A 56977-nucleotide genomic window follows, 5' to 3' on the forward strand; every position below is an offset into this window, starting at 1 on the left:
GGGCCGGGCTGCCGCTGCGGGCCCGCAAGGCGCTGCTCAACGGCCACAAGACGCAGATCGAGGTGCGCTACCGCAACCGCTACGGACGCGAGCGCGCCTACACCACGGCCTTCGAGGGCGCGGTGCCGTTCGTCAAGCGGCGCCACTCCGAGGCCGAGAGCGACTCCAGCCGTGAGCGCTTCGAGGGCTATATGCGCGAGGTGCACTGCCCGACCTGCGAGGGCACCCGGCTCAAGCCGATCGTGCTCGCGGTCACCGTGCAGGAGCGGTCCATCGCCGATGTCGCCGCGATGTCGATCAGCGAGTGCGCCGACTTCCTGCGGGACATGAAGCTCACCGGCCGCGAGAAGAAGATCGCCGAGCGGGTCCTCAAGGAGGTCAACGAGCGGCTGAAGTTCCTCGTCGACGTCGGCCTGGACTATCTCTCGCTCAACCGCGCCGCCGGCACCCTCTCCGGCGGCGAGGCCCAGCGCATCCGCCTCGCCACCCAGATCGGCTCCGGCCTCGTCGGCGTGCTCTACGTCCTGGACGAGCCGTCCATCGGCCTCCACCAGCGCGACAACCACCGTCTCATCGAGACGCTGGTCCGCCTGCGCGACATGGGCAACACCCTGATCGTCGTCGAGCACGACGAGGACACCATCAAGGTCGCCGACTGGGTCGTGGACATCGGCCCCGGCGCCGGCGAGCACGGCGGCAAGGTCGTGCACAGCGGACCCCTCAAGGAGCTGCTGACCAACAAGGAGTCGATGACCGGGCAGTATCTGGTCGGCAAGAAGTCCATCGCCACACCGGACGTACGCCGGCCCGTGGACCTCGACCGTCAGCTGACGGTCCGCGGCGCCCGGGAGAACAACCTCCAGGACATCGACGTCTCCTTCCCGCTCGGCGTGCTCACGGCCGTCACCGGCGTGTCCGGCTCGGGCAAGTCGACGCTGGTCAACGACATCCTCTACACCCACCTCGCCCGCGAGATCAACGGCGCGCGGACCGTCCCCGGGCGGCACACGCGCGTGGACGGCGACGACCTCGTCGACAAGGTCGTCCACGTCGACCAGTCGCCCATCGGCCGTACGCCGCGCTCCAACCCGGCGACGTACACCGGCGTCTTCGACCACGTCCGCAAGCTCTTCGCGGAGACCATGGAGGCGAAGGTCCGCGGCTATCTGCCCGGCCGCTTCTCCTTCAACGTCAAGGGCGGCCGCTGCGAGAACTGCTCCGGCGACGGCACCATCAAGATCGAGATGAACTTCCTGCCGGACGTGTACGTGCCGTGCGAGGTCTGCCACGGCGCGCGCTACAACCGGGAGACCCTGGAGGTGCACTACAAGGGCAAGTCCATCGCCGAGGTGCTGGACATGCCCATCGAGGAGGCGCTCGACTTCTTCGAGGCGGTGCCGACCATCGCCCGGCACCTGCGCACGCTGCACGAGGTCGGCCTCGGCTACGTCCGTCTCGGGCAGTCCGCGCCGACGCTCTCCGGCGGCGAGGCCCAGCGGGTCAAGCTCGCCAGCGAGCTCCAGAAGCGCTCCACGGGCCGCACGGTGTACGTCCTGGACGAGCCGACCACGGGTCTGCACTTCGAGGACATCAGCAAGCTGATCTCGGTGCTGTCCGGCCTGGTCGACAAGGGCAACACGGTGATCGTCATCGAGCACAACCTCGATGTGATCAAGACGGCCGACTGGGTCGTCGACATGGGCCCCGAGGGCGGCAACGGCGGCGGCCTGGTCGTCGCGGAGGGCACGCCCGAGGAGGTGGCGTCCGTCCCGGCCAGCCACACGGGCAAGTTCCTGCGGGAGCTGCTGGGCGACCGGGTGAGCGATTCGCCTCCGGCGCGGAAGGTCGCGAAGAAGGCGTCAGCGGCGAAGAAGGCACCTGCCAGGAAGGCGGCCGCTCCGAAGAAGGCGGCGTCGCGGGCCAAGCGCGCCTGAGTGGTCGGTGCCGGTGTCCTCAATCGCCGGACGGGCTTTGTTGAGCCCGTCCGGCGATGTCACCCACCCAGCTCCGCCGCGTACGGCGGTTCCGCGCCCGCTCGGGAGCAGGTGAGGGCCGCGGCGCGGGCGGCGTAGGTCAGGATGTCGTGCCAGGCCGCCTCGCCGAGCTCCGCCGGCGCGGTGGGTGACAGGGCCGCGTGTGACGCGAGGCGGTGCAGCAGGGCCGCGTGCACGGTGTCGCCGGCGCCGATCGTGTCCACCACCGCGACCCGCTCCGCGGGCGCCTCGTACGTACGCCCCGCCCGGGTGTGGACGCTCAGGCCCTCCCCGCCGCGGGTGAGCACCACCGCGGCCGGGCCCGCCGCCAGCCACTCCTCCGGCGAGCCGCCCAGCCACCGGGCGTCCTCCGCCGACAGCTTCAGCAGCGTCACGTGCGGCAGCCAGGAGCGGAACCGGGCTCGGTAGGCGTCCGCGTCCGGGATCAGACCGGGGCGGATGTTCGGGTCGAGCACGGTGAACAGCCCGCGCTCCGCCTCGCGCCGCAGCAGCGCCTCGTACGCGCTCGCGCCCGGCTCCAGCACCAGCGAACAGGTCCCCAGGCTCAGCGCCACGGCCGCCTCCGGCAGCGGGCCCGGCAGCTCGAAGAGGCGGTCCGCGGTGCCCTGCGCGTAGAAGCCGTAGCCCGCCGACCCGTCCGCCGCGATGTCGGCCACCGCCAGCGTCGTGGGCTCGGGCCCGCGCCGTACCAGCGAGACGTCCACCCCGGCCGTGCGCAGGCCCTCCAGCAGCGCCTCGCCGAAGCCGTCCCGCGACACCCGTGAGCAGAAGGCGGCCGGTGATCCCAACCGGCCCAGGGCGACCGCGGTGTTGTACGGGCCGCCGCCGCGCCGGGGCAGCAGCGCCGGCAGGGCGCCCGGGCGCACGGCGCCGTCGGGCACGAGGTCGATCAGGGCCTCTCCGGCGACGACGATCACTGAGACAGTCCTTTCTCCGGCCGCGGTCGCCGCGGCGCTCTCGCGGACTCAGCCTGTCACGCCGTCGCGAGCACCGGAGGGGATCCGGGCGGAATATCGGCTGCCGGTAGGGTCGGGGCGTTGTATCCGCAGTTCGCAGCTCATGTTGGAGCCCCCATGACAAGCCCCTCCGGCCCCCTCTCGTCCCGCCGTACCGTGCTGTGCGGAGCGGTGCTGGCCGGCGCCGCCGGGCTCGGTGCCACGGCCTGCTCGGGCGGCGGCTCCGGCACCCCCAAGGGCCCCGCGACACCCACCGCTCCGGTGGACCTCGGGGCCCCGGCCGACATCCCGGTCGGCGGCGCGCGGCTCTACCGCGAGCAGCGGCTGGTGGTGTCGCAGCCCGTCAAGGGGGAGTACAAGGCGTTCAGCGCGGTGTGCACGCACGCGGGCTGCGTCGTCGACAAGGTCGAGGACGGGAAGGTCAGCTGCCCGTGTCACGGCAGCGAGTTCGACGCGACCAGCGGCAAGGTCCTCCGGGGCCCGGCGAGCGTGCCCCTGCCGGCCGTCCCCGTCAAGACGTCCGGCGGCAAGCTGATCGCGGGCCCGGACGCGTGAGTCCGCAGGGCGGACGCTGAGTCCGCACGGCGGACGCCTGAGACCCACAATGATGGACGCCTGGGAACACCCGATGAGTGCCTGAGACCACACGACGGACCCGCCTGGGACCGCACGGCGGATGCCTGGGGGCACCTCCATTGGAAGCCGGGAGCACCTGATGGGCCCCTGAGATCCACGGCGGACCCCTGGGACCGCACGGCGGACGCCCGGGACCACCCCCATCGGACCCCCGGGGCCCCCGACAACCGCCTGAGAGCCACCCGGCGAGCGCCCCTCAGCACCAGTCCCAGGCGATCCCCAGGATCCCCGGGCGTACCCCCGGCTCCACCAGGTGCACGCCGCGGTGGCGTCCCGCCAGCGTCAGCTCCTGCTGTCCGGTGCGCGGCGCGCCCGCCGAGCTCCGAGCGAAGCGGCGGCAGCGCACCGGCAGCGCGGTGGAGTCGAAGCGGACCTGGAGGACGTACTGCCCGCCCGCGAAGCTGAACCCGCGGACGTACTCGCTGCTCGGACCGCCCGTGCCGTCGTCGAAGCCGTAGCCGAAGACATACGTCTCCCCGGCGCGCAGGCGGTTGTCGAAGAGCAGCTCGGCGACGAGGACGCCCGACGCGGAGTGCCAGCGCACGCGCCCGAGCCGGCAGTTCTCCGTCGCCCTGACGGTCACGCGGCCGGGGTCGCACCCGGTGTCGCCGTGGTGGATGGCCACGTAGCGGTCCACGCCGTCCCGGTGCGCGCGCACCACGTGCTGGGAGTCCCGGCCGCGGAGCTCCCGGCCGGTGCCGATGAACACCCGCTCCAGGTGGCAGACGGTGTGCAGGCCGCCGTCGGCGGGCGATTCCAGTTCCGCGAGCAGCCGTTCGAGGGCCCGGGACTCCTCCACCAGCGCGCGGTACGAGCGCGTCGCGGGCCGCTCGCTCTCCGCCCGGGCGCCCACCGGCTCCAGCAGCCGGGTCAGGGCGTTCGCGGGCAGGTCCAGGACGTCCTCCAGCATCCGCACCGCTCGGAGCGACTCGGGCCGCTGCGGTCGCCGCGCGCCCTGCTGCCAGTAGCTGAGGCTCGTCACCCCCACCTGTACGCCGCGCTGCGCGAGCCGGTGCTGCACCCGGTGCAGGGCGAGGCCGCGGGTGCTCAGCGCGGTCCGCAGCGCCAGGTGGAAGGGGCCCGTGCGCAGCGCCCGGGCCAGCTCGGCCTCGGCTTCGGCCGCCTCTGCGCCGGTCCGTCCCATCCGTATCGCCCCTCTGTGAATATTCACAAGTGGTGAACGCGGCTCGGCCTGTTGAGCCGCCGTGATCCTCTTCGGCGGGCACCGGACGTTCACATCCGATACCCGCTGTTCACACCCGCGACCCACCCAGCATTGAAACCTGTTGACCGCTCACTGACAACACCCTGATGCTCCTCACCAGCGTCCGGACGCGCCTCCACCACCACCCCCCGCCTCGGGAGGAACGTCCATGTCCCGTGCATCGGCACAACTGAACAAGCCGGGAAGGCCCGGCATACGTGGCAGACGGCTGTCCGTCGCCGCCCTCGTCGCCGCAGCGCTGCTCGCCGTCCCCACCACGGCGAGCGCCGCGACCGTCGACCGGTCGACCCCCTTCTCGTCGAACTTCTCGTCGAACTTCGCGTCGAAGCAGCTCAACATCACCATGCAGGCCCAGCAGAAGAGCAACTGGTGCTGGGCGGCCTCGGGCAACACCATTGCCACCTGGTTCGGCCGCAAGTACAGCCAGAACCAGTTCTGCAACGCCGCCTTCAACCGGCAGCAGGGCACGGAGTGCCCCAACAACCAGGCCACCCTGGGCAATGTGCAGACCGCCTTCCGGTGGGCCGGCATCAACCCCGGCTCGTACGTGACCGGATGGCTGCGCTACCCGACCGTGCAGGGCGAGCTCAACGCCAACCGGCCCATCGAGACCCGTATCCAGTGGTCCTCCGGCGGAGGCCATATGCACGTCCTCTACGGGTACGACGACGCCAACTCCCTCGTCTACTGGGGCGACCCCTGGGGCTCCAACGACCGCTACAACTGGGGGTCGCACAGCTGGTACGTCGACAACGACCAGTTCTCCTGGACCCACTCGCTCTACAAGATCGGAGCGTGAGGTCATGACCACGCACAACAGGAAGCACGCGGCCCGTGCGGCGGCCGCCGGAGCCCTGACCGCCGCCTTCCTCGGGCTCGCGCCCCTCGCGCACGCCGCACCCGCCCCGCCGGCTCCCTCCGGCGCCGGGGTCTCCGCCGCCCACGAGGCGGCGGCAGCCCCCGCGACCCTCGCCACGCTCTCCCGCTTCTTCGCCCACGACGGCTCGATCGCCGAGGCGAAGGCGCGGCCGAGGATCGACGGCGCGACCGTGCCGGTCTACACGCTCGCCCCGGAGTTCGTGGCGGGCAAGGCGGGCGCACCCGTCGCCACGCTGGAGTTCCTGGCCAGCGAGGCGGTCGCCGCCGACGGCCGCAAGGCGTCGGTGTGGACCGCGCGGACCGGGGACAGCTGGAAGGTCGTCAACATCGCCACCGGCGACGACGAGACCCGCTACGCCGCCGAGGGCGCCCGCAGGCTCAGCGGGGGCACCGTCTTCCGCGAGCCGCAGATCGACGCCTGGTATGTACAGGGCGGCGACCGGGTGCTGCCGCTGGACGAGGACGCCACCCGGGCGATCGGCTCCGGCGGCACCACCGTCGCGGGCTACCAGGCCCGCGTCCACAAGGCCTACGGCGACAAGCTGCCCGGTTCCGCGTACGCCCGGAAGGGCCTCGCCGGCGGTTACGCGGGGCAGGGCGGCACGGCCCGGCAGGAGAACGCCGGGGACACCGCCGTGGCCGCCGCCCGGACCGATGACGGAGGCGGCGCGCTGATGCCCGCCGCCACCGCCACGGGGGCCGCGCTGGCCCTCGGGGCCTCCGCCGCGGTGGTCCGCCGGCTGCGTCGCCGCTGATCCGCGGCCCGCGAGCCGGGCCGTGAACAGGGGACGGCCCCACACCGTCCCGCCACCCCCCCGGTCCGGCCCCGGCGCCCCTGCGCCGGGGCCGGATGGCGCGCCGGGAGCGGCCCCTTCCGGGGGCGCGGGGCGCACCCCCGGCCCCGGCTCGGAGATGGAGTTGTCACTGCCCGCAAGTAGGGTGTGTGACATGGCCGACCCCAGCAGCTACCGACCCAAGCCGGGACAGATCCCCGACTCGCCGGGGGTCTACAAATTCCGCGACGAGCACGGCCGCGTGATCTACGTCGGGAAGGCGAAGAGCCTGCGCCAGCGGCTCTCCTCCTACTTCCAGGACCTCGCCGGCCTGCACCCGCGCACCCGCACCATGGTCACCACGGCCGCCTCCGTCGAGTGGACCGTGGTCTCCACCGAGGTCGAGGCGCTCCAGCTCGAATACTCCTGGATCAAGGAGTACGACCCGCGGTTCAACGTCAAATACCGCGACGACAAGAGCTATCCCTCCCTCGCGGTCACCCTGGGCGAGGAGTTCCCCCGGGTCCAGGTCATGCGCGGCCCCAAGAAGAAGGGCGTGCGCTATTTCGGCCCGTACGCCCACGCCTGGGCGATCCGCGAGACCGTCGACCTGATGCTGCGCGTCTTTCCCGTTCGGACCTGCTCGGCCGGGGTGTTCAAGCGCTCCGCCCAGATCGGCCGCCCCTGCCTGCTGGGCTACATCGGCAAGTGCTCCGCGCCCTGCGTCGGCCGGGTCTCCCCCGAGGAGCACCGCGAACTGGCCGAGGAGTTCTGCGATTTCATGGCCGGTCGCACCGGCGCGTATCTGCGCCGCCTGGAGGAGCGGATGCGCGAGGCCGCGGAGGAGATGGAGTACGAACGCGCCGCCCGGCTGCGGGACGACATAGAGGCGCTCCGGCGCGCCATGGAGAAGAACGCCGTCGTCCTCGCCGACGCCACCGACGCCGACCTGATCGCGGTCGCCGAGGACGAGTTGGAGGCCGCGGTCCAGATCTTCCACGTGCGCGGCGGGCGCGTGCGCGGCCAGCGCGGCTGGGTGACCGACAAGGTCGAGGCCGTCGACACCGCCGGCCTCGTCGAGCACGCCCTCCAGCAGCTCTACGGCGAGGAGAAGGGCGACGCGGTCCCCAAGGAGGTCCTCGTCCCCGCCCTGCCCGACCCCCTGGAGCCCGTCGCCCAGTGGCTCGGCGAGCGGCGCGGCGCCCGCGTCGACCTGCGCATCCCGCAGCGCGGCGACAAGAAGGACCTGATGGCCACGGTCCAGCGCAACGCCCAGCAGGCCCTCGTCCTGCACAAGACCAGGCGCGCCTCGGACCTGACCACCCGCTCCCGCGCCCTGGAGGAGATCGCCGAGGCCCTCGGCCTGGAGTCCGCGCCGCTGCGCATCGAGTGCTTCGACATCTCCCACCTCCAGGGGCAGGACGTGGTGGCGTCCATGGTCGTCTTCGAGGACGGCCTCGCCCGCAAGAGCGAGTACCGCCGCTTCCAGATCAAGGGCTTCGAGGGGCAGGACGACGTCCGCTCCATGCACGAGGTCATCGGCCGCCGCTTCCGCCGCTATCTCCAGGAGCAGCAGAAAGCGGGGGAGTGGTCCGAGGAGAACGCCGTCGAGGAGGACGGGACGGACCGCCCCGCGGAGGACCGGCCCAAGCGCTTCGCCTACCCGCCGCAGCTCGTGGTGGTCGACGGCGGACAGCCGCAGGTGGCGGCCGCCCGCCGGGCGCTGGACGAGCTCGGCGTCAGCGATGTGGCCGTCTGCGGCCTCGCCAAGCGGCTGGAGGAGGTCTGGCTGCCCGGCGACGACGATCCCGTCGTCCTGCCGCGCACCAGCGAGGGCCTCTACCTCCTGCAGCGGGTCCGTGACGAGGCTCACCGCTTCGCCATCTCCTACCAGCGCAGCAAACGGTCCAAGGCGCTGCGGTCCGGGCCGCTGGACGCCGTCGCCGGACTGGGCGACACGCGCAAGAAGGCGCTGCTCAAGCACTTCGGATCGGTCAAGCGGCTGCGGGCCGCGACAATCGAGCAGATCTGCGAAACACCCGGCATCGGCCGCAAGACGGCGGAGACGATCGCCGCGGCGCTCGCCGCCTCGGCCCCGCCCGCCCCGGCCGTCAACACCGCGACTGGCGAGATCATGGACGATGCGGAGGAATGATGGACGTGGACGGCGGCACCGCCGGCCGCCCGCGGAGCGCGGGCGCCCGGGGGCGGGCGCGCGGGTCATGGACACCGGAAGACCGCAGTATGGAGGACGGGGCCGCAGCCGCGGCGCCGTCGGCAGAACGGGGGTAGCAGCATGACCGGGACCGATCGAGACGGAGCACAGGTGAGTACGGGCACGACGGCGGACGCGGCCGGCGAGGCGACGGGCATCCCCGAACTGGTGATCATCTCCGGCATGTCGGGGGCGGGCCGCAGCACCGCCGCCAAGTGTCTGGAGGACCTCGGCTGGTTCGTCGTGGACAACCTGCCGCCCGCCCTGATCCCCACCATGGTGGACCTCGGCGCCCGCTCGCAGGGCAATGTGGCCCGTATCGCCGTGGTCGTGGACGTCCGCGGCCGGCGCTTCTTCGACAACCTCCGGGAGTCCCTCGCGGACCTGGCCGCCAAGAAGGTCAAGCGCCGCGTGATCTTCCTGGAGGCGTCCGACGACGCCCTGGTGCGCCGCTTCGAGTCCGTCCGCCGCCCGCACCCGCTCCAGGGCTCCGGGCGCATCGTGGACGGCATCGCCGCGGAGCGCGACCTGCTGCGCGAGCTGAGAGGCGACGCCGACCTGGTGATCGACACCTCCAGCCTCAACGTCCACGAGCTGCGCGCCAAGATGGACGCCCAGTTCGCCGGCGAGGAGGAGCCGGAGCTGCGCGCCACGGTGATGTCCTTCGGCTACAAGTACGGTCTGCCCGTCGACGCCGACCTGGTGGTGGACTGCCGCTTCCTGCCCAACCCGCACTGGGTCCCGGAGCTGCGCCCCTTCACCGGCCTCAACGAGGAGGTCTCGGGCTACGTCTTCAACCAGCCCGGCGCCAAGGAGTTCCTCGACCGCTACACCGAGCTCCTCCAGCTCATCGCCGCGGGCTACCGCCGCGAGGGCAAGCGCTATGTGACCATCGCGGTCGGCTGCACCGGCGGCAAGCACCGCTCCGTCGCGATGTCCGAGAAGCTCGCCCACCGTCTGGTCTCGGAGGGTGTCGAGACCGTCGTCGTCCACAGGGACATGGGGCGCGAGTGACCGGCCGTTCGTTCCGGCTGCGCCGGGTCCGCCGTCTCGACCCCGCCCGCGGCGGCGGCCGGGGTAACGGGCGTGCGGGCCGCGGGGCGCAGCCCAAGGTCGTCGCCCTCGGCGGCGGCCACGGCCTGTCGGCGTCGCTCACCGCGCTGCGCCGGATCACCGGGGACCTCACGGCCGTCGTCACCGTCGCCGACGACGGCGGCTCCAGCGGCCGCCTCCGCGACGAGCTGGGCGTGCTGCCCCCCGGGGACCTCCGCAAGGCCCTCGCCGCGCTGTGCGGCGACGACGACTGGGGCCAGACCTGGGCCCGGGTGATCAAGCACCGCTTCGCCAGCGAGGGCGACCTGCACGGCCACGCCGTCGGCAATCTGCTGATCGTCGCCCTGTGGGAACAGCTCGGCGACCACGTCCAGGCCCTGGACCTGGTCGGCAAGCTGCTCGGCGCGCACGGCCGGGTGCTGCCCATGTCGGCGGTGCCGCTGGAGCTCCAGGCGCTCGTACGGGGCCACGACCCGGCCGCCCCGGAGGCGATCAGCACCGTCCGCGGCCAGGCCACCGTGGCGCTCACCCCCGGCGAGGTGCAGTCCGTGCACGTCGTGCCGGAGGACCCGCCGGCGGTGCCGGAGGCCGTCGAGGCGGTGCTGGACGCGGACTGGGTGGTGCTCGGTCCGGGGTCCTGGTTCTCCTCCGTCATCCCCCATCTGCTGGTGCCCGAGCTCCTCGACGCGCTGCGGCACACCAAGGCCCGGCGTGTCCTCTCGCTGAACCTCGCGCCGCAGCCCGGTGAAACAGATGGCTTCTCCCCGCAGCGTCATTTGGAGGTTTTGGCCCGACACGCCCCTAAACTCGCCCTGGACGTGGTGCTGGCCGACGAGGCCGCCGTGCCCGACCGCGAGAGCCTCACCGACGCCGCCAAGCGACTCGGGGCCGCGGTCGAGCTGGCGCCGGTCGCCGCTCCCGACGGCTCCCCGACGCACGACCCGGAGCTGTTGGCCGCCGCGTACGACCGTATTTTTCGGATGCATGGAAGGATCGGCCCATGGCGATGACGGCAGCGGTGAAGGATGAAATCTCCCGGCTCCCCGTCACCCGGACCTGCTGCCGGAAAGCGGAGGTCTCGGCGATCCTGCGGTTCGCGGGCGGTCTGCATCTGGTCAGCGGGCGGATCGTGATCGAGGCGGAGCTGGACACCGGGATCGCCGCCCGGCGGCTCCGCAAGGACATCCTGGAGATCTTCGGACACGCCTCCGACCTGGTGGTGATGGCCCCCGGCGGGTTGCGCCGCGGCAGCCGGTACGTGGTGCGGGTGGTGGCGGGCGGTGACCAGCTCGCCCGCCAGACCGGTCTGGTCGACGGCCGCGGCCGGCCGATCCGTGGGCTGCCCCCGCAGGTGGTCTCCGGCGCCACGTGCGACGCCGAGGCGGCCTGGCGGGGCGCGTTCCTGGCCCACGGCTCGCTCACCGAGCCCGGCCGCTCCTCCTCCCTGGAGGTCACCTGCCCGGGCCCGGAGGCGGCCCTCGCCCTGGTCGGCGCGGCCCGCCGGCTGCAGATCGCGGCCAAGGCGCGCGAGGTCCGCGGTGTGGACCGGGTCGTCGTCCGGGACGGTGACGCCATCGGCGCGCTGTTGACGCGGCTGGGCGCGCACGAGTCCGTGCTCGCCTGGGAGGAGCGCCGGATGCGCCGCGAGGTGCGGGCCACGGCCAACCGCCTCGCCAACTTCGACGACGCCAACCTGCGCCGCTCGGCGCGGGCCGCCGTGGCGGCCGGTGCCCGTGTGCAGCGGGCCCTGGAGATCCTCGGCGAGGAGGTGCCCGAGCACCTCGCGGCCGCCGGCCGGCTGCGCATGGAGCACAAGCAGGCCTCCCTGGAGGAGCTGGGCGCCCTCGCCGACCCGCCGCTGACCAAGGACGCCGTCGCCGGGCGGATCCGGCGGCTGCTGGCCATGGCCGACAAGCGCGCCCAGGACCTCGGCATCCCGGGCACCGAGTCCAACCTCTCCGACCTCTCGGACCTGTCCGAGGAGATGGCCGAGGGCATGGTCGGCTGACCTGCTCCGATGGCCCCACCGCCCCCCGCGGCCGATGCCGCCGGGGGCGGTCGTCCGCCCGGCCCGACGGGCTTCGCCCCCTGAGGCGGCATTGACATGATCATGCTGTCTCGCCAGCCTTGGCGTCCGTGTATCGACGTGGCACACAACAGCAAGGGGGGCTCATGAGACGCAGAACGAGACCGCTCGTGGGACTGGGGGCAGCGGCTTCGCTGTTACTCGGCGGACTGGCCGCGGCGCCCTTCGCACAGGCACAGCCCAAACCCACCGCGGACGCCGAGGGGATCTCCGCGTGGACCGCCGAGGTCACCGCCGCGCAGGTCCCGCTCCTGATCGAGGCGGGCGCCGACGGGCACGAGCTGGGGGAGAAGATCCCCGCCGGCCGCACCGCCCCGGTCGAGCTCCACCTCACCGGTCAGCAGGCCGAGGCGCTGCGCCGGAAGGGCGTGGACCTCACCGAGAAGCGCCTGGCCCGCGCGACCCAGGAGAAGCTCAAGGCCGCGGGCGACGGCGTCTTCCGCCCGTACAGCGGAGAGCGCGGCCTCAAGCGCGAGATCACCGACACCGCCGCGGCCCACCCCGGTCTCACCAAGGTCGTCAGCATCGGCAAGACCGTGCGCGGTCAGGACATCCTCGCCCTGAAGCTGACCAAGAACGCCCGCGCGACCCGCGACGGCGACAAGCCCGCCGTGCTCTACATGTCCAATCAGCACGCCCGCGAGTGGATCACGCCGGAGATGACCCGGCGGCTGATGCACCACTACCTCGACCATTACGGCAAGGACCAGCGGATCACCCAACTGGTCGACCGGACCGAGCTGTGGTTCCTGCTCTCCGCCAACCCCGACGGCTACGACTACACCTTCGAGTCCCCCGCCACCCGGCTGTGGCGCAAGAACCTGCGCGACAACAACGGCGACGGCAAGATCGCCCCCGGCGACGGCGTCGACCTCAACCGCAACTTCTCCTATAAGTGGGGCTACGACAACGAGGGTTCCTCCCCGCGCCCGGCCTCCGAGACCTACCGCGGCCCGGCGGCCGCCTCCGAGCCGGAGACCAAGGCCGTCGACGCCTTCCAGAAGCGGGTCCGCTTCCGCTACGCCATCAACTACCACTCGGCCGCCGAACTCCTGCTCTACGGCGTCGGCTGGCAGGTGGCCACCCCCACCCCGGACGACGTCCTCTACCGGGCGCTGGCCGGCACCCCGGAGAAGTCCGCGATCCCCGGCTACCACCCCCAGCTCTCCTCCGAGCTCTACACCACCAACGGCGAGGCCGACGGCCACGCGGCCAACGTCAACGGGACGATGATGTTCACCCCCGAGATGTCGACCTGCCAGACGGCCTCCAAGGTGGACCCCGACGACCCCTGGAAGCCCGCCGACTGCCGCTCGGGCTTCACCTTCCCCGACGACGAGAAGCTGATCCAGCAGGAGTTCGCGAAGAACATCCCCTTCGCCCTCTCCGTCGCCGAGACCGCCGCCCACCCCGACCGCCCCGCCTCCTCGGCCGTCCTGGCCGCCCCCGACTTCACTCCCCACGCCTTCACCACCTCCTACACCCGCGACGAGCGGCAGCCGGTCGCCGTCACCGCCCGCAAGAGCCTGCGCGACAAGCGCCTCAACTACCGCGTCGACGGCGGCCGTACGCACACCGAGCCGCTGAAGGCGTGGGAGGGCGGCGACCGCTACGGCGGCGAGGACAACCTCCGCTTCGACCAGTACCGCGCCACGGTCGAGGACGCCGAACCCGGCTCGACCGTGCGGGTCTGGTTCACCGGACGTACGCCCGAGGGCAAGACGACCGCCAGTGAGCCGTTCACCTTCACGGTCGCCGAGCGGCCGCGCGCCGACACCCTGGTCCTCGCCGACGAGGGCGGCACCGCCCCCTCCGGGAACGTCGCCGCCTACACCAAGGCCCTCGCCGACAACGGCCGCAAGGCCGCCGTCTGGGACGTTGCCAAGCAGGGCACGCCGAACGCGCTCGGTGTGCTCGGCCACTTCACGAGCGTCGTCTGGTACTCCGGCGCCAACCAGCCCGGCGGCGACACGCTGCTCGCCGTGCGCGACTTCTTGAACGAGGGCGGCAAGCTCGTCACCGCGGGCCCCCAAGCGGGCGGCGAGGCACGGGTCGGCAAGGCCGACACCAATGACTTCAGCCAGTACTACCTGGGCGCGGGCGGCCGGATCGCGCACTCGGCGCCGCCGCGCTTCACCGGCGCGGGCAGACTCGCGGGCACCTCGGCCGTCCTGGCCGGCCCCACCGGCGGCCCGCCGGCGACCGCGGGCGCCTACAGCTCCATCTCCGACGAGCTGCCGCCCGCGACCTTCCCGCGGTTCCGCAGCGAGTCCGCCGGTGACTACGCCGGCGTACGGTCCCCCTTCCAGCCCTACGAAGGCGCCTGGATGGCCGCCGCCCCCCACCAGGACAACTCCTGGATGCGGCTGTCGCGCACCATCGACCTGACCGGAGCGGGCGCCGCGGACAAGCCGAGCCTGGGCCTTCGCCTCAGCCTCGACACCGAGCGGGGCTACGACAACGCCGTCGTGGAAGCCCGTACGGCCGGCCAGGACGACTGGACCACGCTGCCCGACGCGAACGGCGGTACCGGGCGGACCACGCCCACCGACTGCGCCGCCGCCGTCCACCTCCACCCCTTCCTCGGCCACTACCTCACCGTCGGTGACGACACGTGCGAGGCCAAGGGCACCACGGGCGCCTGGCACAGCTTCAGCGGGCCGACCACCGGGTGGCGGCAAGTCTCCTTCGACCTGAGCGCGTACGCCGGCAAGAAGACGGAGGTGGCCCTCTCCTACATCACCGACGGCGGCGACGGCGGCCGCGGCGTCTTCGCGGACAACGCCACCGTCACCATCGGTGGCACCGAGCGCGCCGAGGGCTTCGAGACCTCGCTGGGGGACTGGGCGACGCCCGGCGCACCGGCCGGCAGTCCCGGCAATACCGGAGACTGGGCGCGCTCGCAAGAGCTCATCCGCTTCTCCGCGGGCATCACCACCCGCGACACGGTGCTGCTGGGCTTCGGTCTGGAGCACGTCCAAGACACCCGGGAGCGCGCCAAGCTCCTCGGCGCCGCCCTGCGCGCCATCGACGGCTGACACCCCACAGCGCCGCGCGACTCGGGCCCCGGTCCGAGGGCGCGCAATTGTGCCTGAGGCCGCCCACTTGTGCAAGACCCTTCAATGTCACATACCTCTCTACTTAGAGGTAGGGTCGTTGGTGGTCGGGGACTTCCCATACAGCCGCCGGCGGACAGACCGGCAAACCAACGAGGAGATCGGTTCGTGACGATCCGCGTAGGCATCAACGGCTTTGGCCGTATCGGTCGTAACTACTTCCGCGCGCTGCTCGAGCAGGGTGCGGACATCGAGATCGTCGGTGTCAACGACCTGACCGACAACGCCACCCTGGTCCACCTGCTCAAGTACGACACCATCCTGGGTCGTCTGAAGCAGGAGGTCAGCCACACCGACGACTCCATCACCGTCGGCTCCCAGACCTTCAAGACGATGGCCGAGCGCGACCCGGCGAACCTGCCGTGGGCCGAGCTCGGCGCCGACATCGTCATCGAGTCCACCGGCATCTTCACCAAGAAGGCCGACGCCGCGAAGCACATCGCGGCCGGCGCCAAGAAGGTCCTGATCTCCGCGCCCGCCAAGGACGAGGACATCACGATCGTCATGGGCGTCAACCACGACAAGTACGACGCGGCCAACCACCACGTCATCTCCAACGCCTCCTGCACCACCAACTGCGTGGCGCCCATGGCGAAGGTCCTCGACGAGAGCTTCGGCATCGTCAAGGGCATGATGACCACGGTCCACGCGTACACCAACGACCAGCGGATCCTGGACTTCCCGCACTCCGACCTGCGCCGCGCCCGCGCCGCCGCGGAGAACATCATCCCGACCTCGACGGGTGCCGCCAAGGCCACCGCCCTGGTCCTCCCGCAGCTCAAGGGCAAGCTGGACGGCATCGCCATGCGCGTCCCGGTCCCGACCGGCTCGGTCACCGACCTGGTTCTCGAGCTCGACCGCGAGACCACCAAGGAAGAGATCAACGCCGCCTTCCAGAAGGCCGCCGAGGGTCAGCTCAAGGGCATCCTCGAGTACACCGAGGACGCGATCGTCTCCTCCGACATCGTGAACTGGCCGGCCTCCTGCACCTTCGACTCCTCCCTGACCATGGTCCAGGGCAGCCAGGTCAAGGTCGTCGGCTGGTACGACAACGAGTGGGGCTACTCCAACCGTCTGGTCGACCTGACCGTCTTCGTCGGCGGTCAGCTCTGATCTGTGGCCTGCTGTACGGTCACAGGCACTGAGATGTAGGGGACGGGGCTCGTGCGACGCGATGGAGCGTCGTACGGGCCCCGTGCCATGACCAGCCGCTACGTCACCGGAGTCACTGCATGAAGACGATCGACGAACTCCTCCAGGACGGCGTCGAGGGCAAGCGGATCTTCGTCCGCGCCGACCTCAATGTGCCGCTGGACGGCACCACCATCACCGACGACGGCCGGATCCGCGCCGTCGCGCCGACGATCGCCAAGCTCGCCGCCGCGGGCGCCAAGGTGATCGTCGCCTCCCACCTGGGCCGTCCCAAGGGCGCCCCGGACCCCCAGTACTCCCTCGCCCCGGCCGCGGCGCGGCTCGGCGAGATCCTGGGCAAGAGCGTCTCGTTCGCCACCGACACGGTGGGCGACAGCGCGAAGGCCACCGTCGCCGCACTGGCGAACGGCGAGGTCACGCTGCTGGAGAACCTCCGCTTCAACGCGGGCGAGACGAGCAAGGACGACGCCGAGCGCGGCGCGTTCGCCGACGAGCTGGCGGCCCTGGCCGACCTGTACGTGGGTGACGGCTTCGGTGCCGTGCACCGCAAGCACGCCTCGGTCTTCGACCTCCCGGCGCGCCTGCCGCACGCCGCCGGTGACCTGATCGCCACCGAGGTCGGCGTCCTGAAGAAGCTCACCGAGGACGTCGCGCGGCCCTACGTCGTCGTCCTCGGCGGCGCCAAGGTCTCCGACAAGCTGGGTGTCATCGACAACCTGCTGGAGAAGGCCGACCGCATCCTCATCGGCGGCGGCATGTCCTACACCTTCCTCAAGGCCAAGGGCCACGAGGTGGGCATCTCGCTGCTGCAGGAGGACCAGGTCCCGGTCTGCCTGGAGTACCTGGCGCGGGCCGAGAAGCGCGGCGTGGAGTTCGTCCTCCCCGTCGACGTCCTGGTCTCGGCCGACTTCCCGGACCTGAAGACCAAGGCCCCGGCCAACCCCGACCTCGTCGCCGCGGACGCCATCCCGGCCGACAAGGAGGGCCTGGACATCGGCCCGAAGACCCGTGAGCTCTACGCCTCGAAGCTCGCCGACGCGGGCACGGTCTTCTGGAACGGCCCCATGGGTGTCTTCGAGCACCCCGACTACGCCAACGGCACCAAGGCCGTGGCGCAGGGTCTCCTCGACAGCTCCGCCTTCACCGTCGTCGGCGGTGGCGACTCGGCCGCGGCCGTGCGCACCCTGGGCTTCGACGAGACCGCTTTCGGCCACATTTCGACCGGTGGCGGCGCCAGCCTCGAGTACCTCGAGGGCAAGACGCTCCCCGGCCTCGCCGCACTGGAGGACTGAACCACCGTGAGTGATCGCACCCCGCTGATGGCGGGCAACTGGAAGATGAACCTCAACCACCTCGAGGCCATCGCGCACGTCCAGAAGCTCTCCTTCGCGCTCGCCGACAAGGACTACGACGCCACCGAGGTCGCCGTCCTGCCGCCCTTCACCGACCTGCGCTCGGTCCAGACGCTGGTCGACGGCGACAAGCTCAAGATCAAGTACGGCGCCCAGGACCTCTCGGCGTACGACTCCGGTGCGTACACCGGTGAGATCTCCGGCGCGATGCTGTCCAAGCTCAAGTGCACCTACGTGGCGATCGGGCACTCCGAGCGCCGCCAGTACCACGCCGAGACGGACGAGATCTGCAACGCCAAGGTCAAGGCCGCCTACCGGCACGGGCTCACCCCGATCCTGTGCGTCGGCGAGGGCCTGGACGTCCGCAAGGCCGGCAACCAGGTCCAGCACACGCTGGCCCAGGTCGACGGCGCCCTGAAGGACATCCCGGCCGAGCACGCCGAGACCATCGTCGTCGCCTACGAGCCCGTCTGGGCCATCGGCACCGGCGAGGTCGCCACCCCCGAGGACGCGCAGGAGGTCTGCGGCGCCATCCGCGGCCGCCTCGCCGAGCTCTACGGCCGTGAGGTCGCGGACAAGATCCGCATCCAGTACGGCGGCTCCGTCAAGTCCGGCAACATCGCCGCGATCATGGCGCAGCCGGACGTCGACGGCGCCCTGATCGGCGGCGCCGCCCTGGACGCGGACGAGTTCGTCAAGATCGTCCGTTTCCGGGACCAGTAGGCAGCGCTATGACGACGGGGGTCCCCCGTCGTACCCTGTCGGGGCCGGGACCGGTGCATCCGCACCGCCCGGCCCCACTCCGTTCAGAGATCCGAGAGAGTTGGTCAAGCCGTGGTCATGGGGTTCTCGATCGCCCTCATCGTCTTCAGCCTGCTGATGATGATGCTGGTGCTCATGCACAAGGGGAAGGGCGGCGGCCTCTCCGACATGTTCGGTGGCGGCATGCAGTCCTCCGTCGGCGGCTCCTCGGTCGCCGAGCGCAACCTCGACCGCATCACCGTGGTCGTCGGTCTGCTGTGGTTCGCGTGCATTGTCGCACTCGGCCTGCTGATGAAGCTCGATAGCTGACGTACCGTCGTGGACGCGGCCTATCATTGGGGTCGCGTCCTCGCGGCTGGGCTGTAACTCCTGCCACTGGACGCGCGTTGGGCCTTACGTAGACTGGAGCGCCCGCAGCGGAGCCGTTCACGACCCCGCGGCGCAGCCGGTATTCGGCACAGTGCAGCACCATTACGCAGGGAGTTACGACCGTGGCAAGTGGCAACGCGATCCGAGGAAGTCGGGTCGGAGCGGGGCCGATGGGGGAGGCCGAGCGGGGCGAGTCCGCGCCGCGCCTCCGCATCTCCTTCTGGTGCTCCAACGGGCACGAGACGCAGCCGAGCTTCGCCAGTGACGCACAGGTGCCGGACACCTGGGACTGCCCGCGCTGCGGCTTCCCGGCCGGCCAGGACCGGGACAGTCCGCCCGACCCGCCGCGCACCGAGCCGTACAAGACCCACCTCGCCTATGTGCGCGAGCGGCGCAGCGACGCGGACGGCGAGGCCATCCTCGCCGAGGCGTTGGCCAAGCTCCGCGGAGAGATCTGAGCGGCACCACACATCGACACCATTCGAGCGGCCCGGCCGCGCACCTGCCCAGGGCGCGCGCCGGGCCGCTCGACGTCTCATAACGTGCCCTGATCAATTAGGTTGGACGGTGGCGGGGCAGCTACGAGAGAAGTGGGCTGATGTCCGAGATGAACCCAGAAGGCCGCAGCAGGCTCGACCGCACGCCTGAGTGGAACGCGCTGGCCAAGCACCGGGAAGAGCTGGGGGAGGTGCACCTTCGACAGCTGTTCGCGGACGACCCGCGACGGGCCGAGCGCTATGCGCTCACCGTCGGCGACCTGCACCTCGACTACTCCAAGCACCTGGTCACCGACGAGACGCTGCGGCTGCTGCGGGAGCTGGCGGCGGCCACCGGGGTCACGGAGCTGCGCGACGCGATGTTCCGCGGCGAGAAGATCAACACCACCGAGGGCCGCGCCGTGCTGCACACCGCGCTGCGCGCCCCGGAGTCGGCCGTCATCAAGACCGGCGGTGAGAATGTCGTACCGGCCGTCCACGCCGTTCTGCGCAAGATGCAGGTCTTCACCGACCGGGTGCGCGGCGGCGACTGGAAGGGCCACACCGGCAAGCCCATCAAGAACGTCGTCAACATCGGTATCGGCGGATCCGACCTCGGTCCGGCGATGGCGTTCGAGGCCCTGCGGGCCTACACCGCACGTGACATGACGTTCCGTTTCGTGTCGAACGTCGACGGCGCGGACCTGCACGAGGCGGTGCGCGATCTGGACGCCGCCGAGACGCTGTTCATCGTCGCGTCGAAGACCTTCACCACCATCGAGACCATCACCAACGCGACCTCCGCGCGCAACTGGCTGCTGACCGAGCTGGGCGCAGGCGAGGACGCGGTGGCGAAGCACTTCGTGGCGCTGTCGACGAACGAGGAGAAGGTCTCCGAGTTCGGCATCGACACCACGAACATGTTCGAGTTCTGGGACTGGGTCGGCGGCCGCTATTCGTACGACTCCGCCATCGGGCTCTCCCTGATGCTCGCCATCGGCCCGGACCACTTCCGCGAGATGCTGGCCGGCTTCCACCTGGTCGACGAGCACTTCCGCTGCGCCCCGCCCGAGGAGAACGTCCCGCTGCTGCTGGGTCTGCTCGGCGTCTGGTACGGCAATTTCCATGGCGCGCAGTCCCACGCGGTGCTGCCCTACAGCCACTATCTGTCGAAGTTCGCGGCCTATCTCCAGCAGCTCGACATGGAGTCCAACGGCAAGTCCACAGACCGCGACGGACAGCCCGTCAACTGGCAGACGGGCCCGGTCGTGTGGGGCACGCCCGGCACGAACGGGCAGCACGCGTATTACCAGTTGATCCACCAGGGTACGAAGCTGATCCCCGCGGACCTCATCGGCTTCGCCAAGCCGGTCGACGACCTGCCGTCGGGGCTGGTGGCCCAGCACGACCTGCTGATGGCGAACCTCTTCGCCCAGGGACAGGCGCTCGCCTTCGGCAAGACGCCGGAAGAGGTCGCGGCGGAGGGCGTCCCGGCGGAGCTCGTCCCGCACAAGACGTTCCGGGGCAACCACCCGACGACGACGATCCTCGCGGGGGAGCTGACGCCGTCGGTGCTGGGGCAGTTGATCGCTCTGTATGAACACAAGGTGTTCGTCCAGGGGGCGATCTGGAACATCGACTCCTTCGACCAGTGGGGTGTCGAGCTGGGGAAGGTGCTGGCGAAGCGGGTTGAGCCCGCGCTTACGGCCGGCGCCGAGCCGGAAGGCTTGGACGCGTCCACGGCGGCGCTGGTCGCGCGGTATCGCGAGCTGCGGGGTCGCTGACGCGGTCGGGGCCCCGGTCCCGCCGTTTCCCGGGGCTCCGCCCCGGACCCCGGTCCTCAAACGCCGGACGGGCTGATTTCAGCCCGGGTACCCCTCCCAAGCGACGATGGCCCGCCCCCCTCACACGAGGGGGGCGGGCCATCGTCGTATGTACGATCAGCCGCTCACGGCGAAGCCGGCGGGTACAACCCCCGCGGCAACCGCGCCGCCGCGGCCTGGTCCAGCAGCCACAGCGTGCGGCCGCGCCCGTAGGCCCCCGCCGCCGGGGCCTGGATCTCGCCCGCGCCGCTCAGGGCGAGGGCCACCGCCCCCGCCTTGTCCTCGCCCGCCGCGAGGAGCCAGACCTCGCGGGCCGCGCGGATCGCCGGGAGGGTCAGGGAGACCCTCGTCGGCGGCGGCTTCGGGGCGCCGTGGACGCCGATGACCGTGCGCTCGGTCTCCCGTACACCCGGCAGCTCGGGGAAGAGCGACGCCACGTGCGTGTCGGGGCCGACGCCCAGCAGGAGGACGTCGAAGGACGGCACCGGACCGTGGTCCTCCGGCCGGGCCGCCGCGGCGAGCTCCGCCGCGTACGCCTCGGCCGCCGCGTCCGCGTCGTTGCCGTACGGGCCGCCCGCCGGCGGCATCGCGTGCACCCGGGCCGGGTCCAGCGGCACCGAGTCCAGGAGCGCTTGACGCGCCTGCGTCACATTGCGCTCCGGGTCGCCCTCCGGCAGGAACCGCTCGTCGCCCCACCACAGGTCGAGCCGCGACCAGTCCACCGCGTCCCGCGCGGGCGCCGCGGCGAGGGCCGCGAGCAGCCCGTTGCCGTTGCGCCCGCCCGTGAGGACGACGGAGGCCGAGCCGCGCGCGGCCTGGGCGTCCACGATCTTCGTGATCAGCCGGGCCGCCGCGGCCTGGGCCATCAGCTCCTTGTCCCGGTGGACGACGATCTGAGGGGTGCTCACTTGCCGGCCGCCTTCTTGCCTGAGGCGGCCTTCTTCGTGGGAGCGGGCTTCTCGGCGGCGTCGGTCGCGTCCGAAGCGTCCGAAGTTTGCGCCGCCGCCTTGGCCGGCTTCGCCTCCTCGGCCGGCTCGGCCTCGCCGAGCCGCTCCACGCCGTACTTCAGCGCCGACTCGTACGTGTCGTCCGGGTCGAGCCGCCGCAGCTCCTCCGCGAGGAGCTCCGCGGTGTCGCGCCGGTTGAGCGCGACCGCGCGGTCCGGCTGGCCGGGCATGGAGAGCGTGGCCAGCGAGCCGTCGGGGCGGTCCAGGACGATCGGGCCGTTGCGGGACTCCAGTCGTACGGCCGTGAGGCCGGGGCCCTCCGAGACGGACCGCCGCACCGGTACGCCGAGGCGGTCCGCGAGCCACATCGCGAGCAGTTCGCAGCTCGGGTTGTAGCTCTCGCCCTCGACCACGGCGGAGAGGATGTCGACCTGCTGCTGGTCCAGCGCCGCCGCGAGCATCGAACGCCACGGCGTGATCCGGGTCCAGGCCAGGTCGGTGTCGCCGGGCGTGTAGTGCGCGGCGCGGGCCGACACCTCCGCGAGGGGGTCCTCGGCGGCGTAGGTGTCGGTGACCCGGCGCTGCGCCAGGGCGCCCAGCGGGTCCTTCTCCGGGTTGACCGGGGAGCCGACCGGCCACCAGACGACCACGGGGGCGTCGGGCAGCAGCAGCGGCAGCACGACCGACTGGGCGTGGTCGATGACGTCGCCGTGCAGGCGCAGCACGACCGTCTCGCCGGTGCCGGCGGAGGTGCCGACCCGGACCTCGGCGTCGAGGCGGGCCTTGGCGCGGTCGCGCGGCGAGCGGCTGACCCGCTTGATGACCACGAGCTTGCGCGAGGGGTGCTCGCGGGACGCCTCGTTGGCCGCCTTCAGCGCGTCGTAGGCGTGCTCCTCGTCGGTGACGATGACCAGGGTGAGCACCATGCCGATGGCGGGCGTGCCGATGGCGCGGCGGCCCTGGACCAGAGCGTTGTTGATCTTGCTGGACGTGGTGTCCGTGAGGTCCATCTTCATGGCCGGCGCCAGCTCCGTCCGTCTCGTGCGAGCATCTCGTCCGCCTCGTCCGGGCCCCAGGTGCCGGCCGGGTACGACGCGGGCTTGCCGTGGGTGTCCCAGTACCGCTCGATGGGGTCGAGGATCTGCCAGGACAGCTCGACCTCCTTCAGGCGGGGGAAGAGGTTCGCGTCGCCGAGGAGCACATCGAGGATGAGTCGCTCGTACGCCTCGGGGCTGGACTCGGTGAAGGACTCGCCGTAGGCGAAGTCCATCGAGACGTCCCGGACCTCCATCGAGGTGCCCGGCACCTTGGAGCCGAACCGCAGGGTGACGCCCTCGTCCGGCTGCACCCGGATGACCAGGGCGTTCTGCCCCAGCTCCTCGGTGGCGGTGTGGTCGAAGGGCGAGTGCGGCGCGCGCTGGAAGACGACCGCGATCTCGGTGACGCGGCGGCCGAGGCGCTTGCCGGTGCGGAGGTAGAAGGGGACGCCCGCCCAGCGGCGGTTGTCGATCTCCAGCTTGACCGCCGCGTAGGTGTCGGTCTTCGACTGGGGGTCGATGCCGTCCTCTTCGAGGTAGCCGGCGACCTCCTCGCCGCCCTGCCAGCCGTGCGCGTACTGGCCGCGCACGGTGTGCCTGCCGAGGTCCTTGGGCAGCCGCACGGCGCCGAGCACCTTGGTCTTCTCCGCGACCAGAGCGTCCGCCTCGAAGGAGGCGGGCTCCTCCATGGCGGTCAGGGCCAGCAGCTGGAGCAGGTGGTTCTGGATGACGTCGCGCGCGGCGCCGATGCCGTCGTAGTAACCGGCCCGGCCGCCGATGCCGATGTCCTCGGCCATGGTGATCTGCACGTGGTCGACGTAGGACCGGTTCCAGATCGGCTCGAAGAGGGTGTTGGCGAACCGCAGGGCGAGGATGTTCTGAACGGTCTCCTTGCCCAGGTAGTGGTCGATCCGGAAGACCTCTTCGGCCGGGAAGACCTCGTGGACGATCCGGTTGAGCTCCTGGGCGCTGGCCAGGTCGTGCCCGAAGGGCTTCTCGATGACGGCGCGCCGCCAGGAGCCCTCCTTCTGGTCGGCCAGGCCGTGCTTCTTCAGCTGCTGGACGACCGTGGGGAAGAACTTCGGCGGTACGGACAGGTAGAAGGCGAAGTTGCCGCCCGTGCCCTGTGCCTTGTCGAGCTCCTGGATGGTGTCCTTGAGGGTCTCGAACGCCTCGTCGTCGTCGAAGTCGCCCTGGACGAACCGGCAGCCCTGCACGAGCTGCTGCCAGACCTCCTCGCGGAACGGCGTACGGGCGTGCTCCTTGACCGCGTCGTGGACGATCTGGGCGAAGTCCTCGGTCTCCCAGTCGCGGCGCGCGAAGCCGATGAGGGAGAAGCCCGGCGGCAGCAGCCCCCGGTTGGCGAGGTCGTACACCGCCGGCATCAGCTTTTTCCTGGACAAATCGCCCGTGACGCCAAAGATGACCAGGCCCGACGGCCCCGCGATACGCGGGAGCCGTCGGTCCTGAGCGTCACGCAGCGGATTGCTGCTTGTGCTCAATTCACGCCTCCGGAGCGAGGCGCTTGAGCTCCGCCTCAGTGGACTTCAGCAGGTCGTTCCACGACGCCTCGAACTTCTCGACGCCCTCGTCCTCCAGGAGCTGCACGACGTCGTCGTACGAGATCCCGATCTTCGCCAGCGCGTCGAGCTCGGCCTTTGCCTGCTCGTAGGTGCCGCGGACGGTGTCGCCGCTGATCTGACCGTGGTCGGCGGTGGCCTCCAGGGTGGCCTCCGGCATGGTGTTGACCGTGTTCGGGGCGACCAGGTCGTCCACGTACAGGGTGTCCTTGTAGGCCGGGTCCTTGACGCCGGTCGAGGCCCACAGGGCGCGCTGCTTGTTGGCGCCGGCCTTCTCCAGGTCGGCCCAGCGGTCGGAGGAGAAGACCTCCTCGTACGCCTGGTAGGCCAGGCGGGCGTTGGCCAGGGCGGCCTTGCCGCGCAGCGCCTTGGCCTCGTCGGTGCCCAGGGCGTCCAGGCGCTTGTCGATCTCGGTGTCCACGCGGGAGACGAAGAAGGACGCGACCGAGTGGATCAGGGACAGGTCCAGGCCCGCGGCCTTCGCCTTCTCCAGACCGGTCAGGTAGGCGTCCATGACCGCGCGGTAGCGCTCCAGGGAGAAGATCAGCGTGACGTTGACGCTGATGCCCCGGCCGATGGTCTCGGCGATCGCCGGCAGGCCGGCCTTGGTCGCCGGGATCTTGATCAGCGTGTTGGGGCGGTCCACCAGCCAGGCCAGCTGCTTGGCCTCGGCGACGGTGGCCTTGGTGTTGTGCGCCAGGCGCGGGTCGACCTCGATGGACACCCGGCCGTCCTGGCCATCGGTCGCGTCGAAGACCGGGCGCAGGATGTCGGCGGCGTCGCGGACGTCCGCCGTGGTGATCATGCGGATCGCCTCTTCGACGGTGACCTCACGGGCGGCGAGGTCGGAGAGCTGCTGCTCGTAGCCGTCGCCGCCGGAGATCGCCTTCTGGAAGATCGACGGGTTGGTCGTGACGCCCACCACGTGGCTCTGGTCGATGAGTTCGGCCAGGTTGCCCGACGTGATGCGCTTGCGGGACAGGTCGTCCAGCCAGATCGCGACGCCTTCGTCGGAGAGGCGCTTGAGTGCGTCTGTCATGGGAATTGCATCTCCTACTGAGAAAGGTGGGGCGTCAGCGGCGGTTGGCGTCGGCGTGCTCGATGGACTCGCGCGCGGCGGCGACGACGGCCTCGGACGTCAGGCCGAACTCGCGGTAGAGCACCTTGTAGTCGGCGGAGGCGCCGAAGTGCTCCAGCGAGACGATGCGGCCGGCGTCACCGACGTAGCGGTGCCAGGTCAGGCCGATGCCCGCCTCGACCGCGACGCGGGCCTTGACGTCGGGCAGCAGCACGCCGTCGCGGTACGCCTGGTCCTGCTCCTCGAACCACTCCACGGACGGCATCGAGACCACGCGGGTCGGGATGCCCTCGGCCTGGAGCGCCTCGCGGGCCTCGACGGCCAGCTGGACCTCGGAGCCGGTGCCGATCAGGATCACCTGCGGACGGCCGCCCTCGGCCTCGAACAGGACGTAGCCGCCCTTGGCCGCGCCCTCGTTGGCCTCGTACGTCGGCACGTTCTGCCGGGTGAGGGCCAGGCCGTGCGGCGCCGGGTGGGTGGTGTGGCGCTTGGTGATCTCGCGCCAGGCGATGGCCGTCTCGTTGGCGTCGGCCGGACGGACCATGTTCAGGCCCGGGATGGCGCGCAGCGCGGCCATGTGCTCGACCGGCTGGTGGGTCGGGCCGTCCTCGCCGAGACCGATGGAGTCGTGCGTCCACACGTAGGTGACCGGCAGCTTCATCAGCGCGGCCAGGCGCACGGCCGGACGCATGTAGTCGGAGAACACCAGGAAGGTGCCGCCGTAGACGCGGGTGTTGCCGTGCAGCGCGATGCCGTTCATGGTCGAACCCATGGCGTGCTCGCGGATGCCGAAGTGGATCGTGCGGCCGTACGGGTTCGCCTCCGGGAGCGGGTTGCCCTCGGGGAGGAACGACGACGACGCGTCGATCGTGGTGTTGTTCGAGCCGGCGAGGTCGGCGGAGCCGCCCCACAGCTCGGGGATCACGCCGCCCAGCGCCTTGAGGACCTCGCCGGACGCCTTGCGGGTCGCGACGTCCTTGCCGGCCGGGAAGACCGGAACGGCCTTCTCCCAGGCGTCGGGCAGCTCGCCCGCGGCGATGCGGTCGAACTCCGCGGCGCGCTCCGGGTTGGCCTGGCGCCACTCCTGGAGGCGCTTGTCCCACGTGGCGTGGGCCTCGCGGCCGCGGTCGACGACCTTGCGGACGTGGCTGAAGACGTCGTCGTCGACCTGGAAGTCCTGCTCGGGGTCGAAGCCCATGACGCGCTTGGTCGCGGCGACCTCCTCGGCGCCCAGCGCCGAGCCGTGCGAGGCCTCGGTGTTCTGGGCGTTCGGGGCCGGCCAGGCGATGATCGTGCGCGCCGCGATGATCGACGGGCGCTCGGTCTCCTCCTGCGCCGCCTTCATGGCCGAGTGCAGCGCCTGGATGTCGAAGTCGCCGTTGGCGCCCTGCTCGATGCGCTGGACGTGCCAGCCGTACGCCTCGTACCGCTTGAGGACGTCCTCGGAGAAGGCGGTCTCGGTGTCGCCCTCGATCGAGATGTGGTTGTCGTCGTAGAGCGCGACGATGTTGCCGAGCTTCTGGTGACCGGCCAGCGAGGACGCCTCGGCGGAGATGCCCTCCTCCAGGTCGCCGTCGGAGACGATCGCCCAGATGGTGTGGTCGAACGGGGAGGTGCCCTGCGGCGCCTCCGGGTCGAACAGGCCGCGCTCGTAGCGGGCGGCCATGGCCATGCCCACCGCGTTGGCGATGCCCTGGCCCAGCGGGCCGGTGGTGGTCTCCACACCGCGCGTGTGACCGTGCTCCGGGTGGCCCGGGGTCTTGCTGTCCCAGGTGCGGAACGACTTCAGGTCCGAGAGCTCCAGGCCGTAGCCGGCCATGAAGAGCTGGACGTAGAGGGTCAGGCTGGTGTGGCCGGGGGAGAGGACGAACCGGTCGCGGCCGGCCCAGTCGGCGTCGCTGGGGTCGTGCCGCATCAGCTTCTGGAACAGCAGATAAGCGGCCGGCGCCAGGCTCATGGCCGTGCCCGGATGGCCGTTGCCGACCTTCTGCACGGAGTCCATGGCCAGGACGCGGGCGGTATCGACGGCCCGCTGGTCCAGTTCGGTCCACTCGAGGTCTGTTGTGGTCGGCTTGTTGCTCACCCTCGGTCAGGGCTCCTCTCCACATGTTCTTTTTAGCCGGGGGCGGTCTTCCGCCACGACGCGGCGCTGTCGAGCCTACCCCGCAGGGCAGGGCGCCTTTTCGACGCTCAGTCGGCTGCTCGGGCGCTCATTCGGGGCTTCGTCCGACTGCCCGGCCCGACGTCCCGGGCAACCGGAAACGGATAGGAAAGATTCCCGCCACGGCTGCGACGGTCACGGGTACAGCCTGCCGGGAGGTCCCCCTGCCCGCCTCCCGAACGCTTCCGTTCTGTCATGTTCCCAGGGCGGCCGATCCGATGCGGAGCCGTTGCGGATCCGGTACGGATCGGGTCCGCTACGGCCCCAACACGACCCGACCCCGGCGAAGGCCGAGGTATCCCCTACGTCTAGAGTGGCGTGGTACGCGCAAGCCTTTACCGGGGTTTCATCCACCCGGCCGTGCTTGCTGGCCTTATCTCTGTCAGGGGTGTGCGTGACGGCCGTCGAATCCCGTCCTGCGGGGGTTCTCGCGGAGAGCGAGAGCCTCGGTCACCGGCCGTTCGGGGCCCGTGTCAAGGCGTTCGTGGCGTTGACCAAGCCGCGGGTCATCGAGCTGCTGCTGATGACGACCGTGCCGGTGATGTTCCTCGCCGCCGAGGGCGTGCCCGACCTGTGGCTGGTCCTCGCCACCTGCATCGGCGGTTACCTCTCCGCCGGTGGCGCGGGTGCCTACAACATGTACATCGACCGCGACATCGACGCGCTGATGGACCGCACCTCGCAGCGCCCGCTGGTGACCGGCATGGTCTCCCCGCGCGAGTGCCTGGTCTTCGCGACCGCCCTGACCGTCGGCTCGACCGCCTGGTTCTGGTTCCTGGTCAACCCGCTCTCGGCGATGCTCTCCCTCGGCGCCAACGTCTTCTACGTCGTCGTGTACACGATGATCCTCAAGCGGCGCACCGCCCAGAACATCGTCTGGGGCGGCATCGCGGGCTGCATGCCGGTCTTCATCGGCTGGTCCGCGGTCGCGAACTCCGTCTCCTGGGCCTCCCTCGTCCTCTTCCTCGTCATCTTCTTCTGGACGCCGCCGCACTACTGGCCGCTGTCGATGAAGGTCAAGGACGACTACGAGCGGGTGGGCGTGCCCATGCTGCCGGTCATCGCCGGCAACAAGGCGGTCGCCCGCCAGATCGTCCTCTACAGCTGGGTGATGGTCGCCGTCTCCCTCTCGCTCCAGCCGCTCGGCTACACCAGCTGGTTCTACACGGTGGTGGCCGCGGCGCTCGGCCTCTTCTGGCTGAAGGAGGCGCACGGCCTCCAGGCCCGCGCCAAGGCCGGTGTCACCGGCGCGAAGCTGAAGGAGATGCGGCTGTTCCACTGGTCCATCACCTACGTCTCGCTGCTCTTCGCCGCTGTCGCCGTGGACCCCTTCCTGCACTGAGGTTCCCTCCGCCACCCCGGAGATCCCTTCCCTCATTAATTACCGGCCGGTAGCATCCTGTCCATGGCAGAGGACACCACCGCGCAGGCCGAAGAGACCGCACCCGACGCCCGGACCGGCCGCAAGGCCGCCCGGCTCGCCCGGCAGATCGGCGCGTTCGCCAAGAGCCACGGCGGCACCGCCGAGGGCCAGCTGGCGCACATCGCCCGCGGCACCACCCGGATCGCCCTCGTCGGCGCCAACGGCGAATGGGGCAACCTCGTCGCCCCCTCCGCGGAGATCGCCCGCGCGGCCGCCGAGCAGGCCGGGATCACCCTCCACGACGACTTCGACGGTGAGTTCGCCGCCAAGGTGCGCACCGGCCCGTACGAGTGGTCGCGCATGGCCGGCATCCAGATCGGCGGCCCGAGCAATCCCGCCGATAACTGACGGGCCCCTGAGCCGTTAGACCCGCCGGGGAGCGGCCGCACGCGCGCCGCTCGGGGTGGGGCTCGGCACAAGGGGGGCGGATGGACGGCATGCCGCCGCTCATCGATCAGCACAGCCACGGCGCCGTCCACGGCGAACTGGGACTCGGCGGCTTCGAGACCCACCTCGCCGCGGCCGCCGGAGCCACCGGCCCGGCCCCGCCCGGCACCACCTTCTTCGACACCCGGGCCGGCCTGGCCATCCGCCGCTGGTGCCCGCCCCTGCTGGGCCTGGAGCCCTACTGCGCGCCGGTCCGCTATCTGGCCCGCCGCCGCGAGCTGGGCGCCTACCGCGCCGGACAGCTGCTGCTGCGCGGCGCCGGCATCGGGACGTTCCTGCTGGAGTCCGGGTTCCCCGGCGGCCTCACCTCCCCCGCCGAGCTCGCCCGCGCCGCCGAGGGCCGCGCCCACGAGGTCGTACGGCTCGAAGCGCTCGCCGGGCGGATCATCGACGCCTCGGGAAGCCCGGCCGACTTCATCGCCCGCACGGCGGAGGCGCTGCACGCGGCCGCCGGGAGCGCCACCGCCTTCTCCTGCGCCGTCCACTCCTGCGAGGAGACGCCGCCCGGCCCGCCGGAGGTCCGCCGGGCCGCCGCCCGCGGGCTGCGTACGCGCCGCACGGACGCCCCGCCGGACGAGCCCGTCATCGTCCGTCATCTGCTGTGGAGCGCCGTCACCACCGGCCTGCCCGTCCAGCTGCACTGCGCCGACCCACGGCGCCTGACCCGCTTCCTGCGGGCCACCGCGGGCCTGGGCACCGATCTCGTCCTGCTGCCCGACCGCCGCCACCACCGGCACGCGGCGCAGCTCGCCGCGGCCTTCCCGCACGTCTACGCCGACGTGGGCGCCCGCCCGGCCGAGAGCCTGGCCGAGGCGCCGTTCGGCAAGCTGCTGTTCTCCACGGGTGCGCGGGCGCTGGCGGAGCTGTACGTGGTCGGCGCCCGGTCGTTCGTCCAGGCCATGGGCGCCCTGATGGACGACTGGGTCGCCGAGGGCTGGTGCCGGAGGGCCGAGGCGCGGCGGATCGCCGCGCTCGTCGCGGCCGGCACCGCGCGCCGGGTCTACCGGCTGGAGGCGGCGGTCGCCTGAAGCGCGTCGTGCTCGCCGGAGGGGGCGGGCACGGCGACGAGGAGCTCGCCGCGGTCGCGCAGCGCCAGCACGACCCGGAGCGCGGCGATCCACACCAGGCAGGAGCCGAACATGTGGATGCCGACGAGGACCTCGGGCGAGTCGTTGAAGTACTGCGCGAAGCCGATGACGCCCTGGAACATCAGGACGGCGAACATCTCGACCACCCTGCGGACCGCCCCCGCGGGCGCCTTCACGGCCCGCAGCGCGAACCACAGGGCCACGGTGAGGCCGAGCACGATGAAGACGAAGTCCACGTGCAGCTGGGTGACCTCACGGAAGTCCAGCGGAATCCGGTGGACGTCCTTCGAGGCGTCGCCCGCGTGCTGTCCCGAACCGGTGACGACGGTGCCCAGCACGATCAGCACGGCACTCGCCAGGAGCAGCACCCAGCCGAGCTGCCGCACCGGACGGGCCACCACGTCACGCGGCTGCTCGTCGCCCTCGCAGGCGCGGCGCCACATCACCACCGCGACCGTCAGCAGCGCGGTCGCCGCCAGGAAGTGCGCGGCGACGATGTACGGGTTGAGGCCCGTCAGCACCGTGATGCCGCCGATCACACCATTGCTCGCCACGAGCCAGAACTGCGCCCAGCCCAGCCGCGTCAGGGAGCGGCGGCGCGGGGCACGCGCGCGTGCCGCCACGATCGCCAGGCCGACGAACGCGCACAGCACGTAGGTGAGCATGCGGTTGGTGAACTCGATGACGCCGTTGATGCCCATCGCGGGCGTCGGCGTCAGGCTGTCCTCGGTGCAGGTCGGCCACGTCGGGCAGCCGAGCCCGGACTGGGTGAGCCGCACCGCGCCGCCCGTCACGACGATGACCACGGCCATCACCACACAGGCGAGCGCCGCCAGCCGGACGAAGCGCGCGGACGGCTGCCAGCGGTCGGCGATGGCCTGGAGGGGATTCAGCGATTTGGGCACGGAGTCATCGTAAAGGCCCGCTTGTGCACGGATTCACGAGGGGGCCGTGCGGCGCCGGTTCCGGCTCACTCCCAGCGGAAGAGGCGGGCCGCCGCGCCCAGGCCGAGCACGGACCAGGCGGCCAGGATGCCCAGGTCGCCCCAGGGCATCGCCGCGCCGTCCCGCAGCACGTCGCGCAGCCCGTCGGAGAGCGCCGAGATCGGCAGCAGCCCCAGCACGGTCCGCACCGCGTCCGGGAACTTCTCCAGCGGCACGATCACGCCGCCGCCGACCAGCAGCAGCAGGAAGACGAGGTTGGCCGCGGCCAGCGTCACCTCGGCCTTGAGCGTGCCCGCCATCAGCAGCCCGAGGCCGGAGAACGCCGCCGTGCCGAGGACGAGCAGCAGCAGGACGGCGAAGGGGTTGCCGTGCGGCGACCACCCCAGCGCGAAGGCGATCACCGTCAGGAGCACGATCTGCAACACCTCGGTGACCAGCACCGAGCACGTCTTCGCCACCATCAGCGCCCAGCGCGGCAGCGGCGACGCGCCGAGCCGCTTCAGCACGCCGTAGCGGCGCTCGAAACCGGTCGCGATGGCCTGCCCGGTGAACGCCGTGGAGAGCACGGCGAGCGCCAGGACGCCGGGCGCCAGGAAGTCCACGGCCTTCCCCTCGCCCGTGTCGACGATGTCGACGGAGCTGAAGAGGACCAGCAGGAGGGTGGGGATGACCACGGTCAGCAGCAGCTGTTCGCCGTTGCGCAGCAGCATCCGGGTCTCCAGCGCGGCCTGCGCCCGGATCATCCGGGGGAGCGGGGCGGCGCCGGGCTTCGGGGAGAACGTTCCGGCGTCGGTCATGCGCGCAGCTCCTTACCGGTCAGCTCCAAGAAGACATCCTCCAGCGTGTGCCGTTCGACGGCGATGCGGTCCGGCATGACGCCGTGCTGGGCGCACCAGCTGGTGACGGTCGCCAGCAGCTGCGGGTCGATCTTGCCGGTGACCCGGTACGTGCCCGGGGTCGGCTCCACCGCGGCGGAGTCGGCCGGCAGGGCCTTGAGCAGCGAGACGAGGTCCAGGCCGGGGCGGCCGCCGAAGCGGAGCGTGTTCTCGGCGCCGCCGCGGCACAGCTCCTCGGGGCTGCCCTGGGCGATGACCTTGCCGCTGTCGACGATGGCGACGTCGTCAGCCAGCGCCTCGGCCTCGTCCATGTAGTGCGTGGTCAGTACCACCGTGACGCCGTCGGCCCGCAGCGCGCGGACCAGGTCCCAGGTGGCGCGCCGAGCCTGCGGGTCGAGGCCCGCGGTCGGCTCGTCGAGGAAGACCAGCTCGGGGCGGCCGACGACGGCCATGGCGAGGGCCAGGCGCTGCTGCTGGCCGCCGGACAGCCGCCGGTAGGCGGTGCGGCCGCAGCCGCCGAGCCCGAGGCGCTCGATCAGGTCGTCGACGTCCAGGGGGTGCGCGTGCAGGGTCGCGGTGTGCCGCAGCATCTCCTCCGCGCGCGCCCCGGGGTAGACGCCGCCGCTCTGCAGCATCACGCCGATCCGCGGCCGCAGCGCGGCGGAGTCCTTGACGGGGTCGAGCCCGAGCACCCGGACCGTGCCGGCGTCGGGGCGGCGGTAGCCCTCGCAGGTCTCGATGGTGGTGGTCTTGCCGGCCCCGTTGGGGCCGAGGACGGCGGTCAGGGAGCCGCGGGCGACGGACAGGTCGAGCCCGTCCACCGCGGTTTTCGGCCCGTACCGCTTCACCAGGCCGTGGACCTCGACCGCGGGCTCTCGGCCGGGGGTGCGGGGGGCTTCCCCCGGGGAGACGCTGCGCATGGCGGGAAGTCTACGAACCTCCGGCGGCCCCGGGCCCCGCCGGGGTGCGGACCGGGAGCATTCGGTGATCTTGACCGTGGCGGTTAGGTGACCCTTAGTGATCGAGGACACCGTCGGGTGATCCCGACGAGGCTTGTCGCCTTCCCGGGATTTACGCAACAATGGTGTTGTGAAATACGCGAGCGAGGCTTCGCAGGACCCCGCGGCCCAGGCGGCCGACGGGGCCGCGGTGCTTGCGCGGGGGCCCGTCCGCGAGGAGGAGCGCGCCCACGACGAGCAGCGCGGCACCCGCAATCGCGTCGCCAGGTCCATCCTCGATCACGGTCCGTCGACCGCGGCCGAGCTGGCCCAGCGCCTGGAGCTGACCCAGGCCGCCGTCCGGCGCCACCTCGACATCCTCCTCGCCGAGGGCGTCGTCGAGCCCCGCGAGAAGCGCGTCTACGGCGCTCGTACGCGCGGCCGCCCCGCGAAGGTCTTCGCGCTCACCGACTGCGGCCGGGACGCCTTCGACCAGGCGTACGACAAGCTCGCCGAGGACGCCCTGCGCTGGATCGCCCAGGCGGCCGGCGGCGGCGAGATGGGCGAGGCCGCCGTCGCCGCCTTCGCCCGCGCTCGAATGGCCGCACAGGCCGAGGGATACCGCAAGGCCCTGGAGGCGCTGCCCGACGGGGCCCCGGAATCCCGCGCGGAGGCCCTTGCCAGGGCATTGACCGAGGACGGGTACGCTGCTACGGCGCGTAGCGCGCCGGTCGGCGAACAGCTTTGCCAGCACCACTGCCCGGTCGCCCATGTCGCCGAGCAGTTCCCGCAGCTGTGTGAGGCGGAGACCGAGGTCTTCTCCCGCCTGCTAGGGACCCATGTGCAGCGTCTTGCCACCATCGCCCACGGCGACGGGGTGTGCACGACGTTCATTCCGCGCAGCAGCGAACGCGGCACGGAGCAGCACACCACCGAGACCACCACAGCATCCGCCAGCACGGCCGGGAGGAACCCCGCATGACTCTCCCCACGGAGACTGCCCACCCTGAGCTCGAAGGCCTGGGCACGTACGAATACGGCTGGGCCGACTCCGACGTGGCCGGTGCCGCAGCCAAGCGCGGCCTCTCCGAGGAGGTCGTCCGCGACATCTCGGCCAAGAAGTCCGAGCCGGAGTGGATGCTCAAGCTGCGTCTGAAGGGCCTCAAGCTCTTCGAGAAGAAGCCCATGCCGACCTGGGGCTCCGACCTCACGGGCATCGACTTCGACAACATCAAGTACTTCGTGCGCTCCACCGAGAAGCAGGCCGCTTCCTGGGAGGAGCTGCCCGAGGACATCAAGAACACCTACGACAAGCTGGGCATCCCCGAGGCCGAGAAGCAGCGCCTCGTCGCCGGTGTCGCCGCCCAGTACGAGTCCGAGGTCGTCTACCACCAGATCCGCGAGGACCTGGAGGAGCAGGGTGTCCTCTTCCTGGACACCGACACCGCGCTCAAGGAGCACCCGGAGATCTTCCAGGAGTACTTCGGCACGGTCATCCCCGTCGGCGACAACAAGTTCGCCTCGCTGAACACCGCCGTGTGGTCCGGTGGCTCCTTCATCTACGTCCCGCCGGGCGTCCACGTCGACATCCCGCTCCAGGCCTACTTCCGTATCAACACGGAGAACATGGGCCAGTTCGAGCGGACGCTGATCATCGTCGACGAGAACGCCTACGTGCACTACGTCGAGGGCTGCACCGCCCCGATCTACTCCTCCGACTCGCTGCACAGCGCCGTCGTGGAGATCATCGTCAAGAAGGGCGGCCGCTGCCGCTACACGACCATCCAGAACTGGTCGAACAACGTCTACAACCTGGTCACCAAGCGCGCCGTGGCGTACGAGGGCGCGACCATGGAGTGGGTCGACGGCAACATCGGCTCCAAGGTGACGATGAAGTACCCGGCCGTCTACCTGATGGGCGAGCACGCCAAGGGCGAGACCCTCTCCATCGCCTTCTCCGGCGAGGGCCAGCACCAGGACGCCGGCGCCAAGATGGTCCACATGGCGCCGAACACCTCCTCCAACATCGTCTCCAAGTCGGTGGCGCGAGGCGGTGGCCGCACCTCCTACCGCGGCCTGATCGAGATCGGCGAGGGTGCCCACGGCTCCAAGTCGAACGTGCTCTGCGACGCCCTGCTGGTGGACACCATCTCCCGGTCGGACACCTACCCCTACGTCGACGTCCGCGAGGACGACGTCTCCATGGGCCACGAGGCGACCGTATCCAAGGTCAGCGACGACCAGCTCTTCTACCTGATGAGCCGCGGTCTGACCGAGTTCGAGGCCATGGCCATGATCGTGCGTGGCTTCGTCGAGCCGATCGCCCGTGAGCTGCCGATGGAGTACGCACTGGAGCTCAACCGGCTGATCGAGCTGCAGATGGAAGGCTCGGTCGGCTGAGGCCGGTCCCCCCATCCGCAGCGACCCCTTTTGTGACAGGAAGAGAGCACGACGACAGCCATGGCTGACAACACTCCCGCCGGCAGCACGACCGACGGCGCCATCCAGGTGGGCGGGCCCCAGCAGCCCATCGACGCCCGGGTCAGCGCCCCCGCCTCGTACGACGTCGCGGACTTCCCCGTGCCGCACGGCCGCGAGGAGGAGTGGCGGTTCACCCCGCTGGCGCGCCTCCGCGGTCTGCACGACGGCACCGCCGTGGCGAACGGCGGCGGCGTCAAGGTCGAGGTGACCGCCCCCGAGGGCGTCATCGTCGAGACCGTCGGCCGGGACGACGACCGCCTCGGCCGCGCCGGCAAGCCGGTCGACCGTGTCGCCGCCCAGGCCTTCAGCTCCTTCGAGAAGGCCTCGGTCGTCTCGATCCCCAAGGACACGGTGCTCACCGAGCCCGTCCGCATCGCCGTGCACGGCGAGGGCGGGGTCGCCTTCGGCCACCAGGTCGTGGAGATCGGCGCCTTCGCCGAGGCCGTCGTCGTCCTCGACCACACCGGCGACGCCACGCTCGCCGCCAACGTCGAGTACCTGATCGGCGACGGCGCCAAGCTCACCGTCGTCTCGATCCAGGACTGGGACGCCACCGCGGTGCACGCCGCCCAGCACACCGCGCTGGTCGGCCGTGACGCCTCCTTCAAGTCCGTGATCGTCACCTTCGGCGGCGACCTGGTCCGCCTCCACCCCCGGGTCGTCTACGGCGCCCCCGGCGGCGAGGCCGAGCTCTACGGCCTGTACTTCACCGACAAGGGCCAGCACCAGGAGCACCGCCTCTTCGTCGACCACGACACCCCGCACTGCCGCAGCAACGTCGCCTACAAGGGCGCGCTGCAGGGGCAGGACGCCCACGCGGTCTGGATCGGCGACGTGCTCATCCGCGCCGCCGCCGAGGGCACCGACACCTACGAGCTCAACCGCAACCTCGTCCTCTCCGACGGCGCGCGGGTCGACTCGGTCCCCAACCTGGAGATCGAGACCGGCGAGATCGTCGGCGCCGGCCACGCCTCGGCCACCGGCCGCTTCGACGACGAGCAGCTCTTCTACCTGATGGCCCGCGGCATCCCCGCCGACGAGGCCCGCCGTCTGGTCGTCCGCGGTTTCTTCGCCGAGCTCGTCCAGCAGATCGGGCTCCCGGACCTGGAAGAGCGCCTCATCGGCAAGATCGAGGCCGAGCTGGAAGTGTCGGTGGCATGAGCGAGACCCCGTTCGTCCGCGCCTGCGGACTGAGTGAGCTGGAGGCCGACACGCCCAAGCGCGTGGAGCTCGACGGCACCCCGGTCGCGCTCGTCCGGACCGAGGGCGAGGTGTTCGCCATCAACGACATCTGTTCCCACGCGAACGTCTCGCTGTCCGAAGGCGAGGTGGAGGACTGCGCCATCGAGTGCTGGCTGCACGGCTCCAGCTTCGACCTGCGCACCGGAAAGCCCTCCGGTCTGCCCGCCACGCGCCCCGTCCCCGTATACCCCGTCAAGATCGAAGGGGACGACGTGCTCGTCTCCGTCACCCAGGAGTCCTGAGTTCCCCATGGCAACGCTTGAGATCCACGACCTGCACGTCTCCGTCGAGGCCGAGAACGGCCCCCGCGAGATCCTCAAGGGCGTCGACCTGACCGTGAAGCAGGGCGAGACCCACGCCATCATGGGCCCCAACGGCTCCGGCAAGTCGACCCTGGCGTACTCCCTCGCGGGTCACCCCAAGTACACGATCACCGGCGGCACCGTCACCCTCGACGGCGAGGACGTCCTGGAGATGACCGTCGACGAGCGCGCCCGCGCCGGCGTCTTCCTCGCCATGCAGTACCCCGTCGAGGTCCCCGGCGTCTCGGTCTCCAACTTCCTGCGGACCTCCGCCACCGCCATCCGCGGCGAGGCCCCCAAGCTGCGCACCTGGGTGAAGGAGGTCAAGGGGGCCATGGAGCGCCTCCACATGGACCCCGCCTTCGCCGAGCGCAACGTCAACGAGGGCTTCTCCGGCGGTGAGAAGAAGCGCCACGAGATCCTCCAGCTGGAACTCCTCAAGCCGAAGATCGCGATCCTCGACGAGACCGACTCCGGCCTCGACGTCGACGCGCTGCGCCAGGTCTCCGAGGGCGTCAACCGCGTCCGCGAGACCGGCGAGGTCGGCACCCTGCTGATCACGCACTACACGCGCATCCTGCGCTACATCAAGCCCGACTTCGTGCACGTCTTCTCCAACGGCCGCATCGTCGAGTCCGGCGGCGCCGAGCTCGCCGACAAGCTGGAGAACGAGGGCTACGAGGCATACAGCACGAAGGGTGGCGTAACCGCGTGACGATACTGCCGGGCCTCCTCGACACCGACACGATCCGTAAGGACTTCCCCATCCTGGACCGCACGGTCCACGACGGCAAGAAGATCATTTACCTGGACTCCGCGGCGACCTCGCAGAAGCCGCGCCAGGTGCTCGACGCGCTGAACACGTACTACGAGCGGCACAACGCCAATGTCCACCGCGGCGTGTACACCATCGCCGAGGAGGCCACGGCGCTGTACGAGGGCGCGCGCGACAAGGTCGCCGCGTTCATCAACGCGCCGAGCCGCGACGAGGTGATCTTCACCAAGAACGCCTCGGAGTCGCTCAACCTCGTGGCCAACATGCTCGGCTGGGCCGACGAGCCCTACCGCGTGGACCACGAGACCGAGATCGTCATCACGGAGATGGAGCACCACTCCAACATCGTGCCGTGGCAGCTGCTCTCGCAGCGCACCGGCGCGAAGCTGAAGTGGTTCGGCCTCACCGACGACGGCCGCCTCGACCTGTCGAACATCGACGAGATCATCACCGAGAAGACCAAGGTCGTCTCGTTCGTGCTGGTCTCGAACATCATGGGCACCATCAACCCCGTCGAGGCGATCGTCCGGCGCGCCCAGGAGGTCGGCGCGCTGGTCGTCGTCGACGCCTCCCAGGCCGCCCCGCACATGGTGCTGGACGTCCAGGCGCTCCAGGCCGACTTCGTGGCCTTCACCGGCCACAAGATGTGCGGTCCGACGGGCATCGGCGCGCTGTGGGGCCGCCAGGAGCTGCTGGAGGACCTGCCGCCGTTCCTCGGTGGCGGCGAGATGATCGAGACCGTCTCGATGCACTCCTCCACCTACGCCCCGGCGCCGCACAAGTTCGAGGCCGGTACGCCCCCGATCGCCCAGGCCGTCGGCCTCGGCGCCGCGGTGGACTACCTCTCGGCGATCGGCATGGACAACATCGCCCGCCACGAGCACGCGATCACCGAGTACGCGGTGCGCAGGCTCCAGGAGGTCCCCGACCTGCGGATCATCGGCCCGACGACGGCCGAGGACCGCGGTGCGACCATCTCCTTCACGCTCGGTGACATCCACCCGCACGACGTGGGCCAGGTCCTCGACGAGCAGGGCATCGCCGTCCGGGTCGGCCACCACTGCGCGCGCCCGGTCTGCCTGCGGTACGGAATTCCCGCGACCACGCGAGCGTCGTTCTATCTGTACTCCACTCCCGGCGAGGTCGACGCCCTGGTCGAGGGCCTGGAGCACGTACGGAACTTTTTCGGTTAACCAGAGACCGTGGCTGACGACGAGGGCTGCTGACTGTGAAGCTTGATTCGATGTACCAGGACGTCATCCTGGACCACTACAAGCACCCGCACGGCCGGGGCTTGCGGGCCGGCGACGCCGAGGTGCACCACGTCAACCCGACGTGCGGCGACGAGATCACGCTGCGCGTGCGGCTCTCCGGCGAGACCATCGAAGACGTCTCGTACGAGGGCCAGGGCTGCTCCATCAGCCAGGCCAGCGCCTCGGTGCTCAATGAGCTGCTGGTCGGCAAGGACCTCGCCGAGGCCCGTCGGATCCAGGAGACGTTCCTGGAGCTGATGCAGTCCAAGGGCAAGCTGGAGCCGGACGACGACATGGAGGAGGTGCTGGAGGACGCGGTGGCGTTCGCCGGTGTCTCCAAGTACCCGGCACGCGTGAAGTGCGCGCTGCTGAGCTGGATGGCGTGGAAGGACGCGACGGCGCAGGCGCTGTCCGAAGGGAAGACCGCATGAGTGAAGAACTGGAAACGGCCGCGACGGGCACCAAGCCGGCCTCCGAGGAGGAGGTCCGCGAGGCGCTGTACGACGTGGTCGACCCCGAGCTGGGCATCGACGTCGTCAACCTCGGCCTGATCTACGGCATCCACGTCGACGACGCCAACATCGCCACCCTCGACATGACGCTGACGTCCGCGGCCTGCCCGCTGACCGACGTCATCGAGGACCAGGCGAAGTCGGCGACCGAGGGCATCGTCAACGAGCTCCGGATCAACTGGGTCTGGATGCCGCCGTGGGGCCCGGACAAGATCACCGACGACGGCCGCGAACAGCTCCGGGCGCTGGGCTTCAACGTCTGAGCGCACCGCGCCACCGGCAGCCCGTTCCCTGACACCAGGTCAGGGGGCGGGCTGCTGCTGCGTGGTGCGGGCCTGCTCGTACTCCCGCGTCCGGATGTCGCCCGTACGGCCGCCGTGTGCCGCCCCCACGCGGAGCCGGCGGGGTGGCCGGCTCGGAAGGTGCGCGGGTGGGGGAGGGATGCGCACGGAAGGTGGTTCATGATCGTCGATTGCCCCAGACTGGGGACATGGCCTCTTCGCTGTACAGCATCGTCATCGACGCACACGATCTCCGCGCCCAGGCGCGCTTCTGGTGCCGGGTCCTCGACTGGCGCGTCCTCTTCGAAGCCGACGACGAGGTCGTCATCGGCGCCGACGAGTCCGCGGCACCGGGCTTCTGCTTCGTCCCCGTGGCGGAGGGCAAGACGCTCAAGAACCGCCTGCACATCGACCTCAACCCCGACGACCGCGACGCCGAGGTGGAGCGCCTGACGGGCCTGGGGGCGCGGTGTGCCGATGTGGGGCAGGGGCCGGAGGTGACCTGGGTGGTCATGGAGGACCCCGAGGGCAACGAATTCTGTGTGCTGAGCCCGAAGAAAACCCTCATCGGCTGAGGTCCGGCAGGTCGCGGAGGCGCCGGCCGGGGCGGTCGGCGGTGCTCGCCGGCCGGCCGGGTTCGCCTTCGGCGGCCGTGTCCGGTTAGCTTTCGACCATGACCGATGCAGTAGCTTCCCGTACCACCACCGGCGCCGTCGCCGCCGGTCTCGCCACGATCACCGCGGACGGTACCGTCCTCGACACCTGGTTCCCGGCCCCCGAGCTGGTCGCCGAGCCCGGCCCGGCCGGGACCGAGCGGCTGACCGCCGAGCGCGCCGCGGAGCTGCTGGGCGAGGCCGCCCCCAAGGCCCTCGGCCCGGACCCGCGCCGCGGTGTCGAGGTCGTCGCCGTCCGCACGGTCATCGCCTCGCTCGACGACAAGCCCCTCGACGCGCACGACGTCTACCTGCGTCTGCACCTGCTCTCCCACCGTCTGGTCAAGCCGCACGGCCAGAACCTCGAAGGCATCTTCGGCCTGCTGGCCAACGTCGCCTGGACCTCGCTCGGCCCCGTCGCCGTCGACCAGGTCGAGACGGTCCGCCTGAACGCCCGTGCCGAGGGCCTGCACCTCCAGGTGACCGGCATCGACAAGTTCCCGCGCATGACCGACTACGTCGCCCCGTCGGGCGTCCGCATCGGCGACGCCGACCGCGTCCGCCTGGGCGCGCACCTGGCGGTCGGCACCACCGTCATGCACGAGGGCTTCGTCAACTTCAACGCCGGCACGCTCGGCACCTCCATGGTCGAGGGCCGCATCAGCGCGGGCGTCGTCGTCGGCAACGGCTCCGACATCGGCGGTGGCGCGTCGATCATGGGCACCCTCTCCGGCGGCGGCAAGCAGACCGTCTCCATCGGCGAGCGCTGCCTCCTCGGCGCCGAGGCCGGCCTCGGCATCGCGCTGGGCGACGACTGCATCATCGAGGCGGGCCTGTACGTCACCGCCGGCACGCGCGTCACGCTGCCGGACGGCCAGGTCGTCAAGGCGCTGGACCTCTCCGGCGCGAAGAACCTCCTCTTCCGCCGCAACTCCACCAGCGGCCGGGTCGAGGCGCTGCCGCGCTCCGGTTCGTGGGGCGGCCTGAACGAGATCCTCCACAGCCACAACTGATGGTCCCGAGCGCCGGACTGGTCGCCATCGCGGCCCGTCCGGCGCTCGGCCGTCGGGGCTAGGACGCGCCCACCGGCGCGCCCACCTCTTCGTACGCCGCCCGCAGCGCCGCCACCCGGTCCGGACCCGCCGCCCGCAGGGGAGCGCGTACCGGGCCGCCGGGCAGGCCCAGCGCGGCCAGCAGGGCCTTGGCCGTCACCGTGCCCGGCAGGCCCGCGGCCATCATCTGTTCCACCAGCGGTACGGCGCGCTGGTGGAGCCGGGTGGCCTCCGCCGTGTCGCCGCGGTCGAACGCGTCGAGCGTCGCCGCCATCAGCTCGCCGGCCACGTTGGCGACCGTGCTGACGTACCCGACGGCGCCGGCCGCCCGGAGCGGAAGGTTCAGCTCCTCGCAGCCGGAGTAATAGGCGAGATCCGTCGCCGCCATCACCTTCGAGCTGCCCAGCAGGTCGTACGAGCAGTCCTTGACCCCGGCGATGCGCGGGTGCTCCGCCAGCCGCAGCATGGTGTCGGGCTCGATCCGGGTGCCGGTGCGCCCGGGGATGTCGTAGAGCATCACCGGTACCCCGACCGCGTCGGCGACCGTCCGGAAGTGCTCGGCGATGTCCTCCTGCGGCGGGCGGCTGTAGTAGGGCGTGACCACCAGCAGCCCGTGCGCCCCCGCGGCCTCGGCCGCCCGTGCCAGCTCCGTCGTGTGCCGGGTGCCGGGCGAGCCGACGCCCGCCGTGATCCTCGCCCGGTCGCCCACGGCCTCGACCACGGCCCGTACGAGCGCGGTCTTCTCCGCGTCCGAGGTGGTCGGCGACTCGCCCGTGGTGCCGCTCAGCACCAGGCCGTCGCAGCCGCCCCGGCCGACGAGACGGTCGGCGAGGCGCTGCGCGCCGTCGAGGTCGAGGGCGCCGTCGGCGGTGAAGGGGGTCACCATCGCGCAGACGGTACGGCCGAAGGGGCTGGTGGGCATCGTGTCACTCTCCATGGTCGAGCCGAGTCGCTCGATCATGGGCTCCTTCGACCGTACAGGTCTATTTAATTGTGCTCGCGCCACTGCTAAGCACTGCTACGGCTTCCAGCGCAGCACCTGCGGGTCGTGGTCGCTCGCCTGGTCGGCGAACTCCGCGTTGATGTGCACGATGTCGTAGTCGACGGAACGGATGTGACGGCTCGTCAGCATGTGGTCGAGCACCTGGGAGTTGCCCTGGTAGACGTAGCCGTAACGCTCCTTCTTCGGGAGTCGGTCGACCAGGTCGGTGAGGGTGCCGCCGGCGGTGAGGGCCTTGAGGGCGGGAGAGAACTGGTAGTCGTTGAGGTCGCCCGCGACGATCACGTTCGCGCGCTTGTCGGCCGCCAGGAGCTGCTTGACGAAGGTGTTGACGACCTTCGCCTGACCGGTCCGCTGGACCTCCGAGGTGCGGGCCGGGGCCTGGAAGCGGCTGTCGACGCCCTGGTCGCCGCCCTTGGAGTTGAAGTGGTTGGCGATCACGAAGACCCGCTCGCCCCGGAAGGAGAACTGGCCGGCCAGCGGCTTGCGGCTGTTCGCCCAGGCCGCGTCGGCGGGCTCGATCCGGCCGGGCGAGGCGGACAGCGCCGCCTTGCCGCCCTCGCGGACGGCCTTGACCGCGCTGGTGGAGTCACCGCCCGGGGTGTCGACGAAGGAGACGCGCGCGGGGTTGAAGAGGAAGGCGGTGCGTATGTTGCCGCCCGGCTGGCCGCCGTCCTGGTCGTTGACCGGGTTGATCTGCCGCCACTCGTACGCCGGGCCACCGGCCGCCTTGATGGCGTCCGTGAGCTTCCGCAGCGTCTGGCCCGCGTCCACGACGCCGTCGTCGGTCGGGCCGTTGTCGTCCTGGACCTCTTCGAGGGCGACGACGTCGGGCGAGGCGAGGTTGGTCACCAGCGCGGCGGCCAGCCGGTCGAACTTCGCCTGCGGGGTCTTCGGGGAGAGGTTCTCGACGTTGTAGGTGGCGACCGCCAGCTCGCCGTCCTTCTGCTTGCGCGTGGTCTCCCGCTTGAGCCCCCGGTCGACGAGCGTGCCGAGCTCGGTCGCCTGGAGGGTGTAGCCGCCGAAGTTGTCGTAGTCCAGCGGACCGGCAGTGGTGCCCGTCAGCGCGTCACCGACGTTCGCCACCGGGAAGGGGCGCTGCGCGAACGGGATCAGCGAGGTCACCTTGACCCGTTCGCCGTTCGGGTCGCGGTACGAGCCGTAGAGCGTGCCGCCGCGCTCGGTGCGGTTGCGGCGCGGGTCGGCGGTGACCCACAGGTCCTTGTGCGGGCTGGTCGCGCCGACCACGGGCGCGTCCTGCACCGAGACCCGCATGCCCTCCAGGGACTCGTAGCGGTCCAGGGCGTACGCGTCCGGCTTCAGCGGCAGCTTTTCGATGGAGCCGCCGTGCGCGTCGGGCGCGTACCGGTCCGGCAGCGAGGAGGGGCGCAGCCGGAAAGCGGCGGGCAGGGCGTTGCCGGAGGACTCCACCGTCCAGGTCGCCTTGGTGAGCTGGGTGACCGACTGCAGGCCCGCCGGCTCGCCGCCGGGGTAGTACTCGCCGACCGTGGCCGACACGAGGACGGCGTCGCCGACGGCGACGGCCGGGCTCGTGGAGCCGGTGTGGACGAAGATGCCCTCGCTGGTCGCGGGGTTCCTGTCCGGCTGGGTGTCCTGGAACCAGAAGCCGCGCGCCGAGCCGAAGGAGCGTACGGCCGTGACGACGCCCGGCACCTGCTCGACCTGGCGGCCGGTGAGCGGGGAGAGGCGCGTGACGCCCTGGATGTCGTGGATCCGGATCGCCGTGTCACCGGCGTCGGTCGCGCTCGCGGACTGGGGGGCGGTGAGCAGCCCCGCCGCGAGCGCGACGGCTATCAGGGAACCGACGGCGGGCGGCCTGCGCAGGGGGCGGCGAGTGGGTACACGAGTGGGCACGGGGGCCTCCGAAAAGGGCGGTCAAGGGTGGTGGGAGAGCGAAAAGCAAGATCTACGCGCGTCAATGTCTTGGGTTACCAGGGGAGTTGTCAAGGGTCGGCGGGCATCCGGCCGTCGACTGGCCGGTGAACCGGGCGGCACGGGGCGAAACCCGTCTACGCTTGGGCATCGCGCGCCCCATCGACCGGCGCGGCCGTCACGACGAGGAGAGACCCCCCTGATGTCCGGAGACCGCCCGACCATGCCGCCGGTGCGGCTCCCCTCCGACGCGGAGCTCGCGCGGGACGCGCTGTCCGCGCCGCTGTTCGTCCGCGCCGCGAAGCTGGCCCGCTGGGCCGGCGAGGGCACACCGGTCGGGGCGGGCGGCGAGCTCCTCGCCGGACAGCTGAGCACCGCCACCGAGCTCCTCGGCCTCGCCGGGGACGAGGAGGGGCCCGCGTACACCGCCGAGGCGTGGCAGCACGCGCTGGACACCGGCCTGGTGGAGTTCACGGAGTCGCCGGAGTCGCCGGAGGAAGAGGCGGCGGGCGAGGACGCGCCTTCCGGCATCGCCACGGCGGGCGAGGAACTGGCCACGCTCACCTCCGGCAGCCCTACGGACATCCTCGAACTCTGGCTCGGCGGTCTGGAGAACGTCCTGGCCGACGCGGCCGCTCCGGACCTCGGTGACATCGTCGACCAGATTTCCGAGGGCGGCGACCTGGACCTCGACGCGCTCGACTGGAATCCGGAGGAGGAGGCCGACTTCCTCGACGGCGTCCTCGGCAACCTCTACCTGCTGACGGTCCTCGACGAGGGCGCCGCCGAGCGGCCCGTACCGCTGCCCGCGCTCGCCGCCTCCATGATCGTCCCGGATGACATGGACGAGCCCACCGACGACATCCTCGAAGAGGTCTCCGATGCGATGATGCGTCTGGACGACCAGTTCCGGATGCTCGCGCCGACCGGCCTGATCGAGTACCAGCCGGTGGACGAGGCCCTCATCGAGGAGGTCGACGGCGAGGGGCACATCCGGGAGTCCGTCGACGGCCTGGCCACCGACAGCCCCGAGGAGGAGGACGTCAGCCGCTACGGCATGGTCTCCCTCACCCCGCTCGGCCTGTACGCCGTCCGGTCGCGGATGCTCGACGCCGGGATCGACGCCCCGGCCGTCGGCGACCTCGCCGACGAGGGCGCCGACGTGCTCCTCGCCGCGCTCCCGGACCACCCCCGGCAGGCCGCGCGCGCCGAGACGGACCTGTGGCTGGCCCGCCGCGCCCCGCTGGACGCCGCCCGCCAGCTGCTCGCCGCCGCGCGCGGCGCCGACGAGGACGCGCCGCGCCGCCGCCTGTCCTGCCAGCAGACCCTCTCGCTGGTCGGCGCCGAGGCCGAGCCGGCGCTGCGCGAGGTCCTGGACGACCGGGAGCTGGGCGGCCTCGCCCGCGTCTGGCTCGCCGAGCACGGCGCCGCGGACATCCCCGAGCCCGACCAGGACATGGTCTTCTGGCTGACCATCGACACCATCGCCGCCCAGCTCGCGGCCGACGGCGACTCCGACGAGCTGCGCGGCCTGGTCACGGACCTGGTCGGCCGGCACGGCGGCTTCTTCGACTCGGCCTGGCGCGTGGACCACCCGGCCACGGCCGAGGTGCTGGAGGCCATGGGCCGCCTGCACCCGGACAAGAAGGTCGCGAAGGAGGCCCGCAAGGCGGCCTTCAAAGCCCGCTCGCGGGGCTGACGTCCGTCCTGCCGACGGCGGGGCCGTTCGGTGCGCTGCCCGTGCTGACGGCGCGGCGTCTCCGGGCCTCTCCGCAGGGGCCGAGGTGCGGGGGATCCGTACGTGACCCCCCGCCACCCCCCGGATCGGTTGTCGGATGTCGCGTCATGTTCATCCGATGTTCGACACGGGGAGGGATCGTAAGCGCGCCCCTGGTGATTCACCCGCTCGGCTCATAGGGGCGCCCGCGACGATCAGGCCCCCTGGAGGCGACGATGACCATCAGCCGCAGAGACTTCGCGAAGAGATCCGCCCAGGCCGGGGCCGGGGTGGCGCTGGCCGGCAGTGTCGGTGTCCTGGCCACCGCGCCCGGCGCGCTGGCCGCCGACGCCACGGCGTACGCGACCCCGTCGGACGGGGCCGGGCCGAAGAAGCCCGCCAAGCCCGGCTACGGCCCGCTCGTCAAGGATCCGAAGGGACTGCTCGCCCTTCCGCGTGGATTCTCCTACCGGGTCATCACCCGAACGGGTGTCACCAAGCTGGAGTCGGGCGAGTACACGCCCTCCAACCACGACGGCACCGCCACCTTCGAGGGCCCGCGCGGGGTGACCCTGCTGGTCAACAACCACGAGCTGGGTGGCCCCCGCTCCAAGTGGCCGCACCCCGTACCGCTCACCGACGGGCTGGTCTACGACCCGGCGGCCTCGGGCGGCTGCACGGTCGTGGAGGTGGCGCGGCACGGCGACCACGTCGCCGAGTGGGTCGGCATCGCCGGCACGTCCACGAACTGCGCGGGCGGCCGCACCCCCTGGGGGACCTGGCTCACCTGCGAGGAGACCGAGGACAAGGCCGGCAAGAACGGCATGACCAAGGACCACGGCTATGTCTTCGAGGTCGACCCGCAGGACCGCCGCGCCAACCGCCACCCCAAGCCGGTCAAGGCGCTGGGCCGGTACGCCCACGAGGCCGTCGTCGTCGACCCCGGCCGCGGCCACCTCTACCTGACCGAGGACGCCTCCGGCCCCAACGGGCTGTTCTACCGCTGGAGCCCGCCGAGCGGCTTCCACCACGGCCGCGGCCGGCTGCGCACCCTCGGTGCGGAGGCGGGCGTGCTCCAGGCGTTCAAGTGCTTCGACTCCGGCGGTCGGTTCGTCGACGACCTCTCGCGGGCGACGCGCACCGGCACGGTCTACGGCGTCGACTGGGTGAAGGTGCCCGACCGCGACGCGAAGTCCGTCTCGGTGCGCAAGCAGTTCAAGGACGGCGAGGTCACCCGGGCCCGCAAGCTCGAAGGCATGTGGTGGGGCGACGGCGGCGTCTACGTCGTCGCCTCCTTCGCCCGCGAGGAGAGCCCCGTCCAGCACGACGGCCAGGTGTGGTTCTACAACCCGCGGCGCCGCACCCTGACGCTGAAGGTGCGCTTCGGAGTAAACAAGCACCCGGAGCGCGACGGCGTCTTCGACGGCCCGGACAACATCACCGTCTCGCCGTACGGCGGCCTGGTCATCGCCGAGGACGGCGAGGGCGTCCAGCACCTCTTCGGCGCCCTGGACGACGGCCGTACGTACCCCATCGCGCGCAACGAGCTCAACATCGGCACCGCGCGGAAGCCCGAATACAGCGAGTTCACCGGGGTGACCTTCGCCCCGGACGGCAAGACCCTCTTCGCCAACATGCAGGAGCCCGGCATCATGTTCGCGATCACCGGGCCGTGGCGGCGCCAGGGGCGGTGACCGGACAGGCCGGCGGGCCGTCCGGGGCAGGCGGGGGCCTGCCCCGGACGGCCCGCGCCGGCTACTCCGTCACAGGGCGGCGGCCGCGGGCTTGACCAGGTCGCGGACCGTGCGGGACTTCACGAACTCGCCGATGGCCGTCATCTCCCACTCGCCGGAGAACTGCCGGACGAACTTGCACATCAGCACGCCCGTCTTCGGCTCGGCGCCGGTCAGGTCGAAGCGCACCAGCTCCTCGCCCGTACGGGCGTCGAGCAGGCGGCAGTACGCCTTGGCGACCTGGTTGAACTTCTGTCCGTTGAAGGAACTGACGGTGAAGACCAGGCCGGTGACCTCCTGCGGCAGTCCCTCCATATGGACGGTGATGGTCTCGTCGTCGCCCGAGCCCTCGCCGGTGAGGTTGTCGCCGGAGTGCTGGATCGCGCCGTTGAGGATCTGGAGCTTGCCGAAGTAGCAGGCGTCGATCATGTTGCGCTCGGGGCCGTAGGCGATGACCGAGGCGTCCAGATCGATGGCCCGGCTGCCGTAGGCGGGCTCCCAGCCCAGGCCCATCTTCACGGACTGCGTCAGCGGGCGGCCGCCCTTGACGAGGGAGACCGTCTGGTTCTTCTGGAGGCTGACCCGGCCCTTGTCCAGGTTGATCTTCCCGGTGGCGGGCGCCTGCGGCGCGGCGGCCGGGGGAGCGGCGGGCGCGGGCGGCGCCTGCACCGGCACCGGCGGGGCCACGGGCGTCCGCACCGGCGGAGCCACCGGCGCGGCGGCGGGCGCCGGCTCCTCCACGCTCACACCGAAGTCGGTGGCGATGCCCGCCAGCCCGTTCGCATAACCCTGGCCGACCGCGCGGACCTTCCAGGCGCCGCCCCGGCGGTAGACCTCGACGATCACCAGGGCCGTCTCCGTGCCCAGCCGCGGCGGGGTGAAGGTGGCCAGGACCGTGCCGTCGTCCGTGCCGCGCACCGTCGCCGTCGGCTCGATGCCCGCGAAGCTCGCACCGGCGGCGTCCGGGCTGGCCGTCACCACGATCTTGTCGATGTCGGCCGGGACGGCGGTGGTGTCCACGGTGATCGAGTCGGGCGTGGAGCCGGACGCGGCGCGGTGCGTCACACCCGGACCGGTCGGCTGGTTGTAGAAGACGAAGTCGTCGTCGGAGCGCACCTTGCCGTCGGCGGTGAGCAGCAGGCCCGATACGTCGAGCCGCACCGGGGCGGTGACGTCCACCGTCACGCGCGCGACGGAGAGAGGGATGTTCGAGCCGGGTGTCATAGCGGTCATGCCACGGGTAACGAGCGGCCCGGCTTTGCGGTTCCATTACCGAACGTCGAATTCCCGCACGGCCGCACCCGGGCCCCTGTGTGGGTGCTCACGCGGGCGTCGGTGTGGTCATAGGAATAAGTTCGCGCGCCGCGTGGCTGGAGCCCCTGACACACAGTTGATCTTCAGGGAGTGCGGGATGTCGGACGTGATCGCGGCACAGGGGACCGTCGCCGAGGGCTATGAGGCGGTACGCGAGGAGTTCGAGGCCACGCTCGCCGAGGAGCGGGCCGGGCACTCCGCGCAGCTCGCCGCCTACGTCGACGGGAAGCAGGTCGTGGACCTGTGGGGCGGCCCGGGGATCGGGCCCGACTCGCTCACCGGAGTCTTCTCCTCCACCAAGGGCGCCGCCCACCTCGCCGTCGCCCTGCTCGTCCAGGACGGCACGCTGGAGCTCGACCGGGAGGTGCGGCACTACTGGCCCGAGTTCGCCGCCGCCGGCAAGGAGCACATCACCCTGCGCGAGCTGCTGGCCCACCGGGCGGGGCTGCCCGGCGTCGAGGGTGGCCTCACGGTGGAGGAACTGGCGGACGACCGCCTGATCGCCGAACGCCTCGCCGCCCAGCGCCCGCACTGGCGCCCCGGCTCCGCCTTCGGCTACCACGGGCTGGTGATCGGCGCGCTCACCGGCGAGGTCGTCCGGCGGGTCACCGGCCTGACCATGCAGGAGTTCTTCGAGAAGCGGATCCGCGCCCCGTACGACATCGACTTCTACATGGGCCTGCCCGAGGACCAGGAGCACCGGGTGCTCGACACCCAGCCCATGGACCCGACGCCCGAGCAGAAGCGCGCCCTGCTGGAAGGCAGGGGCGGGCCGGAGAGCCTCTACGGCCTCGCGTTCAACCTCAACCACCCCGAGGCGCCCGCCCTGGAGACGCTCCCCAACCACCGCGTCATCCGCGCGGGCGGCCCCGCCTCCGTCGGCGGGATGGCCAACGCGCGCGGCCTCGCCCGGATGTACGCGGCCGCCATCAGCGGCGTGGACGGCCACGAGCCGCTGCTGAAGGCCGACACGGCGGCCGAGTTCGCCCAGATCCACTCCGCCGGGCACGACCTGGTGCTCCGCCAGCACGGGGCGTTCGCCCTGGGCTTCTCCGCGGTCTCGGAAACGTACCCCTTCCTGGGTGGGCGGGCGTTCGGGCACAGTGGCGCGGCCGGGTCGCAGGCGTTCGCCGATCCCAGCCGGGGGCTGGCGTTCGGCTACAACCGGCGGCGGTTCGCGTTCCCCGGCGGTGCGGCGCCGGAGGTTGGGCGGCTGGCGGAGGCGGTGTACGTCTGTGCGGGGTGACCTTCCGGTCGGGTAGCGGCGGTTCGGGCCGTCGATGCCGGGTGGCCGCCCGGCATCGGGGGGCCTCAAGCGCCGGACGGGCTTGACTGACCGCTCAGGTTCGGGCGAGTACCTCCAGGAGGCGATCGACGTCGGTGATGGTGTTGTAGAGGTGGAAGGCGGCGCGGAGGTTGCCGGCCCGGGCGCTGACCCGCACTCCCGCCGCCGCCAGGCGCTCCGCGGCACTGCCGAGGCCGGGGACGGAGACGATCGTGGAACCCTCGGCCGCCACGGGCGTGTGGCCGAGCTCCGCCAGCCCGGCGCGGAAGCGGTCGGCGAGCGCCCGGTCGTGCGCGCCGACGCGCTCGACGCCGAGCTCCTCCAGCAGGGCGATGCTGTGCCGGGCGGCGACGTAGGAGAAGACGGCGAGGTTCTCGTCGAAGCGGCGTGCCGACGGGGCGAGCCGCTCCACCTTGCCGAAGCAGCTCTCCCAGGGGTCCTGCCCGGCGACCCAGCCGGCGAAGAGGGGCGTGAGGGCGCCGAGGTCCTCGGGCACGGTGAGGAAGGCGACGCCGCGCGGGCACATCAGCCACTTGTAGCCGACGCAGACGGTGTAGTCGTACGCGCCGGCGTCGAGGGACAGCCAGCCGGCCGCCTGGCTGACGTCGATGAGCGTGCGGGCGCCGTGGGCGAGGGCGGCGGCGCGGATGGCGCCGAGGTCGGCGATCCGTCCGTCGGCCGACTGGACGGCGCTGACCGCGACGAGGGCGGTGCCGGAGCGGATCGCGTCGGCGATCTTCTCCAGCGGAATGGTGCGTACGGTCAGGTCGGGCCGCATGTGGAAGGGGTTGACGAGCGAGGCGAAGTCGCCTTCCGCCACGATCACTTCGGCGTACGAGGGCAGGGACTGGGCGATCAGTCCGCAGTACACGGCGACCGAACTGCCCACCGCGACACGGTCGTCGGACACGCCGAGGAGGCGGCTGTAGCCGGCGCGCACGGCGTCCACGTCGGCGAAGTAGTCGACGTTGCCGGGGCCGCCGACGGCCGCCGAGGCGACGGCCGTGGTCATGGCGGCGACGGCGGGCGCGGGCAGCAGCCCGGCCGACGCCGTGTTGAGGTAGGTGGTCTCCGGGGCGAAGTGGGCTGATGCCAGGCTGGTGTCCATGTCCACCACTATCGGCGGTGGTGATCACTCCGTCCATGGTGAAGTGATGGCCTGTCTGATCGCCGGGTCGCGGGGCGTTCCCCGGGCGGCGCGCGAGCGGACGGCACCGTACCGGCCCTGAGGCGGAGGCGGTGACGCGCGGCATCTGCCCGGGGGACGAGAGAAGCTTCCACCCTGCGGCGGAGACGACTCGGCTCCGGGGCCGAGGCGCCCGCCGCCCGGTCACGGGAGCCTGGTCGTATGAGCCGTACGACACAGTTCCCGCCCCTCGCGAGCGGCACGCCCGGTACGCCCTCGGCATCCGATCGGCAGCCCGCCCCCGCCGCGTCGCGGTGGGACGACCACGCCGCCGCACGCCGCGCCCTGCGGGCCGTCACCCTCGCCGCCTGCGCGCCCTACCTCACCCTCAAGGTCGCCTGGATGGCCGGGAGCCGGATCGGCATCCCGGAGGGCAGCGTCCTGCTCGACCACGAGGAGTTCATGCGGTGGGCCAACGGTGTCACCGTGCTCATGGACGCGGGCCTCGTGGTGCTCGTCCTGTTGCTGTCCAGCCCCTGGGGCAGACGCGTCCCCGCCTGGCCGCTGGTCCTGCCGATGTGGGGCGCCATCGGCCTGCTGGCCCCCATTGCCTACGGATTCCCGGCCCAGCTCGCGGTCCGGGCGCTCGGCGGTACGGCCGCCTCTGCGGCGCCCGACGGGCGGCCGTTCCTCGACGAGTGGGTGTTCGGGGTCGTGTACGTCGGGTTCATCGTCCAGGGGCTGGGTCTGGGCGCCCTGTTCGTCCTCTACGCCCGTCGGCGCTGGGGCCACCTGTGGCGGGGCGACGTCGCCGGCCTGGCTGTGTGCCCGCCGACGCGGGCGCAGCGGGCGGCCGCGGGCGCGGCGGCCGTGCTCTCCCTCGTACCGGCCGCGGTGCACCTGCTGTGGGCCGCCGGGTCCCGGGTGGGGCTCTCTCCGGAGCAGGCCCGGTCCTACAGCGGTGACTTCGCGGCCAGGGAGTCGGGCCACATGGTCTTCGCGCTGGCGGCCGCGGCCGGCCTCGCCCTGCTCGTCCTGCGCCGGGGCGGTCGGCTGCCGTTGCGGGTGCCGCTGGCGCTCGCCGGGGTCGGGTCGGCCGCGACGGCCTGCTGGGGCGGCTGGCTGTTCGTCGCGGCGCTCGGCTACCCGGATGACGAGGCCTGGGCCGCCACCCCCCTGATGTTCACCACCTACGCTGTACAGATGATCACAGGATTGCTGGTCCTCGCCGCCGGTGCCGGCTTCTTCGCGCGGCGCGCCGCCCGTACGGCGTGAGGGCCGCCCGCGCCATGGAGGCCGTACGGGCCCTGCCGGCCGCCCCCGTTCGCTGGGCCGGTGCGGCGCTCGGCCGGCGGGCGCGGCTGCGCTGGGTGCATCTGCTGCTCGGCGGCGCGCTGTTGATGCCGTACTTCCTGCTGGCGAACGTCGTGGCGTCGGTCGTCTTCCCGGGCCCGGAGGTCCTCCTCGGCGGTTCCCTGGTCCGGCAGTTCGGCGTGTTCGCGATGGCGTTGGTGCCGGCCGCGATCACCGCGCCCCTCCCGCTCGTACGGCCCCTGGAGAGCACCGCGGCGCGGGCGCTGTGCGGGGTGCCGGGCGAGGAACTGGCCACCGGGCCGAGCGACTCGTGGGCCGCGCGCGGGCGTACGGCCGTGTGGTACGTGCTCCACCTGGCGGTGGGCGGCATCGTCAGCGGCATGTCGCTGGCCGTACCACCCGCCGCCGTGCTGCTGATCGCCACGCCCTTCCTCGGCGACTCGCGGGCGGCCCGGGAATTCCTCGGGCACTACCACCTCTCCGGGCCGTGGCCGTTGCTGTTGCCCGGCCTGGGGTGCGCGCTGCTCATGCTGGTCGTCGGCACCTCCTGGGCGGCGGGATCACTGCTGGCGCGCTGCGCGCCCGTACTCCTCGGGCCGACGGCCGCGGACCGGCTCGCCGCCGCCGAGCAGCACGCGATGCGGCTGGCCCTGCGCAACCGGCTGGCGCGCGAGCTGCACGACTCGGTGGGGCACGCGCTGAGCGCGGTCACCCTCCAGGCGAGCGCGGCGCGCAAAGTCCTCGACGCCGACCCGGAGTTCGCCCGGCAGGCACTGGCCGCGATCGAGGAGACGACCCGCGAGGCGGTGGGCGAGCTCGACACCGTCCTGGGCCTGCTGCGCGAGGACGGCGCCGCCTCCGCCACACCCGCCCCGACCCTCGCCGACCTGGACGGCCTGCTGGAACGCACCCGCGCGGCCGGCGGCACGGTCACCCTCGCCGCCTCCGCGCCGCTGGACGCGCTGCCGCCGGTCGTCTCCCGCGAGGCGTACCGCATCGTCCAGGAGGGCCTCACCAACGCCCTGCGGCACGCGGGCCGGGTGCCGGTGCTGCTGCGCGTCGCCGTGTGCGACGACGCGCTGGAGGTCGCCCTGGAGAACCCCGTACAGCACGGGCAGCACGGCCAGCAGGGGCACGGCGGGCAGCGCCGGGCCGGCGGCGGCCGGGGACTGCTCGGCATCTCCGAGCGCGCCCGGCTGCTGCGCGGCACCAGTGTCGCCGGCGAGCGGGACGGCGTGTGGCGGCTGACGGTGCGGCTGCCGCTCAGCGGCCGGTGACCCGCTCGGAGGGCGGCGGCTGCGCCCGTCAGACCGGCTTGCGGGCCTCGACGAGATAGCGGGTCGTGGTGGCGACGAACGGGCCGTCCGCCTGGATCCGCTCGTGCAGCTCCCGCAACCGGTCGCGGTACGCGCCGACGGTGAAGCCGGGAACCATCCAGATCACCTTCCGCAGGAAGTAGATCACCGCGCCGATGTCGAAGAACTCGGTGCGCAGGGACTCCGCACGCAGATCCACGATCCCCAGCCCGGCCGCCTCCGCGTCCCGGCGGGCGTCGTCCGGATGGCGGGCGCGCCGCACCTCCTCGGGCTGCGGTCCGAGGAAGTACTCGACCAGCTCGAACACGCTGGCCGGACCGACGTGCTGGGCCAGATACGTGCCGCCGGGCCGCAGCACACGGGCGATCTCGTCCCACCAGACGGTCACCGGATGGCGGCTCGTCACCAGGTCGAAGGCCCCGTCGGCGAACGGCAGCGGCGGCTCGTCCGGGTCCGCGACGACGACGGCACCGAGGGGGTGCAGCAGCTCGGTGGCCTTGGCGACATTGGGCGGCCAGGACTCCGTGGCGACCATCAGCCGGGGCAGCTTCGCGGCCCCGGCGAGGACCTCACCGCCGCCCGTCTGGACGTCCAGCGCGGCCGACGCGCGGGCCAGGCGCTCGCTCATCGTGCGCTGATAACCCCACGAGGGGCGTTGCTCGGTGGCCCGGCCGTCCAGCCAGGAGAAGTCCCAGCCCTCGACCGACACGGACTCCGCCTCGGCCACCAGATGATCAAACGTACGCGACATACGCCGATCATCGCGGCAAAGCGGGGGATAAGCCACTGGATTCCACAGGTGTTGGCGCGTCTCCGGGCCGCTCGGACCCTCTCCGGGCCTGCCTGCGCCCCTGTGATCTTCTCTAAGCTGACCTCCATGCCCGACGAGACACCCGGCACCACCACACGCCCCATACGAGTCGTCCTCGCCGACGACGAGCACCTGGTCCGTACCGCCCTGCGCGCGATCCTCGGCGCCGAGCCGGACCTGGAGGTCGTGGGGGAGGCCAGGACCGGCGCGGAGGCGGTGTCCCTGATCCGCCGACTCCGCCCCGACATCGTCCTGATGGACGTCCGGATGCCGGAGATCGACGGCATCCGCGCCACCGAGCAGGTGCTGGCGACGATGGACGACCCGCCCCGCGTCGTCGTCGTGACCACCTTCGAGAACGACAGCTATGTGTACGACGCGCTGCGCGCCGGGGCCAGCGGCTTCCTGCTCAAGCGGGCGGGCGCCGACGAACTCGTCCAGGCCGTACGCCTGGTGGCCCGCAGCGACTCCCTGCTCTTCCCCGCCGCCGTCCGCGCACTGGCCGCCGAACACGCCGCCGCCCGCGACTCCCGGGACACGGCCGGGAAGCTGCGGGCGCGGCTGTCGGAGCGCGAGGCGGAGGTGCTGCGCCTGATGGCGGCGGGGCTGTCGAACGCCGAGATCGCGGCGGAGCTGACGCTGGGCGCGGCGACGGTCAAGACCCACGTGGCGGGCGCGCTCGCCAAGCTGGGCGTCCGCAACCGCACGCAGGCGGTCATCGCGGCGTACGAGAGCGGGTTCGTGTCACCGGGCTGAGCGCGTCGGCCGGCACCCGTTCACCCCACCGGTGTGAAGTCCCTCGCCCCGATGCTGCGTCTTCCGGGGGGCAACCCCCGGGCCCCCGGCCGGGCACCCGTTCACCCCACCGGTGTGAAGTCCCTCGCCCCGATGCTGCGTCTTCCGGGGGGCAACCCCCGGGCCCCCGGCCGGGCACCCGTTCACCCCACCGGTGTGAAGTCCCTCGCCCCGATGAACTCCGGTCGTCGGACCGGTGCCGCGAAGGGCTCCACCGCCGTGTTCTCCACGCTGTTGAAGACGAGGAAGACATTGCTGCGCGGGAAGGGCGTGATGTTGTCGCCCGACCCGTGCATGCAGTTGCAGTCGAACCAGGTCGCCGAGCCGGCCGGGCCCGTGAACAGCTTGATGCCGTGCTGGTCGGCGAAGCCGGTCAGGGCCTCGTCCGAGGGCGTGCCCGCGTCCTGCATGCGCAGCGAGCGCTTGTAGTTGTCGCGCGGCGTCTCGCCCGCGCAGCCGAGGAACGTCCGGTGCGAACCGGGCATGATCATCAGCCCGCCGTTCGTGTCGTGGTTCTCGGTCAGCGCGATGGAGACCGACACGGTCCGCATCCGCGGCAGCCCGTCCTCCGCGTGCCAGGTCTCGAAGTCCGAGTGCCAGTAGAAACCGGAGGCTCCGAAGCCCGGCTTGACGTTGATCCGCGACTGGTGGACGTAGACGTCCGAGCCGAGGATCTGCCGTGCCCGGCCCACCACCCGTGGATCGCTCGCCAGGCCGGCGAAGACCTCACTGATTCTGTGCACCTCGAACACCGACCGCACGGCATCCGACTTCGG

At 71.6% G+C, this 56977-nt stretch carries 50 protein-coding genes (2 of these 50 only partly in view); 34 read left to right on the forward strand and 16 right to left on the reverse strand.

Going from position 1 to position 56977, the window contains the following annotated elements; all coding sequences use genetic code 11:
- On the forward strand, nt 1-1934 hold the 3' portion of the coding sequence (gene uvrA / locus ACZ303_RS01280; protein WP_467333805.1) for an excinuclease ABC subunit UvrA. 1024 nt of this gene lie to the left of the window's left edge; 1934 of the gene's 2958 nt are visible here — the last part of the coding sequence; its start codon lies beyond the left edge, outside the window; its stop codon occupies nt 1932-1934.
- A gap of 59 nt (nt 1935-1993) precedes the next feature.
- Here uvrA and ACZ303_RS01285 read toward each other — a convergent pair whose 3' ends face one another.
- Complete coding sequence (locus tag ACZ303_RS01285; protein WP_467333807.1) at nt 1994-2911, reverse strand: carbohydrate kinase family protein; 918 nt, start codon at nt 2909-2911, stop codon at nt 1994-1996.
- 156 nt (nt 2912-3067) lie between these two features.
- On the opposite strand from ACZ303_RS01285, the gene ACZ303_RS01290 reads away from it, so the two are divergent.
- On the forward strand, nt 3068-3505 hold the full coding sequence (locus ACZ303_RS01290; RefSeq protein WP_467333809.1) for a Rieske (2Fe-2S) protein: 438 nt from the start codon (nt 3068-3070) through the stop codon (nt 3503-3505).
- Nucleotides 3506-3782: 277 nt separating this feature from the next.
- On the opposite strand, the gene ACZ303_RS01295 is transcribed toward ACZ303_RS01290, so the two are convergent.
- Nucleotides 3783-4730: a hypothetical protein gene (locus ACZ303_RS01295; protein ID WP_467333811.1), complete on the reverse strand. Its 948-nt coding sequence runs from the start codon at nt 4728-4730 to the stop codon at nt 3783-3785.
- 229 nt (nt 4731-4959) lie between these two features.
- Here ACZ303_RS01295 and ACZ303_RS01300 point away from each other — a divergent pair, with 229 nt between their 5' ends.
- The 13 genes from ACZ303_RS01300 to pgi all read left to right on the forward strand — a co-directional run bounded on the left by ACZ303_RS01300 (nt 4960) and on the right by pgi (nt 20828).
- Nucleotides 4960-5610, forward strand: a complete 651-nt coding sequence (locus ACZ303_RS01300) for a papain-like cysteine protease family protein (RefSeq protein WP_467333813.1) — start codon at nt 4960-4962, stop codon at nt 5608-5610.
- A 4-nt stretch (nt 5611-5614) separates the two neighbouring features.
- Nucleotides 5615-6445 carry a hypothetical protein gene (locus tag ACZ303_RS01305; protein ID WP_467333815.1) on the forward strand — a complete coding sequence of 277 codons (831 nt, stop codon included), beginning with the start codon at nt 5615-5617 and terminating at the stop codon, nt 6443-6445.
- Between the two features lie 193 nt (nt 6446-6638).
- Complete coding sequence (gene uvrC, locus ACZ303_RS01310; protein ID WP_467333817.1) at nt 6639-8618, forward strand: excinuclease ABC subunit UvrC; 1980 nt, start codon at nt 6639-6641, stop codon at nt 8616-8618.
- A gap of 141 nt (nt 8619-8759) precedes the next feature.
- Complete coding sequence (rapZ, locus tag ACZ303_RS01315; RefSeq protein WP_467333819.1) at nt 8760-9692, forward strand: RNase adapter RapZ; 933 nt, start codon at nt 8760-8762, stop codon at nt 9690-9692.
- Nucleotides 9689-10741 (forward strand): gluconeogenesis factor YvcK family protein, encoded by a 1053-nt coding sequence (locus tag ACZ303_RS01320; protein ID WP_467333821.1) that lies wholly within the window; start codon nt 9689-9691, stop codon nt 10739-10741. The genes rapZ and ACZ303_RS01320 overlap by 4 nt, the downstream gene beginning before the upstream one ends.
- Nucleotides 10732-11739, forward strand: coding sequence for a DNA-binding protein WhiA (gene whiA / locus ACZ303_RS01325; RefSeq protein ID WP_071964484.1), 1008 nt, complete (start codon nt 10732-10734; stop codon nt 11737-11739). The genes ACZ303_RS01320 and whiA overlap by 10 nt, the downstream gene beginning before the upstream one ends.
- A 164-nt stretch (nt 11740-11903) precedes the next feature.
- Nucleotides 11904-14855: a M14 family metallopeptidase gene (locus ACZ303_RS01330; RefSeq protein WP_467333823.1), complete on the forward strand. Its 2952-nt coding sequence runs from the start codon at nt 11904-11906 to the stop codon at nt 14853-14855.
- A gap of 186 nt (nt 14856-15041) precedes the next feature.
- Nucleotides 15042-16046, forward strand: coding sequence for a type I glyceraldehyde-3-phosphate dehydrogenase (gene gap, locus ACZ303_RS01335; protein ID WP_467333825.1), 1005 nt, complete (start codon nt 15042-15044; stop codon nt 16044-16046).
- A gap of 119 nt (nt 16047-16165) precedes the next feature.
- A complete protein-coding gene (locus ACZ303_RS01340) occupies nt 16166-17377 on the forward strand; it encodes a phosphoglycerate kinase (RefSeq protein WP_467333827.1) in 1212 nt (403 codons plus the stop codon).
- Nucleotides 17378-17383: 6 nt separating this feature from the next.
- The gene (tpiA, locus tag ACZ303_RS01345) at nt 17384-18160 is read left to right on the forward strand and encodes a triose-phosphate isomerase (protein ID WP_467333830.1); all 777 of its coding nucleotides are present in this window, start codon (nt 17384-17386) and stop codon (nt 18158-18160) included.
- Nucleotides 18161-18277: 117 nt separating this feature from the next.
- Nucleotides 18278-18508: a preprotein translocase subunit SecG gene (secG, locus tag ACZ303_RS01350; RefSeq protein ID WP_184730779.1), complete on the forward strand. Its 231-nt coding sequence runs from the start codon at nt 18278-18280 to the stop codon at nt 18506-18508.
- 182 nt (nt 18509-18690) lie between these two features.
- Nucleotides 18691-19026 carry an RNA polymerase-binding protein RbpA gene (locus tag ACZ303_RS01355; RefSeq protein ID WP_079110552.1) on the forward strand — a complete coding sequence of 112 codons (336 nt, stop codon included), beginning with the start codon at nt 18691-18693 and terminating at the stop codon, nt 19024-19026.
- A 140-nt stretch (nt 19027-19166) separates the two neighbouring features.
- Entirely contained in the window at nt 19167-20828 is a 1662-nt protein-coding gene (gene pgi / locus ACZ303_RS01360) for a glucose-6-phosphate isomerase (RefSeq protein WP_467333835.1), read from the forward strand.
- A gap of 164 nt (nt 20829-20992) precedes the next feature.
- Here the strand turns inward: pgi and pgl are convergent, their stop codons facing one another.
- The 5 genes from pgl to tkt are packed head-to-tail and all read right to left on the reverse strand — an operon-like array spanning nt 20993 to nt 27592.
- Entirely contained in the window at nt 20993-21775 is a 783-nt protein-coding gene (pgl, locus tag ACZ303_RS01365) for a 6-phosphogluconolactonase (protein WP_467333837.1), read from the reverse strand.
- Nucleotides 21772-22830, reverse strand: a complete 1059-nt coding sequence (gene opcA / locus ACZ303_RS01370) for a glucose-6-phosphate dehydrogenase assembly protein OpcA (RefSeq protein ID WP_467333839.1) — start codon at nt 22828-22830, stop codon at nt 21772-21774. The genes pgl and opcA overlap by 4 nt, the downstream gene beginning before the upstream one ends.
- A complete protein-coding gene (zwf, locus tag ACZ303_RS01375) occupies nt 22827-24353 on the reverse strand; it encodes a glucose-6-phosphate dehydrogenase (RefSeq protein WP_467333841.1) in 1527 nt (508 codons plus the stop codon). Before zwf ends, opcA begins: the two co-directional genes overlap by 4 nt.
- Before the next feature lies 1 nt (nt 24354).
- Nucleotides 24355-25470, reverse strand: coding sequence for a transaldolase (tal, locus tag ACZ303_RS01380; RefSeq protein ID WP_467333843.1), 1116 nt, complete (start codon nt 25468-25470; stop codon nt 24355-24357).
- Nucleotides 25471-25504: 34 nt separating this feature from the next.
- The gene (tkt, locus tag ACZ303_RS01385) at nt 25505-27592 is read right to left on the reverse strand and encodes a transketolase (protein WP_467333845.1); all 2088 of its coding nucleotides are present in this window, start codon (nt 27590-27592) and stop codon (nt 25505-25507) included.
- Between the two features lie 472 nt (nt 27593-28064).
- On the opposite strand from tkt, the gene ACZ303_RS01390 reads away from it, so the two are divergent.
- The 3 genes from ACZ303_RS01390 to ACZ303_RS01400 all read left to right on the forward strand — a co-directional run bounded on the left by ACZ303_RS01390 (nt 28065) and on the right by ACZ303_RS01400 (nt 30568).
- Entirely contained in the window at nt 28065-29012 is a 948-nt protein-coding gene (locus tag ACZ303_RS01390) for a heme o synthase (RefSeq protein WP_467333847.1), read from the forward strand.
- Between the two features lie 63 nt (nt 29013-29075).
- Nucleotides 29076-29441 carry a hypothetical protein gene (locus tag ACZ303_RS01395; RefSeq protein ID WP_467333849.1) on the forward strand — a complete coding sequence of 122 codons (366 nt, stop codon included), beginning with the start codon at nt 29076-29078 and terminating at the stop codon, nt 29439-29441.
- Nucleotides 29442-29521: 80 nt separating this feature from the next.
- Nucleotides 29522-30568, forward strand: a complete 1047-nt coding sequence (locus ACZ303_RS01400; protein ID WP_467333851.1) for an amidohydrolase — start codon at nt 29522-29524, stop codon at nt 30566-30568.
- Here ACZ303_RS01400 and ACZ303_RS01405 read toward each other — a convergent pair.
- The 3 genes from ACZ303_RS01405 to ACZ303_RS01415 form a co-directional block, all read right to left on the reverse strand.
- Nucleotides 30541-31533, reverse strand: a complete 993-nt coding sequence (locus ACZ303_RS01405; RefSeq protein ID WP_467333853.1) for a COX15/CtaA family protein — start codon at nt 31531-31533, stop codon at nt 30541-30543. The genes ACZ303_RS01400 and ACZ303_RS01405 overlap by 28 nt on opposite strands.
- A gap of 65 nt (nt 31534-31598) precedes the next feature.
- Nucleotides 31599-32369: an ABC transporter permease gene (locus ACZ303_RS01410; protein WP_467333855.1), complete on the reverse strand. Its 771-nt coding sequence runs from the start codon at nt 32367-32369 to the stop codon at nt 31599-31601.
- Nucleotides 32366-33328, reverse strand: a complete 963-nt coding sequence (locus ACZ303_RS01415; RefSeq protein WP_467333857.1) for an ABC transporter ATP-binding protein — start codon at nt 33326-33328, stop codon at nt 32366-32368. The genes ACZ303_RS01410 and ACZ303_RS01415 overlap by 4 nt, the downstream gene beginning before the upstream one ends.
- 169 nt (nt 33329-33497) lie before the next feature.
- Between ACZ303_RS01415 and ACZ303_RS01420 the strand changes: the two genes are divergently transcribed.
- The 10 genes from ACZ303_RS01420 to dapD all read left to right on the forward strand — a co-directional run bounded on the left by ACZ303_RS01420 (nt 33498) and on the right by dapD (nt 41858).
- Nucleotides 33498-34328, forward strand: coding sequence for a helix-turn-helix transcriptional regulator (locus tag ACZ303_RS01420; RefSeq protein ID WP_467333859.1), 831 nt, complete (start codon nt 33498-33500; stop codon nt 34326-34328).
- Nucleotides 34325-35746 carry a Fe-S cluster assembly protein SufB gene (sufB, locus tag ACZ303_RS01425; protein WP_467333861.1) on the forward strand — a complete coding sequence of 474 codons (1422 nt, stop codon included), beginning with the start codon at nt 34325-34327 and terminating at the stop codon, nt 35744-35746. Before ACZ303_RS01420 ends, sufB begins: the two co-directional genes overlap by 4 nt.
- Before the next feature lie 60 nt (nt 35747-35806).
- Nucleotides 35807-36988, forward strand: coding sequence for a Fe-S cluster assembly protein SufD (gene sufD / locus ACZ303_RS01430; protein WP_467333863.1), 1182 nt, complete (start codon nt 35807-35809; stop codon nt 36986-36988).
- Complete coding sequence (locus ACZ303_RS01435) at nt 36985-37311, forward strand: non-heme iron oxygenase ferredoxin subunit (protein ID WP_467333865.1); 327 nt, start codon at nt 36985-36987, stop codon at nt 37309-37311. The genes sufD and ACZ303_RS01435 overlap by 4 nt, the downstream gene beginning before the upstream one ends.
- A gap of 7 nt (nt 37312-37318) precedes the next feature.
- Nucleotides 37319-38086, forward strand: a complete 768-nt coding sequence (sufC, locus tag ACZ303_RS01440; RefSeq protein ID WP_467333867.1) for a Fe-S cluster assembly ATPase SufC — start codon at nt 37319-37321, stop codon at nt 38084-38086.
- A complete protein-coding gene (locus ACZ303_RS01445) occupies nt 38083-39339 on the forward strand; it encodes a cysteine desulfurase (protein ID WP_467333869.1) in 1257 nt (418 codons plus the stop codon). Before sufC ends, ACZ303_RS01445 begins: the two co-directional genes overlap by 4 nt.
- Before the next feature lie 35 nt (nt 39340-39374).
- Nucleotides 39375-39830 (forward strand): Fe-S cluster assembly sulfur transfer protein SufU, encoded by a 456-nt coding sequence (sufU, locus tag ACZ303_RS01450; RefSeq protein ID WP_467333871.1) that lies wholly within the window; start codon nt 39375-39377, stop codon nt 39828-39830.
- A complete protein-coding gene (locus tag ACZ303_RS01455) occupies nt 39827-40174 on the forward strand; it encodes a metal-sulfur cluster assembly factor (RefSeq protein ID WP_467333873.1) in 348 nt (115 codons plus the stop codon). Before sufU ends, ACZ303_RS01455 begins: the two co-directional genes overlap by 4 nt.
- 227 nt (nt 40175-40401) lie before the next feature.
- On the forward strand, nt 40402-40767 hold the full coding sequence (locus ACZ303_RS01460) for a VOC family protein (RefSeq protein ID WP_467333875.1): 366 nt from the start codon (nt 40402-40404) through the stop codon (nt 40765-40767).
- Nucleotides 40768-40865: 98 nt separating this feature from the next.
- Nucleotides 40866-41858, forward strand: coding sequence for a 2,3,4,5-tetrahydropyridine-2,6-dicarboxylate N-succinyltransferase (dapD, locus tag ACZ303_RS01465; RefSeq protein WP_467333877.1), 993 nt, complete (start codon nt 40866-40868; stop codon nt 41856-41858).
- Between the two features lie 58 nt (nt 41859-41916).
- Here dapD and dapA read toward each other — a convergent pair whose 3' ends face one another.
- Nucleotides 41917-42858, reverse strand: a complete 942-nt coding sequence (dapA, locus tag ACZ303_RS01470) for a 4-hydroxy-tetrahydrodipicolinate synthase (RefSeq protein WP_467333879.1) — start codon at nt 42856-42858, stop codon at nt 41917-41919.
- 57 nt (nt 42859-42915) lie between these two features.
- Entirely contained in the window at nt 42916-44772 is a 1857-nt protein-coding gene (locus ACZ303_RS01475; protein ID WP_467333881.1) for an endonuclease/exonuclease/phosphatase family protein, read from the reverse strand.
- A 220-nt stretch (nt 44773-44992) separates the two neighbouring features.
- On the opposite strand from ACZ303_RS01475, the gene ACZ303_RS01480 reads away from it, so the two are divergent.
- Nucleotides 44993-46489, forward strand: a complete 1497-nt coding sequence (locus tag ACZ303_RS01480; protein WP_467333883.1) for a hypothetical protein — start codon at nt 44993-44995, stop codon at nt 46487-46489.
- Between the two features lie 254 nt (nt 46490-46743).
- On the forward strand, nt 46744-48201 hold the full coding sequence (locus tag ACZ303_RS01485) for an alkaline phosphatase PhoX (protein ID WP_467333885.1): 1458 nt from the start codon (nt 46744-46746) through the stop codon (nt 48199-48201).
- 69 nt (nt 48202-48270) lie between these two features.
- On the opposite strand, the gene ACZ303_RS01490 is transcribed toward ACZ303_RS01485, so the two are convergent.
- A complete protein-coding gene (locus ACZ303_RS01490) occupies nt 48271-49464 on the reverse strand; it encodes a TerD family protein (protein WP_467334595.1) in 1194 nt (397 codons plus the stop codon).
- A gap of 187 nt (nt 49465-49651) precedes the next feature.
- Between ACZ303_RS01490 and ACZ303_RS01495 the strand changes: the two genes are divergently transcribed.
- Nucleotides 49652-50800 carry a serine hydrolase domain-containing protein gene (locus ACZ303_RS01495; RefSeq protein WP_467333887.1) on the forward strand — a complete coding sequence of 383 codons (1149 nt, stop codon included), beginning with the start codon at nt 49652-49654 and terminating at the stop codon, nt 50798-50800.
- Nucleotides 50801-50894: 94 nt separating this feature from the next.
- On the opposite strand, the gene ACZ303_RS01500 is transcribed toward ACZ303_RS01495, so the two are convergent.
- A complete protein-coding gene (locus ACZ303_RS01500; protein WP_467333890.1) occupies nt 50895-51947 on the reverse strand; it encodes an aminotransferase class V-fold PLP-dependent enzyme in 1053 nt (350 codons plus the stop codon).
- Nucleotides 51948-52187: 240 nt separating this feature from the next.
- Between ACZ303_RS01500 and ACZ303_RS01505 the strand changes: the two genes are divergently transcribed.
- Nucleotides 52188-53240 (forward strand): hypothetical protein, encoded by a 1053-nt coding sequence (locus ACZ303_RS01505; protein WP_467333892.1) that lies wholly within the window; start codon nt 52188-52190, stop codon nt 53238-53240.
- Entirely contained in the window at nt 53237-54556 is a 1320-nt protein-coding gene (locus tag ACZ303_RS01510) for a sensor histidine kinase (protein ID WP_467333894.1), read from the forward strand. Before ACZ303_RS01505 ends, ACZ303_RS01510 begins: the two co-directional genes overlap by 4 nt.
- A 28-nt stretch (nt 54557-54584) precedes the next feature.
- Here the strand turns inward: ACZ303_RS01510 and ACZ303_RS01515 are convergent, their stop codons facing one another.
- Entirely contained in the window at nt 54585-55346 is a 762-nt protein-coding gene (locus ACZ303_RS01515) for a class I SAM-dependent methyltransferase (RefSeq protein WP_467333896.1), read from the reverse strand.
- Nucleotides 55347-55472: 126 nt separating this feature from the next.
- Between ACZ303_RS01515 and ACZ303_RS01520 the strand changes: the two genes are divergently transcribed.
- The gene (locus ACZ303_RS01520; protein WP_467333898.1) at nt 55473-56162 is read left to right on the forward strand and encodes a response regulator transcription factor; all 690 of its coding nucleotides are present in this window, start codon (nt 55473-55475) and stop codon (nt 56160-56162) included.
- A 182-nt stretch (nt 56163-56344) separates the two neighbouring features.
- On the opposite strand, the gene thpD is transcribed toward ACZ303_RS01520, so the two are convergent.
- Nucleotides 56345-56977, reverse strand: partial view of an ectoine hydroxylase gene (gene thpD, locus ACZ303_RS01525; protein WP_467333900.1) — the 3' portion only. 258 nt of this gene lie beyond the right edge of the window; the window shows 633 of its 891 coding nt (coding positions 259-891); its start codon lies beyond the right edge, outside the window; it ends in the stop codon at nt 56345-56347.

It is taken from the genome of Streptomyces sp. NPDC023527 (assembly GCF_055560115.1).

What these genes read in the sequence shown, in the direction of transcription:
- ACZ303_RS01290 (WP_467333809.1), top strand. Translation starts at nt 3,068, where the DNA reads ATGACAAGCCCCTCCGGCCCCCTCTCGTCCCGCCGTACCGTGCTGTGC.
- ACZ303_RS01295 (WP_467333811.1), bottom strand. Translation starts at nt 4,730, where the DNA reads ATGGGACGGACCGGCGCAGAGGCGGCCGAAGCCGAGGCCGAGCTGGCC.
- ACZ303_RS01300 (WP_467333813.1), top strand. Translation starts at nt 4,960, where the DNA reads ATGTCCCGTGCATCGGCACAACTGAACAAGCCGGGAAGGCCCGGCATA.
- ACZ303_RS01305 (WP_467333815.1), top strand. Translation starts at nt 5,615, where the DNA reads ATGACCACGCACAACAGGAAGCACGCGGCCCGTGCGGCGGCCGCCGGA.
- uvrC (WP_467333817.1), top strand. Translation starts at nt 6,639, where the DNA reads ATGGCCGACCCCAGCAGCTACCGACCCAAGCCGGGACAGATCCCCGAC.
- rapZ (WP_467333819.1), top strand. Translation starts at nt 8,760, where the DNA reads ATGACCGGGACCGATCGAGACGGAGCACAGGTGAGTACGGGCACGACG.
- whiA (WP_071964484.1), top strand. Translation starts at nt 10,732, where the DNA reads ATGGCGATGACGGCAGCGGTGAAGGATGAAATCTCCCGGCTCCCCGTC.
- ACZ303_RS01330 (WP_467333823.1), top strand. Translation starts at nt 11,904, where the DNA reads ATGAGACGCAGAACGAGACCGCTCGTGGGACTGGGGGCAGCGGCTTCG.
- ACZ303_RS01340 (WP_467333827.1), top strand. Translation starts at nt 16,166, where the DNA reads ATGAAGACGATCGACGAACTCCTCCAGGACGGCGTCGAGGGCAAGCGG.
- secG (WP_184730779.1), top strand. Translation starts at nt 18,278, where the DNA reads ATGGGGTTCTCGATCGCCCTCATCGTCTTCAGCCTGCTGATGATGATG.
- pgi (WP_467333835.1), top strand. Translation starts at nt 19,167, where the DNA reads ATGTCCGAGATGAACCCAGAAGGCCGCAGCAGGCTCGACCGCACGCCT.
- opcA (WP_467333839.1), bottom strand. Translation starts at nt 22,830, where the DNA reads ATGAAGATGGACCTCACGGACACCACGTCCAGCAAGATCAACAACGCT.
- tal (WP_467333843.1), bottom strand. Translation starts at nt 25,470, where the DNA reads ATGACAGACGCACTCAAGCGCCTCTCCGACGAAGGCGTCGCGATCTGG.
- ACZ303_RS01395 (WP_467333849.1), top strand. Translation starts at nt 29,076, where the DNA reads ATGGCAGAGGACACCACCGCGCAGGCCGAAGAGACCGCACCCGACGCC.
- ACZ303_RS01400 (WP_467333851.1), top strand. Translation starts at nt 29,522, where the DNA reads ATGGACGGCATGCCGCCGCTCATCGATCAGCACAGCCACGGCGCCGTC.
- ACZ303_RS01410 (WP_467333855.1), bottom strand. Translation starts at nt 32,369, where the DNA reads ATGACCGACGCCGGAACGTTCTCCCCGAAGCCCGGCGCCGCCCCGCTC.
- ACZ303_RS01415 (WP_467333857.1), bottom strand. Translation starts at nt 33,328, where the DNA reads ATGCGCAGCGTCTCCCCGGGGGAAGCCCCCCGCACCCCCGGCCGAGAG.
- sufB (WP_467333861.1), top strand. Translation starts at nt 34,325, where the DNA reads ATGACTCTCCCCACGGAGACTGCCCACCCTGAGCTCGAAGGCCTGGGC.
- sufD (WP_467333863.1), top strand. Translation starts at nt 35,807, where the DNA reads ATGGCTGACAACACTCCCGCCGGCAGCACGACCGACGGCGCCATCCAG.
- ACZ303_RS01435 (WP_467333865.1), top strand. Translation starts at nt 36,985, where the DNA reads ATGAGCGAGACCCCGTTCGTCCGCGCCTGCGGACTGAGTGAGCTGGAG.
- sufC (WP_467333867.1), top strand. Translation starts at nt 37,319, where the DNA reads ATGGCAACGCTTGAGATCCACGACCTGCACGTCTCCGTCGAGGCCGAG.
- ACZ303_RS01455 (WP_467333873.1), top strand. Translation starts at nt 39,827, where the DNA reads ATGAGTGAAGAACTGGAAACGGCCGCGACGGGCACCAAGCCGGCCTCC.
- ACZ303_RS01460 (WP_467333875.1), top strand. Translation starts at nt 40,402, where the DNA reads ATGGCCTCTTCGCTGTACAGCATCGTCATCGACGCACACGATCTCCGC.
- dapD (WP_467333877.1), top strand. Translation starts at nt 40,866, where the DNA reads ATGACCGATGCAGTAGCTTCCCGTACCACCACCGGCGCCGTCGCCGCC.
- dapA (WP_467333879.1), bottom strand. Translation starts at nt 42,858, where the DNA reads ATGATCGAGCGACTCGGCTCGACCATGGAGAGTGACACGATGCCCACC.
- ACZ303_RS01480 (WP_467333883.1), top strand. Translation starts at nt 44,993, where the DNA reads ATGTCCGGAGACCGCCCGACCATGCCGCCGGTGCGGCTCCCCTCCGAC.
- ACZ303_RS01485 (WP_467333885.1), top strand. Translation starts at nt 46,744, where the DNA reads ATGACCATCAGCCGCAGAGACTTCGCGAAGAGATCCGCCCAGGCCGGG.
- ACZ303_RS01490 (WP_467334595.1), bottom strand. Translation starts at nt 49,464, where the DNA reads ATGACACCCGGCTCGAACATCCCTCTCTCCGTCGCGCGCGTGACGGTG.
- ACZ303_RS01495 (WP_467333887.1), top strand. Translation starts at nt 49,652, where the DNA reads ATGTCGGACGTGATCGCGGCACAGGGGACCGTCGCCGAGGGCTATGAG.
- ACZ303_RS01500 (WP_467333890.1), bottom strand. Translation starts at nt 51,947, where the DNA reads ATGGACACCAGCCTGGCATCAGCCCACTTCGCCCCGGAGACCACCTAC.
- ACZ303_RS01505 (WP_467333892.1), top strand. Translation starts at nt 52,188, where the DNA reads ATGAGCCGTACGACACAGTTCCCGCCCCTCGCGAGCGGCACGCCCGGT.
- ACZ303_RS01515 (WP_467333896.1), bottom strand. Translation starts at nt 55,346, where the DNA reads ATGTCGCGTACGTTTGATCATCTGGTGGCCGAGGCGGAGTCCGTGTCG.
- ACZ303_RS01520 (WP_467333898.1), top strand. Translation starts at nt 55,473, where the DNA reads ATGCCCGACGAGACACCCGGCACCACCACACGCCCCATACGAGTCGTC.